This is a genomic window from Pantoea sp. sgz302252 (genome assembly GCF_042610525.1).
GTDB lineage: Bacteria > Pseudomonadota > Gammaproteobacteria > Enterobacterales > Enterobacteriaceae > Erwinia.
The window spans coordinates 56,637-113,722 of the sequence record NZ_JBHDVM010000014.1; the positions used below are offsets into that span (position 1 = coordinate 56,637).

At 53.6% G+C, this 57,086-nt stretch carries 53 protein-coding genes, 1 tRNA gene and 1 pseudogene (1 of these 55 only partly in view); 32 read left to right on the top strand and 23 right to left on the bottom strand.

The window, feature by feature from the left end; genetic code table 11:
- Both ybbP and ACETPC_RS20290 read left to right on the top strand, forming a co-directional pair.
- Nucleotides 1-829, top strand: the 3' portion of a protein-coding gene (gene ybbP / locus ACETPC_RS20285; RefSeq protein WP_380184291.1) for a putative ABC transporter permease subunit YbbP. Its footprint begins 1,589 nt before the window's first position; 829 of the gene's 2,418 nt are visible here — the last part of the coding sequence; its start codon lies off the left edge, out of view; the stop codon is at nt 827-829.
- 223 nt (nt 830-1,052) lie between these two features.
- On the top strand, nt 1,053-1,706 hold the full coding sequence (locus ACETPC_RS20290; protein ID WP_380184292.1) for an acyl-homoserine-lactone synthase: 654 nt from the start codon (nt 1,053-1,055) through the stop codon (nt 1,704-1,706).
- Here the strand turns inward: ACETPC_RS20290 and ACETPC_RS20295 are convergent.
- The 5 genes from ACETPC_RS20295 to ppiB form a co-directional block, all read right to left on the bottom strand.
- Nucleotides 1,674-2,417 (bottom strand): autoinducer binding domain-containing protein, encoded by a 744-nt coding sequence (locus ACETPC_RS20295; protein WP_380184293.1) that lies wholly within the window; start codon nt 2,415-2,417, stop codon nt 1,674-1,676. The two genes, ACETPC_RS20290 and ACETPC_RS20295, sit on opposite strands and share 33 nt — an antisense overlap.
- A 413-nt stretch (nt 2,418-2,830) precedes the next feature.
- Nucleotides 2,831-3,910 carry a 5-(carboxyamino)imidazole ribonucleotide synthase gene (gene purK / locus ACETPC_RS20300; RefSeq protein ID WP_380184294.1) on the bottom strand — a complete coding sequence of 360 codons (1,080 nt, stop codon included), beginning with the start codon at nt 3,908-3,910 and terminating at the stop codon, nt 2,831-2,833.
- Nucleotides 3,907-4,416, bottom strand: a complete 510-nt coding sequence (purE, locus tag ACETPC_RS20305) for a 5-(carboxyamino)imidazole ribonucleotide mutase (RefSeq protein WP_380184295.1) — start codon at nt 4,414-4,416, stop codon at nt 3,907-3,909. Before purE ends, purK begins: the two co-directional genes overlap by 4 nt.
- 139 nt (nt 4,417-4,555) lie before the next feature.
- Entirely contained in the window at nt 4,556-5,281 is a 726-nt protein-coding gene (gene lpxH, locus ACETPC_RS20310; RefSeq protein WP_380184296.1) for a UDP-2,3-diacylglucosamine diphosphatase, read from the bottom strand.
- The gene (ppiB, locus tag ACETPC_RS20315; RefSeq protein WP_380184297.1) at nt 5,281-5,775 is read right to left on the bottom strand and encodes a peptidylprolyl isomerase B; all 495 of its coding nucleotides are present in this window, start codon (nt 5,773-5,775) and stop codon (nt 5,281-5,283) included. The genes lpxH and ppiB overlap by 1 nt, the downstream gene beginning before the upstream one ends.
- A 232-nt stretch (nt 5,776-6,007) precedes the next feature.
- On the opposite strand from ppiB, the gene cysS reads away from it, so the two are divergent.
- A complete protein-coding gene (cysS, locus tag ACETPC_RS20320) occupies nt 6,008-7,396 on the top strand; it encodes a cysteine--tRNA ligase (RefSeq protein ID WP_380184298.1) in 1,389 nt (462 codons plus the stop codon).
- 41 nt (nt 7,397-7,437) lie between these two features.
- On the opposite strand, the gene ybcJ is transcribed toward cysS, so the two are convergent.
- Complete coding sequence (ybcJ, locus tag ACETPC_RS20325) at nt 7,438-7,650, bottom strand: ribosome-associated protein YbcJ (protein WP_380184299.1); 213 nt, start codon at nt 7,648-7,650, stop codon at nt 7,438-7,440.
- Entirely contained in the window at nt 7,650-8,516 is an 867-nt protein-coding gene (gene folD / locus ACETPC_RS20330) for a bifunctional methylenetetrahydrofolate dehydrogenase/methenyltetrahydrofolate cyclohydrolase FolD (RefSeq protein WP_380184300.1), read from the bottom strand. Before folD ends, ybcJ begins: the two co-directional genes overlap by 1 nt.
- Nucleotides 8,517-8,699: 183 nt before the next feature.
- Between folD and ACETPC_RS20335 the strand changes: the two genes are divergently transcribed.
- Nucleotides 8,700-8,776 (top strand) — tRNA-Arg (locus tag ACETPC_RS20335).
- Between the two features lie 15 nt (nt 8,777-8,791).
- Here ACETPC_RS20335 and ACETPC_RS20340 read toward each other — a convergent pair.
- A pseudogene (locus ACETPC_RS20340) lies at nt 8,792-9,115 on the bottom strand (tyrosine-type recombinase/integrase); the annotation flags it as partial.
- Nucleotides 9,116-9,654: 539 nt separating this feature from the next.
- Between ACETPC_RS20340 and ACETPC_RS20345 the strand changes: the two are divergent.
- Nucleotides 9,655-9,780 carry a DUF2256 domain-containing protein gene (locus ACETPC_RS20345; protein ID WP_187497670.1) on the top strand — a complete coding sequence of 42 codons (126 nt, stop codon included), beginning with the start codon at nt 9,655-9,657 and terminating at the stop codon, nt 9,778-9,780.
- Between the two features lie 119 nt (nt 9,781-9,899).
- On the opposite strand, the gene ACETPC_RS20350 is transcribed toward ACETPC_RS20345, so the two are convergent.
- The 3 genes from ACETPC_RS20350 to ACETPC_RS20360 form a co-directional block, all read right to left on the bottom strand.
- Nucleotides 9,900-10,025, bottom strand: a complete 126-nt coding sequence (locus tag ACETPC_RS20350; protein ID WP_380184301.1) for a hypothetical protein — start codon at nt 10,023-10,025, stop codon at nt 9,900-9,902.
- A gap of 228 nt (nt 10,026-10,253) precedes the next feature.
- On the bottom strand, nt 10,254-10,706 hold the full coding sequence (locus ACETPC_RS20355) for a DUF943 family protein (protein WP_380184302.1): 453 nt from the start codon (nt 10,704-10,706) through the stop codon (nt 10,254-10,256).
- Nucleotides 10,699-11,502: a DUF3289 family protein gene (locus ACETPC_RS20360; RefSeq protein ID WP_380184303.1), complete on the bottom strand. Its 804-nt coding sequence runs from the start codon at nt 11,500-11,502 to the stop codon at nt 10,699-10,701. Before ACETPC_RS20360 ends, ACETPC_RS20355 begins: the two co-directional genes overlap by 8 nt.
- 791 nt (nt 11,503-12,293) lie before the next feature.
- On the opposite strand from ACETPC_RS20360, the gene ACETPC_RS20365 reads away from it, so the two are divergent.
- The 12 genes from ACETPC_RS20365 (at nt 12,294) to ACETPC_RS20420 (ending at nt 26,374) form a co-directional block, all read left to right on the top strand.
- Entirely contained in the window at nt 12,294-12,692 is a 399-nt protein-coding gene (locus ACETPC_RS20365; RefSeq protein ID WP_380184304.1) for a helix-turn-helix domain-containing protein, read from the top strand.
- Nucleotides 12,693-12,868: 176 nt separating this feature from the next.
- Nucleotides 12,869-13,828: a chemotaxis protein gene (locus ACETPC_RS20370; RefSeq protein WP_380184305.1), complete on the top strand. Its 960-nt coding sequence runs from the start codon at nt 12,869-12,871 to the stop codon at nt 13,826-13,828.
- Between the two features lie 177 nt (nt 13,829-14,005).
- Nucleotides 14,006-14,272, top strand: coding sequence for a hypothetical protein (locus ACETPC_RS20375; protein WP_380184306.1), 267 nt, complete (start codon nt 14,006-14,008; stop codon nt 14,270-14,272).
- 99 nt (nt 14,273-14,371) lie between these two features.
- Nucleotides 14,372-14,866 (top strand): DUF1198 family protein, encoded by a 495-nt coding sequence (locus tag ACETPC_RS20380; RefSeq protein WP_380184307.1) that lies wholly within the window; start codon nt 14,372-14,374, stop codon nt 14,864-14,866.
- Between the two features lie 305 nt (nt 14,867-15,171).
- Nucleotides 15,172-15,897, top strand: a complete 726-nt coding sequence (locus tag ACETPC_RS20385) for a gluconate 2-dehydrogenase subunit 3 family protein (protein ID WP_380184308.1) — start codon at nt 15,172-15,174, stop codon at nt 15,895-15,897.
- 34 nt (nt 15,898-15,931) lie between these two features.
- Nucleotides 15,932-17,701 carry a GMC family oxidoreductase gene (locus ACETPC_RS20390; protein ID WP_380184309.1) on the top strand — a complete coding sequence of 590 codons (1,770 nt, stop codon included), beginning with the start codon at nt 15,932-15,934 and terminating at the stop codon, nt 17,699-17,701.
- A gap of 6 nt (nt 17,702-17,707) precedes the next feature.
- On the top strand, nt 17,708-18,961 hold the full coding sequence (locus tag ACETPC_RS20395; protein ID WP_380184310.1) for a c-type cytochrome: 1,254 nt from the start codon (nt 17,708-17,710) through the stop codon (nt 18,959-18,961).
- Between the two features lie 361 nt (nt 18,962-19,322).
- Nucleotides 19,323-19,658 carry a hypothetical protein gene (locus ACETPC_RS20400; RefSeq protein WP_380184311.1) on the top strand — a complete coding sequence of 112 codons (336 nt, stop codon included), beginning with the start codon at nt 19,323-19,325 and terminating at the stop codon, nt 19,656-19,658.
- Nucleotides 19,659-19,774: 116 nt separating this feature from the next.
- Nucleotides 19,775-24,862 (top strand): AvrE-family type 3 secretion system effector, encoded by a 5,088-nt coding sequence (locus ACETPC_RS20405; protein WP_380184312.1) that lies wholly within the window; start codon nt 19,775-19,777, stop codon nt 24,860-24,862.
- Nucleotides 24,863-24,873: 11 nt separating this feature from the next.
- A complete protein-coding gene (locus ACETPC_RS20410; RefSeq protein WP_380184313.1) occupies nt 24,874-25,278 on the top strand; it encodes a type III secretion system chaperone in 405 nt (134 codons plus the stop codon).
- A gap of 188 nt (nt 25,279-25,466) precedes the next feature.
- Nucleotides 25,467-25,928: an RcnB family protein gene (locus tag ACETPC_RS20415; protein WP_380184314.1), complete on the top strand. Its 462-nt coding sequence runs from the start codon at nt 25,467-25,469 to the stop codon at nt 25,926-25,928.
- A 248-nt stretch (nt 25,929-26,176) separates the two neighbouring features.
- Complete coding sequence (locus ACETPC_RS20420; RefSeq protein WP_380184315.1) at nt 26,177-26,374, top strand: hypothetical protein; 198 nt, start codon at nt 26,177-26,179, stop codon at nt 26,372-26,374.
- 115 nt (nt 26,375-26,489) lie between these two features.
- Here ACETPC_RS20420 and ACETPC_RS20425 read toward each other — a convergent pair whose 3' ends face one another.
- The 3 genes from ACETPC_RS20425 to ACETPC_RS20435 form a co-directional block, all read right to left on the bottom strand.
- Nucleotides 26,490-26,906: an RcnB family protein gene (locus ACETPC_RS20425; RefSeq protein ID WP_380184316.1), complete on the bottom strand. Its 417-nt coding sequence runs from the start codon at nt 26,904-26,906 to the stop codon at nt 26,490-26,492.
- A 292-nt stretch (nt 26,907-27,198) separates the two neighbouring features.
- The gene (locus ACETPC_RS20430) at nt 27,199-28,335 is read right to left on the bottom strand and encodes an iron-containing alcohol dehydrogenase (protein WP_380184317.1); all 1,137 of its coding nucleotides are present in this window, start codon (nt 28,333-28,335) and stop codon (nt 27,199-27,201) included.
- 43 nt (nt 28,336-28,378) lie between these two features.
- Nucleotides 28,379-28,759, bottom strand: a complete 381-nt coding sequence (locus ACETPC_RS20435; RefSeq protein WP_380184318.1) for a hypothetical protein — start codon at nt 28,757-28,759, stop codon at nt 28,379-28,381.
- 409 nt (nt 28,760-29,168) lie between these two features.
- On the opposite strand from ACETPC_RS20435, the gene pqqU reads away from it, so the two are divergent.
- The 12 genes from pqqU (at nt 29,169) to fetB (ending at nt 44,390) form a co-directional block, all read left to right on the top strand.
- Nucleotides 29,169-31,337 (top strand): TonB-dependent receptor PqqU, encoded by a 2,169-nt coding sequence (pqqU, locus tag ACETPC_RS20440; protein ID WP_380184354.1) that lies wholly within the window; start codon nt 29,169-29,171, stop codon nt 31,335-31,337.
- A gap of 144 nt (nt 31,338-31,481) precedes the next feature.
- Nucleotides 31,482-33,875, top strand: a complete 2,394-nt coding sequence (locus tag ACETPC_RS20445; RefSeq protein WP_380184319.1) for a glucose/quinate/shikimate family membrane-bound PQQ-dependent dehydrogenase — start codon at nt 31,482-31,484, stop codon at nt 33,873-33,875.
- Nucleotides 33,876-34,391: 516 nt separating this feature from the next.
- The gene (gene arnB / locus ACETPC_RS20450) at nt 34,392-35,540 is read left to right on the top strand and encodes a UDP-4-amino-4-deoxy-L-arabinose aminotransferase (RefSeq protein WP_380184355.1); all 1,149 of its coding nucleotides are present in this window, start codon (nt 34,392-34,394) and stop codon (nt 35,538-35,540) included.
- Entirely contained in the window at nt 35,533-36,501 is a 969-nt protein-coding gene (gene arnC, locus ACETPC_RS20455) for an undecaprenyl-phosphate 4-deoxy-4-formamido-L-arabinose transferase (RefSeq protein ID WP_380184320.1), read from the top strand. The genes arnB and arnC overlap by 8 nt, the downstream gene beginning before the upstream one ends.
- Nucleotides 36,498-38,480, top strand: a complete 1,983-nt coding sequence (arnA, locus tag ACETPC_RS20460) for a bifunctional UDP-4-amino-4-deoxy-L-arabinose formyltransferase/UDP-glucuronic acid oxidase ArnA (protein WP_380184321.1) — start codon at nt 36,498-36,500, stop codon at nt 38,478-38,480. The genes arnC and arnA overlap by 4 nt, the downstream gene beginning before the upstream one ends.
- Complete coding sequence (gene arnD, locus ACETPC_RS20465) at nt 38,477-39,370, top strand: 4-deoxy-4-formamido-L-arabinose-phosphoundecaprenol deformylase (RefSeq protein WP_380184322.1); 894 nt, start codon at nt 38,477-38,479, stop codon at nt 39,368-39,370. The genes arnA and arnD overlap by 4 nt, the downstream gene beginning before the upstream one ends.
- A gap of 4 nt (nt 39,371-39,374) precedes the next feature.
- Nucleotides 39,375-41,036: a lipid IV(A) 4-amino-4-deoxy-L-arabinosyltransferase gene (arnT, locus tag ACETPC_RS20470; RefSeq protein ID WP_380184323.1), complete on the top strand. Its 1,662-nt coding sequence runs from the start codon at nt 39,375-39,377 to the stop codon at nt 41,034-41,036.
- Nucleotides 41,033-41,365: a 4-amino-4-deoxy-L-arabinose-phosphoundecaprenol flippase subunit ArnE gene (gene arnE / locus ACETPC_RS20475; protein ID WP_380184324.1), complete on the top strand. Its 333-nt coding sequence runs from the start codon at nt 41,033-41,035 to the stop codon at nt 41,363-41,365. Before arnT ends, arnE begins: the two co-directional genes overlap by 4 nt.
- Nucleotides 41,365-41,754: a 4-amino-4-deoxy-L-arabinose-phosphoundecaprenol flippase subunit ArnF gene (arnF, locus tag ACETPC_RS20480; RefSeq protein WP_380184325.1), complete on the top strand. Its 390-nt coding sequence runs from the start codon at nt 41,365-41,367 to the stop codon at nt 41,752-41,754. The genes arnE and arnF overlap by 1 nt, the downstream gene beginning before the upstream one ends.
- A 73-nt stretch (nt 41,755-41,827) precedes the next feature.
- Complete coding sequence (locus tag ACETPC_RS20485) at nt 41,828-42,934, top strand: ABC transporter substrate-binding protein (RefSeq protein ID WP_380184356.1); 1,107 nt, start codon at nt 41,828-41,830, stop codon at nt 42,932-42,934.
- 45 nt (nt 42,935-42,979) lie between these two features.
- Nucleotides 42,980-43,645 (top strand): iron efflux ABC transporter ATP-binding subunit FetA, encoded by a 666-nt coding sequence (gene fetA, locus ACETPC_RS20490; protein WP_380184326.1) that lies wholly within the window; start codon nt 42,980-42,982, stop codon nt 43,643-43,645.
- The gene (fetB, locus tag ACETPC_RS20495) at nt 43,632-44,390 is read left to right on the top strand and encodes an iron efflux ABC transporter permease subunit FetB (RefSeq protein ID WP_380184327.1); all 759 of its coding nucleotides are present in this window, start codon (nt 43,632-43,634) and stop codon (nt 44,388-44,390) included. The genes fetA and fetB overlap by 14 nt, the downstream gene beginning before the upstream one ends.
- Before the next feature lie 212 nt (nt 44,391-44,602).
- On the opposite strand, the gene ACETPC_RS20500 is transcribed toward fetB, so the two are convergent.
- The 5 genes from ACETPC_RS20500 to ACETPC_RS20520 form a co-directional block, all read right to left on the bottom strand.
- Nucleotides 44,603-45,934, bottom strand: coding sequence for a carbohydrate porin (locus ACETPC_RS20500; RefSeq protein WP_380184328.1), 1,332 nt, complete (start codon nt 45,932-45,934; stop codon nt 44,603-44,605).
- A gap of 359 nt (nt 45,935-46,293) precedes the next feature.
- Nucleotides 46,294-46,551 (bottom strand): CsbD family protein, encoded by a 258-nt coding sequence (locus tag ACETPC_RS20505; protein ID WP_380184329.1) that lies wholly within the window; start codon nt 46,549-46,551, stop codon nt 46,294-46,296.
- 432 nt (nt 46,552-46,983) lie between these two features.
- Nucleotides 46,984-47,133, bottom strand: a complete 150-nt coding sequence (locus ACETPC_RS20510) for a DUF2474 domain-containing protein (protein ID WP_380184330.1) — start codon at nt 47,131-47,133, stop codon at nt 46,984-46,986.
- A 22-nt stretch (nt 47,134-47,155) separates the two neighbouring features.
- On the bottom strand, nt 47,156-48,163 hold the full coding sequence (cydB, locus tag ACETPC_RS20515; protein WP_380184331.1) for a cytochrome d ubiquinol oxidase subunit II: 1,008 nt from the start codon (nt 48,161-48,163) through the stop codon (nt 47,156-47,158).
- Between the two features lies 1 nt (nt 48,164).
- On the bottom strand, nt 48,165-49,586 hold the full coding sequence (locus ACETPC_RS20520; protein ID WP_380184332.1) for a cytochrome ubiquinol oxidase subunit I: 1,422 nt from the start codon (nt 49,584-49,586) through the stop codon (nt 48,165-48,167).
- A 711-nt stretch (nt 49,587-50,297) separates the two neighbouring features.
- On the opposite strand from ACETPC_RS20520, the gene ACETPC_RS20525 reads away from it, so the two are divergent.
- Nucleotides 50,298-50,927 (top strand): LysE family translocator, encoded by a 630-nt coding sequence (locus ACETPC_RS20525; RefSeq protein WP_380184333.1) that lies wholly within the window; start codon nt 50,298-50,300, stop codon nt 50,925-50,927.
- Nucleotides 50,928-51,031: 104 nt separating this feature from the next.
- Here ACETPC_RS20525 and ACETPC_RS20530 read toward each other — a convergent pair whose 3' ends face one another.
- Nucleotides 51,032-51,154, bottom strand: coding sequence for a hypothetical protein (locus ACETPC_RS20530; protein ID WP_380184334.1), 123 nt, complete (start codon nt 51,152-51,154; stop codon nt 51,032-51,034).
- Here ACETPC_RS20530 and gntT point away from each other — a divergent pair.
- Nucleotides 51,153-52,469, top strand: a complete 1,317-nt coding sequence (gene gntT, locus ACETPC_RS20535) for a gluconate transporter (protein WP_380184335.1) — start codon at nt 51,153-51,155, stop codon at nt 52,467-52,469. The two genes, ACETPC_RS20530 and gntT, sit on opposite strands and share 2 nt — an antisense overlap.
- Before the next feature lie 403 nt (nt 52,470-52,872).
- Here the strand turns inward: gntT and ACETPC_RS20540 are convergent, their stop codons facing one another.
- Nucleotides 52,873-53,175 (bottom strand): hypothetical protein, encoded by a 303-nt coding sequence (locus ACETPC_RS20540; protein ID WP_380184336.1) that lies wholly within the window; start codon nt 53,173-53,175, stop codon nt 52,873-52,875.
- 608 nt (nt 53,176-53,783) lie between these two features.
- Between ACETPC_RS20540 and ACETPC_RS20545 the strand changes: the two genes are divergently transcribed.
- A complete protein-coding gene (locus ACETPC_RS20545; protein WP_380184337.1) occupies nt 53,784-54,899 on the top strand; it encodes a hypothetical protein in 1,116 nt (371 codons plus the stop codon).
- On the opposite strand, the gene ACETPC_RS20550 is transcribed toward ACETPC_RS20545, so the two are convergent.
- Complete coding sequence (locus ACETPC_RS20550; RefSeq protein ID WP_380184338.1) at nt 54,877-55,518, bottom strand: response regulator; 642 nt, start codon at nt 55,516-55,518, stop codon at nt 54,877-54,879. The genes ACETPC_RS20545 and ACETPC_RS20550 overlap by 23 nt on opposite strands.
- Nucleotides 55,519-55,549: 31 nt before the next feature.
- Nucleotides 55,550-57,004 (bottom strand): PAS domain S-box protein, encoded by a 1,455-nt coding sequence (locus tag ACETPC_RS20555; RefSeq protein WP_380184339.1) that lies wholly within the window; start codon nt 57,002-57,004, stop codon nt 55,550-55,552.
- Nucleotides 57,005-57,086: the final 82 nt, after the last annotated feature.

The window sequence follows — 57,086 nt, forward strand, 5'->3', positions numbered from 1 at the left end:
CAACCAAAAGCCCGCCGATCCCACGCTGGATAATGCGCTGAATCGTGAACTGAACCTGACCTGGCTGGCGCAGCTACCCGATCATAATCCGCTGACCGCCGGGCGCTGGCCGCCGAAAGAGGGCGAGGTATCAATAGAAGAGGCGCTGGCAGAGAGGCTGGGCGTTGGGTTGGGCGATACGCTAACCTTTACCGGCGATACGCAAACATTCACGGCGAAAATTAGCAGCCTGCGTAAGGTAGACTGGGAAAGCCTTAAGCCCAATTTCTTTTTTATTTTCCCTCCCGACGCGCTGAACGGGCAGCCGCAAACCTGGCTGACCAGCTTCCGGCTGGAAAACGATAACGCGCTGCTGGCGCAGCTGAATCGTGCTTTTCCTACGCTTAGCCTGCTGGATATCGGTAGCATCCTGCGCCAGATAGGGCAGGTGTTGGCACAGGTCAGCCAGGCGCTGGAAATTATGGTGGTGTTGGTGACCGCCTGCGGCATCCTGCTGCTGCTGGCACAGATTCAGGTGGGTATGCGCCTGCGCAGGCAGGAGCTGGTGGTCTATCGTACGCTGGGCGCTGGCAAAGCGCTGCTGCGCCGCACCCTGTGGTGTGAATTTGCGTTACTGGGCTGCGTCTCAGGCATTGCTGCAACCATAGGCGCAGAGGCGGCGCTGTGGGGATTACAGCGCAAAATATTTGATTTTCCCTGGCAGCCCGATTACCTGCTGTGGTTAATCTTACCGTTAACAGGAACTTGTATACTTTCCGTTTGCGGCGGCTGGCTGGGTATCAGGCTTCTCAAAGGAAAGGCGTTGTTCAGAAGCTATAATGCAGCTTAGAATAAAGGCCGGTTGATACCGGCCTTAAATTATTGAAACGAGTAAAAACTCCTGTCGTTTCAGGTTCTTTAGTAACCTGAAAGCCAGTATACACCGATCTTAATCATTATTTTTCTGCTCAAGGATGGGCTAATCCTATTCACTTGTTGCAGCAGCTCAAATTTTCCCCGCGGGTAAAATTGGGCAGTTGTAGCCTGAACAGTAGAGCAGGGTAATAAATTAAATGTTGGACCTGTTAGATATAAAATATTGTTATCTTTCGGAGATAAAGGCGAATGAGCTATTTAGCTTGCGAAAAAGAGTGTTTAAAGACAGGCTTAACTGGATGGTTAACAGCCATAATGAAATGGAATTTGACGAGTACGACAACCAACATACGACCTATATTTTTGGGGTTCACAAAGATGTCTGTGTATGCAGCCTGCGTTTTATCGAAACCCAACATCCCAATATGATTACCGGCACTTTTCACACCTGGTTTAAAAACTATAGGCTCCCGGAGGGAAACTATGTAGAAGCCAGCCGTCTTTTTATCGATAAGGAAAGGATGACGACGTTAAAGCTTCGCCATGAACCTGTCAGCGCGCTGCTCTTCTTATCAATGATCAACTATGCCAGACATTATCATTATGACGGCATATACGCTATTGTCAGTCACCCTATGTACCTAATTTTTAAACGTTCCGGCTGGAGGATTAACGTGGAGGCACAGAGCTTTTCCGAGAAAAAAGAGAAAATATTTTTAATCTTTATGCCGGTAGATGACAGGAATCAGCGTATTTTAATCGATCTTATCCACGCGAAAGCGCCTGAACTAAACCTGTCGCTGGACAGTTGGCCAATCTTATTCCCCATCAGCCGAAACCGGCCTGATTAGCTGTAACTCTATACTTAACCTGATGGCGTGTTTCATATTGGTAACGCCCAGTTTTTTTACTGCATTGCCAATATGATATTTAACCGTGGTAAGCTTTATGCCAAGGATGAGCGCGATCTCCTGATAAGATTTGCCCACGCTGGCCCAGTAAATAATTTCGTTCTCGCGTTTTGAAAAAATTTCCCGCGAGTTCATCTCATCAAAATCCGCTTTCTTCGCCTGCTCCTGATACAGCGAGGTTAGCTTCTCATGCGTATTAATAAACAGCATTTGAATCGCACTTTGATTGCTACGAATCACTTCTTCAAAATTATTGTCGCAGTGGTGATCAAGCATTATTGAGAGAACGACAAGATTATTAAGATGGTCGTGAAGAACGAAGGTGTAGCCATTTATAATGTTATGGTTCCGAGCCATATCAAATAGTTTTGGGACCTTTACGCCTTTGCTGAGCATAATGTTTTCGTCCCACGAAAACGGTGAAACTCTGTACAGAGCGGTAATTAAAACAGGATCGATAAACTGAAAATTGTTTTCGATATAAACTTTAAACCATTCCTGGCGGTTAGAAATGATAGAGAAATCTGCCGGATTGCGCTTACTCATAATCGCATAGGCATATTTTACATCGCTGAACTGCGACAGCTTCTTCTCAAGGTAATCTTTTATCGAGGAGTTGATAACCTGATTACTAAAAAATGATTTAGCCACGTTATTATCTCCTTGAGCAAGTAAGGCTGCCAGCTTTAACAATCAACTTTATCATATCTTTAAAACTAAACCTAATTCCGCTTTTAAAATAACCAGGCGTTCATAATTGATTAAGATGAAAAAATGTTCGGCCAGTCTGAAAGACTATGCTAACTTTTTAAAGCATACGAGGAAACTTAAGTTTGCCGTAAAGGCACTATTTGGTTAATCGGGGGAGGGCGGGAGAACCAAACCAGACCATAAACACGTAAACTATAAAAAAATTAACGTATTTATAACGACGATCTGCGAATGGCTCCCTTGGTGTTGGCAAAAAAAACTTCTAATTACTTAATAATGCTATGTATTTATTGTTTTGTTCGCCAATACAATACGATGTTAAGCTATGAAATGATAGCCATACTTAAGTACAGTTAAGCACTGTCCTTTTTCAGCTGTTCGCTCGCCCAGGCAAGACCGCTGGCATAACCTGTTGGTAAATCAGGCGTTAACGCCTCCAGCGCGCGCTGAAGCGATTCATGACTGATATCGTTCAGGTTAAGATGACCTACCTTTCTGCCTGGACGAACCTCTTTTTCATACCAGTGCAGGCGTACCAGCGGTTGCCGGAGCCATACCAGATTTACCGCCGTCCCGATCAGGTTGATCATCACGGAAGGCGTGTTGACTACCGGCGTCGGTAACGGCAAGTCCAGGACTGCACGCAAATGTAGCTCAAACTGGCTAATGGAGGCACCGTTTTGCGTCCAGTGGCCACTGTTGTGCACGCGAGGCGCCAGTTCGTTGATCAGCAAACCTTCCGGCACGATAAAACATTCCATTGCCATGACGCCCACGTAATCCAGCTCGTCCATAATAGCTGCCAGCATGCTTTCAGCCTGCTTTTGGCGCGCGGCATCCGGCTTTGGCAAGGCCACACTGGCACGCAGGATGCCGTCCTGATGCAGGTTATGGGTCAGAGGGTAGAATACGGTGCTGCCGTTGCGCGCGCGGGCACCGACCAGAGAAACTTCGCCGGAAAAGTGAATGCCCTGTTCTACAATGCACTCGCCATAGCATTCGGCAGGCAGAGAAGAAGTTTCATCCTGGCGTAAACGCCACTGGCCGCGGCCATCATAGCCGCCGGTGCGGCGTTTGACGATAGCCAGCTCGCCCAGACGGGTAAAAATTTCCGGCCATTCGGCCGCGTCGCTCAACAGTTGCCAGGGCGCAGTTGCCAGACCCAGCCGATCCAACAGCTGTTTTTGTGTAAAGCGATCGGCCAGCAGCGGGAAAATATCGCGGTTAACAAAGGCATTATGGTCGGCAAGCTGGCGAGTCAGCGCCGTCTCCGGCCAGCGTTCGATTTCTGCGGTGATCACGCTTTGCTGGATGGGCAACGCCTCGGGTTCAGCATCCAGCCCGACGGGATAAACGGCTATACCCAGCGGCTCGCCGGCCTGGCGCAGCATACGGCCCAGCTGGCCATTTCCTAATACGCATACTGGCTTCATGCTTCCTCCCGCGGGTCCGGATTGTTCAGCACTTCATCCGTCTGGCTCTGGCGCCAGGCGTGCAGGCGGCTTGCCAGTTCACCATCGTGCAGCGCCAGAATCTGGGCTGCAAGCAGCGCTGCATTGGCTGCACCCGCTTTGCCAATCGCCAGCGTGCCTACCGGAATGCCGCGCGGCATCTGCACAATCGAATAAAGGCTGTCAACGCCGCTCAGCGCCGCGCTTTGCACCGGCACGCCCAGCACGGGCACCAGCGTCTTCGCCGCCAGCATGCCGGGTAAATGGGCCGCGCCGCCAGCGCCAGCGATAATAACCTGAATGCCGTTCTCTGCGGCCTGTTCGGCAAAGCTGAACAGCTTGTCCGGCGTACGGTGCGCTGAAACCACTTCGCAATGGAAAGGAACAGCCAGGCTGGTGAGGATCTCCGCGGCAAATTGCATGGTTGCCCAGTCACTTTTGGAACCCATAACAATAGCAATGCGGGCCGATGCGGCGTTGGAAGACATGCGGGTCTGACTCCTGTGATTATACAAACATCATCCGTCGGTCGGGACGGAAAGGAAGGAGAGAGAGAATATCATGACTGACCAGTAAGGAAAACGTTTGCTATGCCCATAAAGCGGCGCTATACGGCGATTTTAGCGCTCAGAAAGGGAAAGAGATAAGCGCGACTTCTTCGGCGCTGACTTTTATCATGGAGCCTTGCGTATGCCACGCACCCAACACAACGCGCTCGGCGGCTACACCGTTAACGTTAAGCTTATGAACGGCTGGCCTGTGCGTATGGCCGTGGATTAAATACTGCACCTGATAGCGGCTTAAGACCGCCTGTACGGCTTCGGCGTTGACATCCATAATGGCCACATCTTTACTGCTGTTGGCCTGTTTACTGCCATCGCGCATTTTTCTTGCGATGCGCTGGCGAAGAAACAGCGGCAGTGAAAGGAAAAGTTTTTGCAGCCAGCGCTGGTGCACCTTACGGCGAAAGCGTTGATAGCCTTCGTCATCGGTACAAAGCGTGTCGCCGTGCATAATCAGTACCCGACGGCCATAAAGCTCCAGCACTTGTTCTTCCGGCAGCAGGCGCATGCCGCACGCTTTGGCAAAGCGCTGACCCAGCAAAAAATCGCGATTGCCGTGAATAAAGTAGCAGGGGATGCCAGCAAGCTGTAGCGCATTTAAAGCGGCGGCAATTTCCGCATGCAGCGGCTCAGGGTCGTCATCGCCAATCCAGGCCTCGAAGAGATCGCCAAGAATGTAAAGCGCATCGGCCTGAAACGCTTCACGCCGCAAAAAAGCAAGAAAACCGGCAGTAATTGCCGGTTCTTCTGCACACAGATGTAAATCTGCGATAAATAGCGTATGCGACATTATTCGCTAACGGTGACTTTCTGGATCACAACGTCTTCTTTTGGCACATCCTGGTGCATGCCGCTGCGGCCGGTAGCAACGGTTTTGATCTTCTCAACCACGTCCATACCTTCCACAACTTCAGCGAAGACGCAGTAGCCCCAGCCCTGCAGGCTTTCGTCGCGGAAGTTCAGGAAGTCGTTGTCCGCCACGTTAATAAAGAACTGCGCGGTAGCGGAGTGTGGCGCCTGAGTACGGGCCATCGCCAGGGTGCCTTTGGTGTTTTTCAGGCCGTTGTTGGCTTCGTTACGGATTTCCGCTTTGGTGGCTTTCTGCTGCATGCCCGGCTCGAAACCGCCGCCCTGGATCATAAAGCCGTTGATAACACGGTGGAAAATGGTGTTGTCGTAAAAACCTTCACGGCAGTAATCCAGGAAGTTTTTAACAGTTTCAGGCGCTTTGTCGTCAAAGGTTTTAATAACGATATCGCCATGGTTAGTCTGGAAAGTGACCATATTCTCATCCTGTAAAGGTTGAAGGGGGTAAATTTAACCGCCGCGACCCGCATAACAGGGCCGACGGACTGTAAAACAGAGGGCTCTTATATCACAAAATGTGATGACGCGTCAGCACCGCCGCATAAAGGAGAGCGGGCGGAGCCTTGCTTTGCATGGCGCTTGCGTTAACAATACGTCAGAATATGAGTTTCACTGTCACGATCGCACACGTTAAAAACGGAATGTCTCAATGCTAAAGATTTTCAATACCCTGAGTCGTCAAAAAGAGGAATTTAAACCTATTCATGCCGGTAAAATCGGCATGTACGTGTGCGGCATCACCGTTTACGATCTTTGTCACATTGGTCATGGACGCACCTTTGTCGCTTTCGATGTGGTCGCCCGCTATTTGCGTTATCTGGGCTATTCGCTGAAGTATGTCCGCAATATCACCGATATTGACGATAAAATTATCAAGCGCGCTAACGAAAACGGCGAAACAATCGAGGTGCTGACCAACCGTATGATTGCAGAAATGCATACGGATTTCGCCGCGCTAAATATTCTGCCGCCGGACAGCGAGCCGCGCGCCACTCACCATATTGCGGATATCATCGAGCTGGTCAGCAAGCTCATCGAACGCGACCATGCCTACGTTGCCAGCAACGGCGACGTAATGTTTTCAGTAACCAGCAACCCGGACTACGGTCTGCTGTCGCGCCAGGATCTGGAGCAGCTTCAGGCTGGCGCACGCGTGGAAGTGGCCGCCGATGTTAAGCGCAACCCAATGGATTTCGTGCTGTGGAAAATGTCTAAAGCGGGCGAACCGGGTTGGGCTTCGCCGTGGGGCGAAGGGCGTCCTGGCTGGCATATTGAGTGCTCCGCCATGAACTGCAAACAGCTGGGCGATCATTTTGATATCCACGGCGGCGGTTCCGACCTGATGTTTCCGCACCATGAAAACGAAATCGCGCAGTCTACCTGCGCGCACGATGGCCCCTACGTCAACTACTGGATGCACTCCGGCATGGTGATGGTCGATCGTGAAAAAATGTCCAAATCACTGAATAACTTCTTCACCGTACGGGATGTGCTGGAACATTACGATGCAGAGACGGTGCGCTACTTCCTGATGTCGGGCCATTATCGCAGCCAGCTTAACTACGGCGAAGATAACCTGAAGCAGGCTCGTGCGGCGCTGGAGCGTCTTTATACCGCGCTGCGCAACACCGACCCTCAGGCGCAGGCCAGCGGCGGCGAGCTGTTCGAATCCCGCTTCCGCGAAGCGATGGACGATGATTTCAATACGCCAGAGGCTTATTCTGTGCTGTTCGATATGGCGCGAGACGTTAACCGTCTGAAAGCAGAGGATATGTCGGCAGCCAACGCGCTGGCGGCGAAACTGCGCGAGCTGGCTGGCGTGCTGGGCCTGCTGGAGCAGGATCCAGAGGTGTTCCTGCAAAGCGGCGCGCAGAGCAACGATGAAGAAGTCGCAGAAATCGAAGCGCTGATCAAGATGCGTAACGACGCGCGTAAAGAGAAAAACTGGGCGCAGGCTGATGTAGCCAGGGACAAGCTGAACGAACTGGGCATTATCCTGGAAGATGGGCCGCAGGGCACCAGCTGGCGTCGCAAGTAAGAGACTATTCAGGGGCCGCGGCCCCTGAATACTTTTGGCGGTTACTCGACTACGGTAATGCTGTTGCCATCAAAAGCCACGGTCTGGCCTACGACAATCTTGCAGCGCTTGCGGGTTTCCACTTCGCCATTCACGGTAACGTAGCCGTCGGCAATCAGCGTTTTAGCCATAGCACCGCTTTCCGCCCAGCCTTCCAGCTTCAGCAGATCGCATAAATCCACGTGCGGGTGTTTTCCCAAAGAAAAAGTTGCCATTATTCTGCTGCTCCATCATGAAATTCTTCGCACGCCTGTAGGGTGTTCTGGATTAGCGTGGCTACGGTCATCGGGCCGACGCCGCCCGGAACCGGCGTGATAAAAGAAGCGCGCTCTGCGGCGGCTTCGAAATCGACATCGCCTACCACTTTGCCGCTTTCCAGACGGTTGATGCCGACATCAATAACAATCGCGCCGGGCTTAATCCAGTCGCCAGGGATAAAACCCGGTTTGCCTACGGCCACGACCAACAGATCGGCATGCTCAACGTGGTGACGCAGATCTTTGGTGAAGCGATGGGTAACAGTAGTGGTGCAGCCTGCCAGCAGCAGCTCCATACTCATCGGGCGGCCAACGATATTGGAAGCGCCAACCACGACCGCATTCAGGCCAAAGGTATCGATATTATGGCGCTCCAGCAGCGTTACGATGCCGCGCGGCGTGCAGGGACGCAGCTTTGGCGCTCGCTGGCACAGGCGGCCTACGTTGTAAGGATGAAAACCATCCACGTCTTTCGACGGCGCGATGCGCTCCAGCACTTTGACATTATCAATGCCTGCCGGAAGCGGCAGCTGAACCAGAATCCCGTCTATTTCGCCGTCGTCGTTGAGTTTATCAATCAGCGCCAGCAGTTCCGCTTCGCTGGTAGAGGCAGGCAGATCGTAAGAGCGGGAGATAAAGCCAACTTCTTCGCAGGCGCGGCGTTTGCTGCCTACATAAATTTGCGAAGCCGGGTTCTCGCCTACCAGCACAACCGCCAGGCCGGGCGCGCGTTTACCTGCGGCCAGGCGCTGCTGCACTTTTTCTGCAACCTCAAGGCGCACCTGCTGCGCAATCGTTTTACCGTCAATAATCTTTGCTGCCATCAGAGAGGGGATCCATCTGTGTTGAGTTGAAACGGGGTCGGCGCCTATTCTCGCAGAAGCGCGCGCCGCTGTCAGGCATAGATTCGGGGCTGTCTGCTCAATAGTGCAGCAACAGAAACAATCCACTAAGTAAAATCGTTGACTCGAAGGCTTCGCGCCGTATAATCCGACCCTGTTCCCCATGCGCCCTTAGCTCAGCTGGATAGAGCACCGGCCTTCTAAGCCGTAGGTCACAGGTTCGAATCCTGTAGGGCGTGCCATTATTTTTCAACGACTTATCCGCCTTTTCCTGTCTTCAGATTTTCACCGTGGGACAGATTTGGGACAGACACTCTGAAAATTGCGTCAATATGGCGTGCATGCTCGGTCAGATGGTTCGGTGCCAGATGCGCATACCGACGCACCATTTCTATCGATTCCCAGCCCCCCATTTCCTGTAAAGCAGAAAGCGGGACGCCGGATTGTATCAGCCAGCTTGCCCAAATGTGTCGCAAATCGTGAAAGCGGAAATCTTCAATCCCAGCCAGCTTGAGTGCCAGACGCTATAACATGTTGTTATCACGCTGTATTTTCCTGACAGCTGCTGTTTTCGCTCTATCATAATCTTGTCATCGTCAAGGCTGCGCAAGCAGGCATCCCCAAACGTCCTTGTCGGTAAATCTCCGATCTCATCAACCCGCCAGGCTTCCGCCTTTAGCTTGTTGTGAAGCTCTAAGGCCTGCTTCTTGTCCGCAGTGCCAGGCGAGCGCCTGATTCTTTTTCCTGCCGGGGTAAAGAAATGGCAGTGCCACACTCCGCCTCTGAGGGGAATTGGAAAGATAATAAATTCAGGCACAACGTAGCATCAGGTACTTGCCGGAAGTTCCGCCAGTCTGGCCGCCGCGCTTTATTATGTTGCTTACCTTGTGCGGGGAGACTTTAAGGAATGCGGCGGCTTCCGCCAGAGTGAGCGGTTCACTATTTGCCATTAGCTTTACGGTTGCCGCATCTGCGATAGTGCAGAGCGGATATAACGTGGCCACGGCGCTTTGCGCGGCTTTCTGACATAGTTCGTGCTGGCTCGCTTATCAACATTCAAGGCACCCCCGTAAAAATTGTCTAAAATAATGTCCATCTCCCTTACCGCCCGAGGCTCCTTGTGAAAAAAAGCGAACTCCCGACAAAAATCTGTACCGTGTGCGGCAGGCCATTTACATGGCGTAAGAAGTGGGAAAAGTGTTGGGATGAAGTACGGAAGTGCTCAGAGCGCTGTCGGCGTAAGTGAACGTGAATCGCCGGTTATTTACCCATAGCCTTAGCAATCGCTGATTCAGCGCGGGCGTAATTGCTTGATGGCGTGTCAGGTTGCGGGTAAGAGTGCCTTTTTACTAACGCTGTCATTCCCTACAGCGCCTCCAGTAGCTCAGGTGCTGCGGCGATTAGCGTCATATCCCGCTCGCTGCAACCAACCATTGGAAAGCCTGTGCTGTCGTTGTATGCGTAGAGCACATCGCCATCTTTTCCGGACATAGAGCTACTGAGACGCTTATTACTGTTGCTTGTAAACTGTAAATAGACCCATTTTAGCTCCATACATTTTTTTGAGGGTTTAGTCCTTTTTCAAGACGAAGAAATGCCAGAACTACTACTTTACACCGACACTGTTTAGAATGAAGAGATCGGATACTTACAAAAACCAGGTCGAACCCTGCATAAAGCCAGGCTGACAAAGAGGCCAGTTTTACTTGATTCAATTTCTTATTTCTTTTCAAGGGTTACTTTACCATCTGGTGTAAGAGTGTATGTGTTCTTGTCTATATTTATATAGCTTTTACTATCAAGGCTTCCTCTCACAACAATTGCTATACTGTTATAAACACACTTTTTATGCTCGCTATTGGGGGCATCAAAGCATGTATAGTCATCAATTGAACCATCTCTGGTTCCTTTTGGTAATTTTTTATAACCATCGAAATTCATGACGATAACTGTGAAGTTATCTGGGGTGTTAATAATATGATATTTATTATGAAGTAAATCTTTGTTTTTTAGCCACCAGTTCAGTTTTCCTTCTGTAGTCATCGGTAAGTGTTCTACAAAAACCGCATTATTATCTACTCTGACTATTTTGGCTGGTCTTACAGCAATCCATATGCAGTATGCTGCTATTAATAAAATTAAAAAAGCACCAATCCTTTTATAGTTAAACATTGTTTTCTCCTGTCAATGTTATAGTAGCTTCGAAATTTGTGAAGAATGGCTTTTGAGAAAAATGCTTTGCCCTCTGTAGAACAAACCATATTCTAAAGAAAGAAATAGAGTTAAATTTTACCTTTAAAATATCTTCTTTATCTAAGCCAAAATGGTCTTGTGCTCTGTATTTGACAACCGCAGTATATTTATTTCCTTGAAAGGTCAGGCTTTCAATGGAAATTTCTGTGCTGTTTATGTCATGGACGGTAATGCCCATTCCATTGACGAAATCTTTCCATCTTGTATATTTAGGTAGATGACTTTTAGATAACACATTTGAAAAACTTTCTTTCGTCAATTGGGACTTGCTGAAATCAAATTGCTCGATAGTATTTTTAATAATTGATAATGTGCTATCGACAGAGTTGTCACTCAAAATGAGCTTTCTGTAGGCATTGTTCATAGCCGGATGCTGATAATCTTTTCCATTACTGCGCTGCATGTGATTAAAAAGATCTATGATCAAGCCTTGATATGGTCCTCGGAAAGAAAAAACATAGGACTGAGATCTCAGCTCATCGTATAACATCGCAATGGCTTTTTCTCTACTTACTGGTCGAATCGAGTTAGTAGCGGGATGCTGATAAGAGAGACCAAAAGTAGTCCAATCAACGAAAGTTGATACTTGCCCGAGATGATAATGCTTTTTCAGTGTATCAACATCCATGTCTCCACTTTGCATGTCATCCGCATTTCTGTCATTGAATCTTTTTTTTGTAGTAAAGATGATTAGTTTTTTGTCGATTCCTTTCATTCAAAATCAATCCCTCTTAGTTAGGCGATTAAATATTATAGGTTTTCTGTTTGCGAGGTAGATCGAGAATTTTCTTAAAATTTTTTACGGTAAGAGCCATTCAAGCTCACATAAACACCCAGTGATGAACCATACAGTCATGGGAGTGGTCACTTTGTTAAGGGGGCATATCTGGGGCAGGTCACAAATTGAAATGAAAGAAATCATATATAGAACAGAAGATTAGCTATAAGGCTCTAATCCTGTAGGGCGTACCATTATATTTCAACGACTTACCTGCTTTTCCTGTCTTCAAATCCTGACTAACGCTGCCCGTTACGCTCTACTTGAGTCCACCCGCATTTTCCTGACCGCTGCCGTTCTTAATATCCCTCTTAAACCTCATACCTTCTACAGCTAGCGTGGTCAAAACCTTCCATAAAAACGCCACAAAACTGCACTATCATTCCATTCTGGAAATTTCAGAAACAGGATCTTGCCGTGCAGCAACAATAATTTATCCAGCTTTTAGCCGTAGAAAGCTTTGCCGCTCCCATGATAATAGAACGCGAGCCTTTGGGTTCTCTTAAAAAACACCGCCATCCTTCAACGAAGAAAAAACGTACAGACTAACGCTATCACAAGCTAATTAATGAGTATGGCTCATAGCCTTAACCCTGGTGACGCACTGATTCCCATTGATTACAGCTGCTATGCTTTATCGCGCCGGGGTTTCCGCCTTTTTAGCGAAGGCACAGGCTCAGTTAGTTACAACGTACTAAAGGTGGCATTGACAGAAACAGGGGAAAGCAATGCAGCGGGAACAAACCATCATTTATGAACTGACCGCCTGGATAGAGGCTAATATTCACCGTCCACTAAAAATTGACGATGTGGCGGAGAAAGCGGGTTACTCCAAATGGCACTTACAAAGAATGTTTCAGCGCGTGATGGGCAAAAATTTAGGCAATTATATACGCGATAGCAAACTGGCGCGGGCGGCAGAAGATTTGCTTGAAACCAGCGAGACGGTGATGACCATCTCCCAAAAATATGGCTATGAATCCCAGCAGACTTTCACTCGTATTTTCGCCAAAAAGTACCGCCAGCCGCCAGCTATGTTCAGAAAAAGCAACCGGCAAAACTGCGAAAGGCTTATCAGCCCGACTTTCTGCCAACAACAAGCGCCTCAGAACGTAACGGCGCGATAGCGGCTATAGATTTACATTGGCCGGGCATCAGGTCGGCGAATCAGCAGGCCGACAACTCTTCTCAGACTACCCTGTACTTTTTCTGGTCGTTGCCGATAACAGTTTCAGAACGATAAGCCGCGTGCCGTTGTGCGCCGCTTACCAGCGTACAAACAGCCAGGCAACCAGAGGTAGTAATGGATAATTTCCAGAAAGAGATTGATGAGAGAGCGAATCTCGCCTTATCCAATAAATTTGAGCTTTTGCTGTTCCGTTTAGGTTCAGATCAGAACGATGCGAAGTCAGAGCTCTTTGGCATTAACGTATTTAAGCTGCGCGAAATCGTGCCGATGCCGCCGATTACCAAAGCGGCCGGTATGAAGTCACCTCTGCTGGGCATGGCGAATATTCGCGGCCAGTTTATCCCGGTTATCGATTTGCCAGCCGTGGCGGGCTGCACGCCGGAAACCGGTTTAAATCTGCTGCTGGTCACGGAATATGCTCGCAGCACTCAGGCGTTTGCCGTCGAATCCGTCGACGATATCGTGCGTCTGAACTGGAGCCAGATCCATACCGCGGAATCGGGTATCAGCAGCCGCAACATTACCAGTATCGCCTGTCTGGACGATAAGACTAACAGCATGGCGATGGTGCTGGACGTAGAACAAATCCTGCACGACGTCATTCCTTCCGTACGCGACGTTAAGGCGGAAGACGTCAAGCTTAAGGCGTTCAATATCAAACCGGGTTCGGTCGCCATCGTGGCGGAAGACTCTAAAGTCGCGCGTCAGATGCTGGAGCAGGGGCTAAAAGTCATGGGCATTCCCGCCGTGATGCACACGACCGGCAAAGAAGCCTGGGAAAAAATCAAGCTGATGGCGCAGCAGGCGATGACGGAAGGGGTCTCCATTCACGATAAAATCGCAATGGTATTAACCGATCTGGAAATGCCGGAAATGGACGGTTTTACCCTGACGCGCAACATCAAAAGCGATATGGGCCTGAAAAATATACCCGTGGTGATTCACTCCTCGCTTTCGGGCAGCGCCAACGAAGATCACGTGCGCAAAGTCGGAGCAAACGGTTATGTCGCCAAATTCGAAATCAACGAGCTTTCCGCCGTTATTCATAAAGTGCTGGAAGAAGCGGTAAAATAAGCCTGCTGTTATCGGCGGTTAAATGGCCGCCTGATAATAAATATAGCGCTTATTATTTTTAGTTTACAAAAATAGCCACCAGGTTTTCATAAAACTGAAAGCCTGTTCAGAGATTATCCGTAGGGAAAAACAAAAAGATAGATTATTCTGCCGCTGTCAGACCATAAGGAGATCAGGATGACGGTACTTGAGCAGATAAAAATCTTTTACGTTAATAACGAGCAGGACGAATTCCTTAAATATGAAATCCTGGCCGATCACACAGGAAGGCCTGCTGTGGCGCTGGTATATATCTCATTACAGCACCAGGTAGGGCAACTTTCCTACGCGGTGTGGACAAAGATAGCCGAGCTGAACGTAGCCTCGACGGAAGAGAAAGCCGAAGAGGCGTTGAAACTGGCCATGCAGGTCTGTGTCGATCACCGCGCTGGCTGGCAAAAGTAATGGGGAGGCTGCCTGCGGGTAGCCTTTTCACGCTGTTGCTTTCCCCGCGATCCTGCTCTACTCTGACGCCCCCTGAGCCCGCTATTCCCGGTAGATAAAATGATCTGGCTGATGCTTCTGACCCTGGCTGTGGTATTTATTATTGGTTTTCGCGTACTTAACTCGCCAACCCGCAGAGCGACCGGGGCGTTAACCAAACGGCTGAATATCGATCCGGTCTACGTTGAATCTTTGCTTAGCCTGATGGGGCGCCCCGCAGGCGAAGAATTTATCGACTATCTTTCCCGCGACAGCGAAGCGCACTTAAGCAATGCGGCAAGCGTACTGCTGATTTGGCAGCTATTTTTGGTAGACGAATCAGAAGAAAATATTGCCTTCTGGCGCGGCGTGCTGCGGGAAGCCTGGCTACCGACGGAGCTGTCCGGCGAGCATGTTCGTTTGGCGCTAAAATTTCTGCGTGAACTGGAACCTGATGCTCAGGAAATGCATGCGTTCCGCCTGCGCTATAATGCCCGTTTCGCGCCCGATATTACTGCGGCCTCCAACGAACCAAATAACGTCGTTTCGATTCATTCTCATTCGCATTTCCACTGAATAATTTTTCCGCTCTGTTTAACCCTGGCATTATCACGCTTCTGAATTATCTTTAAAGCATTGTAAGGAAATTGTGCCTTAATCAGGCAGAAAAGTAATGCTAAAGGGTGTTTTTTGCACACAACATGCAATTATCATTTGAGTTTCAGTTTTATAACAAAGTTATAAAGCTTAACTAAAAAACATTTTTAATTTAATTTTTACATTCTGAAATACTTTTATCCATAACATTACTTTTTTTCCGGTCGATAACAAAATCTATTAACTCAAATTACATTTTATTATCATGTGAGAGTCGTAATGTTATGCTGCTACAAAAAGAAACTACCCGGCGTAAGTTTTTACTGGGGTCGCTGTTAGCATTGCCGCTAGGCGAACTGGTTTTTAAAGGATTAACGGCGGCGCAGGCTGCTGAAATGGCCGCCCCCGATTTGCTCGACTACAAACCAATTTTCTTCTCAGCCAACGAATGGCAATTCGTTATGGCCGCCTGCGATCGTCTGATCCCGGCTGGCGGCAAAGGTAAAGCGCCAGGCGCGCTGGAAACCAACGTGCCAATTTTTATCGACCAGCAAATGCATGGCGAGATGGGCAGCGAAATCTATATGCAGGGGCCGTTCGATCCTCATGCGCCAGCCACTATGGGCTATCAGATCCCTTTCCGTCCGCAGCAAATTCTGCAAACCGGCATTCGTCTGGTTGACGGCTGGTGCCAGCAGAACCATCAGAAAGCTTTTCACGAGCTGGCGACAGCCGACCAGGAAGCCGTCTTAACTCAGGTACAGAAAAACCAGATCCGCTTTGCCGATCTGGGCGAAAGCGCGCTACAGGGCTCGCAGTTCTTTAGCGAACTGCTCTCCAATACCAAACATGGCTACCTCTCCGACCCAATGTACGGCGGTAACAAAGGGATGAAAGCCTGGATTGCGATTGGTTTCCCCGGTGCGCGCGCCAGCTATATGGAATGGGTCAAGCAGCATAACGTCCCTTATCCGCTGGGCCCGATAAGCATCAAGGGCGAAAGAGCCTGAGTTTTTCTCTGATTACAGACTGGCAGGATTAAAAATGGCAACAGTGAATAAAGAAGAAGTCGACGTAGTAGTAGTCGGCCTGGGCTGGGCTGGCTCGCTGATGAGTATCGAGCTGGCGATGGCCGGATTAAAAGTGCGCGCGCTGGAGCGCGGCGGCGACCGTGGCTATGAAGAGTTCGCCTACCCGAAACCGGCGGATGAATATGCTTACGCCGTGCGTAACAAAGTGATGGCGACGCCTGCGGAAGCGGCCGTTACCGTTCGCTACAACATGAGCCAGACGGCGCTGCCGACGCGCAAATGGGGCGCTTTTGCGCCGGGCACAGGCGTGGGCGGTTCCGGCCTGCACTGGACGGCAGTACTGATCCGTCCAACCCCAACCGATCTCAAGCTGAAAACTTATGCGGACCAGGCGTATGCGCCGGGCATCCTGCAGGAAGATATGCGCATTATGGACTTCCCGTTCAGCTGGGACGAAATCGAGCCGTACTACACCAAGTTTGAGCATATCTGTGGGCAGTCCGGTAATACCGGCAACCTGCGCGGCCAGATTATGGAAGGCGGCGACCCCTTTGAAGGGCCGCGTTCAGAACCTTATCCGCTGCCTCCGCTGGAAGATACGCTGAACACCACTATGTTCGCTAAGGCGGCGAAGAAGCTGGGCTATCATCCATTCCCGAACCCATCGGCATGCGTTTCCCGCGCCTGGACCAACCCTTATGGCAACCAGATCGCGCCGTGCAACTACTGTGGCTATTGCAGTAAATATCCTTGCCTGAACTACTCCAAAGCCTCGCCGCAGACGGCAGTGATGGATGCGCTTAAGCGCATGGATAACTTCTCCTATGAAGTGCACGCTAACGTGATGAAAGTCGTGCTGCATGACGACAAGAAAACGGCGAAAGGCGTGATCTACATCGACGCGCAGGGCAACGAATGCTTCCAGCCGGCGAAAATCGTGGTGCTGAGCAGCTTCCAGTTCTGCAACGTCCGCCTGATGCTGCTTTCCGGCATCGGCAAGCCTTACAACCCTATTACTGAAGAGGGCGTGATTGGTCGTAACTATGCCTTCCTGAGTAACGGTGGCGCGACGCTATTCTTCAAAGACAAAAACTTCAATCCGTTTGCCACCGCAGGCGCTACCGGCCAGATGTTTAACGACATTTCGCCGGGCAACTTCGACGGCCCGTCGCTGGGCTTTATCGGCGGTGCGAAAATCCACAGCTCGCAGGCTACCGGCACGCCAATCAGCACTGCGCTGCCGAAAGGCACCCCATCATGGGGCACCGGCTGGAAAGAAGGCCTGGAAGAGTGGTACGGCCATTCGATGAAAATCAGCATCACCACTACCTGCCAGTCCTATCGTGATATTTATCTGGATCTGGATCCGAACTACAAAGATGAATATGGCTATCCGCTGCTGCGCATGACCTTTGACTGGAAACTGAATGAGCTGAAGCTGCAGCAATACCTGAAAGGCGTGGTAAGCGATATCACCAAAGAGCTAAATCCGGATAGCTACAGCGAAAGCTTCCTGCCGATGGATGCGCATTTCGACCTGACTAAATATGTTTCCACGCACAACGTGGGCGGCGCGGTTATGGGCGACAACCCGAAAACCTCGGCGCTGAATAAGTATCTGCAGAGCTGGGATGTTCATAACGTCTTTGTGCCGGGCGGCAACGCCTTCCCGCAGAACTTCCAGGCGAACCCGACCGATACCATTGGCGCGTTGACGCTGATGGCGGCGCAGGCGATCAAAGATATCTATCTGAAAAACCCAGGCCCAATGGTACAGGCGTAAGCGACGATGAAAATAAAACATTTTTTACTCGCCAATGCCGTGCTGCTTAGCGCAGGCTCCGCGCTGGCGGCTCCGGCAGACAATGGCGAACTGATTAAGCAGGGCGAATACCTTTCGCGTCTGGGCGATTGTAGCGCCTGCCACTCGCTGCCGGGCAAACCTGAGTTTTCCGGCGGCCTGGCGATCGAGTCGAATCTTGGCACTATCTACTCAACCAATATTACGCCGGATAAAGAGCACGGGATCGGCAACTACAGCGAACAGCAGTTCTCGGATGCGGTGCGTAAAGGCGTTCTGCCGGACGGCACGCGGCTCTATCCGGCGATGCCTTATCCTGACTATGCCAAAATCAGCGACGAAGATATGCATGCGCTGTACGCTTACTTTATGCAGGGCGTGAAGCCGAGCGCGGAACAGCCGCCGGAAACGGATCTGAGCTTCCCGTTCAGCCAGCGCTGGGGCATGCGCTTCTGGAACTGGGCTTTCGCCTCCGATAAGCCTTTCCAGCCGATCGGCGGCGCCTCGGCAGAGGTGAATCGTGGCGCCTATATCGTAGAAAGTCTGGGCCACTGCGGTAGCTGCCATACGCCGCGCGGCTTGGGCATGAACGAAAAAGCGCTGGACAGCAGCGATAAAGATTTCCTTTCCGGCGGCAATCTGAACGGTTGGGAAGTACCTTCGCTGCGCGGCTTGCCGCGCTGGACGGAGCAGGAAACCGTGGATTATCTGGCAACTGGCCGTAACGATAAAGCAGCGGTAGGCGGCGAGATGACCTCGGTTATCGAACACAGTACTTCGTATATGAGCGACGCGGATCTGAAAGCGATCACCGCCTATCTGAAGTTCCTGGGCGGCAATCCGTCGCTGCCCGCCAGCGACAGCAAAGCGGCCAGCGCTACGGAAGCTAAGCTGACGGCGGCGAAGAACCTGACTACCGGCGAGCGCCTCTATCTGGACAACTGTGGAGCCTGCCACTTTGTAACGGGCAAGGGCGCGCCAGGCGTCTTCCCGCAGCTGGATCAGGCGACGATTGTCAACGCAGGCGATCCGGGCGGGTTGATCCATACCATCCTGGCTGGTGCGCAGCAGCCTTCCACGGCCAAAGCGCCGTCTACGCTGGCGATGCCGGGCTTCGCTTCGCGTCTGAACGATGACGAGGTTGCTCAACTGGCTACCTTTATCCGCCAGGGCTGGAGCAATAAGGCCCCAGCGGTAAAAGCCGAAGATGTGAAAAAAGTGCGTGAGACGTTGAAGCACTGATCGCTGAAACTCTGGAGAGGCGAAATGCCTCTTCAGGGTTGAAGACTAAGGCAGGTGCAGGCTCAAGGGGGCCGGTGCCTTCCGTAAAGACGCAAAAAGCGCCATCCGTGGCGGCTCAGTACGGGACGTCCCTGTCCCGTAATGCTTTACTCCAGTCACAGGCCCCCCATCGCTTCAGGTTCGTCAATCGCCTGAGAGAGGCAAAATGCCTCTCTTTTTTCCGCCTTACCTGTTTTCATCTGTTACATCGCGTTTTCCAGAGAGACGCCGCATTTTCACAGGCCGTTTCAGCTTGTTTTCCTGCGTTCAGCGGCGTACCGTTTGTCTGTCATTTAAACAAATTTTTCAGGAGAATTAGCGCATGGAAAGCCGAATCGAAAGAGTAGAAAATCAAAGCAGCCAAATGCAGCAGGATCTCGCCACGTTAAAGTCAGATGTCTCGGTGCTGCAACGGGATGTTTCTGAGCTGAAAACAGACGTCTCGCTATTAAAAAAAGATGTTTCTCAGCTCCAGCTGGATGTCGGCGTTATTAAATCCAATTATGCCACCAAGGGCGATGTGCTGGGGCTTGATATAAAAATGGAAGCCATGAGGACCGAGCTGTATAAAGCCATTAGCACGCAAACTTACTGGTTTATTACCGCGCTGTTTGGCCTGCTGGCAACGGGGCTGGGGCTGGCAAAAATAATCTTTTAAATAGCCTGTGTTATTTATTACGCAAGCAATAAGAATAATTTATGACAGTGGGAACTCCATCGTTTTTTCCGCCACTTAGCTGAAGTTTCGGGCATTATCGGCTAAGGGGATATCGCGTGCTATCCGGGATAAAATCAGCTTTCACATCGGGTCTGCACGGCGCTCAACGCGCCACATCGCAGCAGAATCAGCAGGGCAGAATACGCCAACAGAACGCTCAGCCCAGCCAGCGGGGCGGCGGCACGTTGCAAAGTCTGACCGGCGGGCAGGCGACGGCAGCGGGTTTGCAGCAGGGGAGCGCGGCGCGCGCAACTTCCCGGGGGCGCTTTCAGGCTTTTAACCATCTTCCTCTTTTTAAAAAAAACGCTGCTCGCTCCGCTAACACGGCGGGAAGCCATGAGCTACAGCCGCTGACCCGGCTTGACGTAGCCATTCCAGGTATGGCAGAAGGCGGACTGGAAGCAGAAATTATGGCGACGCTGGCCGAACAGCGCGCGCACCAGCCAGAAGAAAAAGCTTCGCTGGGCGTACAGCTTAATGAAAAGCGTAATGCCGCTATTGCCGCGCCAGTAGGCCGGGATGCCCAGCGCGCGCTGCTAAAGCAAACCATTGGCCACCCTAAAATGCATTATCAGAGCGTGGCGGCCAATAAAAATCAGCAGCAGCACGCGCTGCTGAGCGATGAAGGAAAGCTGCTTTCGCTGCACTCATCGCAGCATGCGCTGATCGGCGTTGCCCACAGCAAACCGGCATGGCAAAGAGAAGAGACGCCTGGCGCTGTTTTTCCCCGGCGCAGAGCGGCAGAGGTGGTCGAACACGCTCTGTCGTTTAGCGATAATGGCGACAGCGTGCATATCCGCCGCAGCAATGCGCCGTCAGGGCGCGCAGCCGAGGTAAAATTGCCGGATGCCGCCGTCCTCGGCCAGCTGAGCGGCGTGCACCATCAAAACGCAGATGCGTTTCGTCTCAGCAACGACAAGCTGTATCAGCTGACTTCACAGGAAGAGGGCTGGCAAAAAGTAGAGCACTTCGGCGATGACAAAGACCAGTCAAAGCTTTCGCGGCAGGCGGATAATACTCTTTATCTGGTGCATGACGATCGCCATCTTCATCATTTGCCGACGCAAAAACAGAGCGCGCGCTTTGCGGATAAAATCAGCGGTGCCTCCGTTGCGGCGAACGGGCAGGCGATAGTGCTGCTGGCTAACGAAGAGAACAAACAGCAAAGCGTTAAGCTGCTGCCGCGCATCGATAGCCCGGAAGCGGAACAGCGCACGCTACAGCTCATTCCGGCTAAAACCACGCTGGCGGCGGTGGCGCAAACGGACAGCCTGGTTATCGCCGTTAACCATCAGGGCCAGCTGCTGGTGGCGAATCAGCCCGGCCTGCAAAACGAGTTAAATTTCGGCGATGCGCAGAGCCTCAACCTGCGCGACAGGCTGCACCAGCAGCTGGCGGATGTTATCGGCGATCGCTTTCACGTACAGAGCCTGCTCTGCGGCGAAAACGGCCAGCTGCACGCGGTAGTAAAAGACGGTATGGACAGGCAGCACGCTATTGCGCTGAACCCTAATCCGGCCAGCCCACAGGTTTCTTCTGCCTGGAACCTTAGCGACAGCCTGGTTATGGACTATCAAAAAGGGCTGCCGCAGCCCGCGCCGAACCGCGCTGATATTGTCGATCTCGGGGCCAACGGCAAGCTGACGCTACACGACGGCAAAGTCCATTTTTTCAACGAAGTCACCCGCGGCTGGGAAGCAACAGAAGTTAAAGCCGACCAGCTGCGCGTTGGTCAGGATGGCCAGGCCTGGGCGCTCAAAGACAACGAATTAAAAAGGCTAAAGGTCAACGTAGCCAGCAACAAAATTAATTTTCAGCAGAATACTTTTGCCCTGCATCAGGTGAAAAAAAGCGTCAGTGAAGAGCCCGCGCTGCCGGGACTCGATAAAAAACAAAAAACCATTGCGGCCAGCGTGCTGGACGATGGCCGCTTCGCTACGCTGGAGGAAAAGGGCGATATCCATTTTCATCATGTCGATACAGAAAGCCGCCGCGTTAAGCAATTAACGCAGACGCTTTCGCATCAGGCGCTGAAACAGGCAATGAACGAAGCCAGTGCCGTGCTGAGCCTTGATCCTGCGGCACAGACCGAGCACAAAGCGAAAGATATGGCCATTGGCCCGGAGAGCCGACTCTTTATTCTCAGCGACCAGGGCAAGGTCTTTAGTCTGCCTGCGGAAAGCTGGCGGCGGGGTAAAGTCGATAAGATGCAGGCTGAGCAGCTGCCTGTGCCGCCAAATAACGAGTTTGACGAAGCCGTTGCGGCGTCGCCCGCTAAATTTGCCGGCAACCATAAAGATACGCTGCTGATAGAAATGGATAACAAGCAGGTGCTGGCAAAAAACGATCGTGGCTGGCAACCAGTATCAACAGGCGTTGCCGCAGGCACGCGCGAGGCCGAAAATCTGGCGGACAGACACTACGATCGGCTCAGCGCCGCCACGCGTGATGCTAAGCTGGGCAAAACCGGCATCACCTACAAACGCGAGGTTAACACGTTCGGCCAGTCCGGCCACGATGGGCATAAAGTCCATACGCCGTTTCGCACCAGGCTCAGCACCTTCGTGTTTCGCCCCACGCTGGAGACGCCGCGTCCGCTGAAGAACATGGGTAACCTTGTACAGCATGCCCACAGCGGCCGCCAGGGGCTGGCGGCGATCTATCAGCAGCAAAGCCAGCAGTTAGCAGAGCTGACGCAGTATTTGCAGCGTCAGCCCACAGGCAAAACGGAGGAGCCGCTCAGCCTGAAGCTGAAGACGCTGTCGGCGCGGCAAGATCTGCCCGCCTGGTTTGGCGAGATGCAAAAATTCAATACGCTGCTGGCGGACAGCGCAGCGCATCAGGCCGGGCTACTCCAGCAACATTATGGCGGGCAGGGCAGCGCTGGCAGGCAAATCGACAGGCTGACCGGCAGCCTGAATCCGGCCAGCACGCACGGCGACGACCTGCTGAACAAAATGCAGCGGCTCTTCTCTCTACAGCCCAGCGGCAGAGGCAACGGTGCCCAACTTACCCTGACGGCAATGCGGGATGCAGGCATAAAACTTGCCCATCAAAAACCGGCAGAGGCGATCCCGGCGGGGATGAATCGTGATAAGCACGATGTTATGGGGCTGGCGAAGTCGCGCCTGATCCTGGATGGCCTGACCAATGTGAAAATGCACGATTTAACGAAGCGCCTGACCCACGCGCTGGATCTGCCGGGCGAAACGCGCGAAAAAGTGTTGCAGGCTTTGGGCAAAGAGTTTCGTGCGCTGCGCGACGAAGAGTGGGAAAGCAATCCGCTTAAGCAGATTACCGCCCAGGGCTTTACCGGCAACGACAAGCTGGAAGCCAACTACGATGCCATCAAATCAATGACCAAGGCTTTTACTAAGTCTAATCACGCGATGAATGTCACGACGCGTACTGTTATGCAGGCCGAAGATCAGCAGCTGCTGGCCCGCAGGCTAAAAGAGACGGTGCTGGATATGGACAAGGGTGAAAGTCTTTCTTTTAGCAGGGCCTATGGTGCGGCAACCACTATCAGCGCCCTGCCGGGTTCGCAGGTGATTGCGGGCGTGGGCGGCAGAGCGAATCTGGATCGCGGCTACAGTATGAGCCTGACGCGCGGCGAGGGCGGTATAACCGTAAGCTTTGGCCGCGATGGCGGCGGCGCGCTGACCGCTTTTTCCGGCGTAGGCTACAACCTGCTTACCGGCTATATGAAGGATCCGACGCACGACGTCGCCGTGGATAACCAGCGTAATCTGGCGCCTGCCGTGCGCCTCGGCGGCGTTTTTTCCGCTACGCCGCTGGATGTAAAAAAGCAGAACAGCGTCAGTTTCGATATTACGGAAGCGGAACTGCCCGCGTTTATCGAAGGGCTCACTCAGGGCACGCTGGATCCGCTGACCCTGCTTAATCGCGGCATCAATCATAGCGTTAAGCATGGCGAAGTACTGAATGTCAGTCTGGATGCCAACGCGGCGGCGCTGGCTTCGGCAGGCGTGCCTTTGACCAACAAACATGAAAAAGAGACGCCTGCCAGCTTCCGTGTAGGCGGCGGGGCCTATGCGGGCGTTAACGTGCTTTCCGGCACGCGAGAAAAAGCGAAGACCACCAAAGAGAGCGGCAGCACGGAAAGCCAGAGCAACAACCGTCTGCGCGGATTAAACAAAGCCAGCGTAGGCGTTAATCTCGCGCTGCCGACCGGCGTACTGGTAAGAGGCGAAGAAGGGCGAGTGCCACTGTTTGCCGGGCCAGCCGCCAGCGTACAGCTTTCGATAGATAACCGAACAAAACAGAGCATGGCGGTAGAAACCAAAACGGCCCGCCCGCTGGAAGCGACACATCTTGATAAGCTAACGGAGACCTTAGGGAAAAAATTCACCGATCCTGCCACGGCGGGCCTTATCGCTTCGTTAAAAGATAAAGAGGACGAAACGCCGCTAACGTCCCGGCAAAAACTGGACAAGCTGGATGCGCATTTTACCCCGCGTAACATCAGGGAAAAAAGTAATGAACAGCAGGCCGCGCTGCGCGATTTGGATAAGCACCTGCGTCAGCAAACGGCGGCGGAGCGAGGCCAGAAGCTGTTACAGGGCGGCGAATATCAGACTACCTATGCCAATTTGAGCAAGGTGGACAGCAACGGCCTCTGGCACCAGCTTTCGCATCTGCTCGACGGCAGCCTTAATGCCAGTAACGCCACGAAAATGCGCGAGCTGATGAAAGACGATCACCAGCTACAGAGCTTGATCGCTTCATTGCAGGACAACGTCAGCACGGAGGCAACCGTCACGCTGGAGCTAAAGGATGAGGTCCGGGAAAGATTAGAGCAGCGCTGGCTGGCACAGGGCAACAGCCCCGATGAGATGCGGGCCGAATTGACTAACCGCGACAATTTGCGTCTGAAATCCATCGCCTTCACTAAATCGCAGGTGAAAACGGATGGCTTTGCCACGCCCGCTTTTCTGCTTGGCGGCTCCAACAGCGCTTCAGTCTCCATGAAGCGTAACCTGGGCAAAATCAGCTTCAGCTACGGCGAGGATCAGGACAAGCCAGTCAACTACGCGCTGGAAGGGCGTATCGCTAAAGCCACCACCGAACTGACCAGCGCGCTACAACGAGGGCAGCAGCAAAATTTCGTGCTTAAAAGTTAACAGGAGCCTTTATGATCGCAACAGAGCAGCTAAATCATTTTCTGGCCTGGTATGGCCGTCGTCTGAATCTCAATCTGTGCCTGAAAAACGGCGTTTGTGCGCTGGTGCGCGAAGGGAAAGAGATAGCCGTAGTGGAGCTGCCGCCGGAAAGCGACTGCGTGATCCTGCATCGTAAACTGGGCAAGCTGGCAGGCGCATCGGAAGCCTGGCTGCGCACGCTGCTGGCATTAAACTTTGAAATGGACGCCATGCGTGGCTGCTGGCTGGCGATGGATGGCGATGATTGCTTAAGGCTATGTAGCCAGCAGCCGCTGAGCCTGCTGGACGCGGAGAAATTCAGCCATCTGCTCAACGCTTTTATCGCCCAGACGGATGAAGTCAGCGAATTTCTGGCCGAAAGCCGCGCTGCCGCCTGACTTATCACAAACTGCGCAGGCGCAACAGATCCACAATTCACTCATAGTGTTAAGGAAGGGTTAGGATAGGGTAAAGTACAGTAATATCAGGGGTTTTAAGAATGTTGGATATGTTTTCGTGGCCCGGATTAGACGATAGTGTCATTCAGCGGCGCACCAGAAGCCGTGAGCAAAACGAGGATGTAACCATGAAAAAAACGACCCTGACGCTGTTGATTACCCTGTTCTCAGCAAGCACGCTTTTCTCCGGCGTTACCCAGGCCGAAGGCCCTCCTGGCCAGGAGTGGCATCATCAGGGCGGACACGACGGGCGCGGTGGCCCTGGCGACCACGGCGGCCCTGGACATGGCGGCCCGGATCGTGGTCCGGATCGCGGACACGGCGACTTTCGTGGTCACGAAGGGCATGGCCCGGATCGTCATTTCGAAGAGCGCGACCGCTTTGCCTGGCAGGGGCATGAATTCCACCGTGGGCAGCCATTGCCGCCTCGTTTCCGCGGGCACGATTACCGCGTAGATGACTGGCGCGACCGTGGACTGCATGAGCCGCCGCGCGGCGAACGCTGGGCCTATATTGATGGTAACTACGTGCTGATTGCCGCGGCGACAGGCGTCATTACCTCTATTCTGTTAAATAACGCATTTCATTAATTCCTAAAGTGCCGCCATCTCAGGATGGCGGCACGCTTTTTCCTGCCTCTCGATCCTCTACTACAGATATTTCACTTCAGGCTGACTCTATTCCACCAAAACCCTCTGGTGTTACATTAATTTCATCGTGTTTTCAGAGCCTTCTCGCATTTTATCCCGCAATTAAAGGTTGGTTATTTTTTGCTCGCACTATAGGATCGCGGCATGGTTAACTAAAGCCAAAAAGGAAGAGAGAAATGGAGGAGAGAATGAAACTACTGGAAGGCAAAGTCGAACAGCTGCTGATCGACGTCGCCGTTATTAAAGCGAATTACGCTACAAAAATAGATATAGAGAGCGTCAGAAAAGAGCTGCACACCTCTATTAACACGCAAACGATATGGTTTATCGCCGCGCTGTTTACAGCGCTTGGGGTGGGTTTAGGCCTTGCAAGGCTGCTGTTTTAACTCTTTTAACGCGACGCGGCTGCCAATTAAGCTATTCTGCCCATGCTTGTGCTCATAAAAAAGCTGCCCTGAAAAGGACAGCTCCGGTTATACCCGTCAGCGCAACGCTGCACCGTTAGTGATGCGCGATTACCGAGGTAATAACGCCGGTAGCAACAGCAATCAGAACATAATTGCCGTCAATATTCTGCCAGCGATGGCCCGCCGGAGGCGCTTTCAGACCACGTTTGTGCCAGTCATTAACCTGGTAGCCTTCGCCACGGTATTTTTCCGGCAGCGGTCGGCCTTTATGAAACGCCTGGTGCTGATCCTGACGGTGTTCTGCCGGGCGCGCGTTGTGCTGCGGCTCGCGCTGTGGTTCATGCTGTGGATTAACGTGCTGTCCGTCGCGCTGTTCATGCTGTGGGTTGCCGTGCTGCTGCTCATGCTTAACCGGTGGCTGGCCGTCCTGGCGCGGCCCTTCGGCGAAGGCGCTCAGGCTGGAGGTTGCGAAGAGCAGCGCAGAGAGGGCAATAACGCCTGACTTTTTCATTTTCATTTCCTTGCAGGTCTGATTTGTTTTGGTCAATAGCGATAATCTGGGGGGCCTGAAAGCGCTTAACAATGCCAATAATCCTAAGAAGCAGCGACTTAACATAATATTTACGTTTTGCTGGCGTAATACTGACGACGCAAGGCTTTGCCGCCGCTGCGCAAGATGAACGGAATAATTGCCAGTAAAGACTAAAAAGATTGTCAGGCCAGAAAAGCCTGCTTCCGTAAAAAGCAGGCAAAAAGTCATTTCGTTATGGAGTACGCTTCAGGGGTAAAGCCAGGCACAGAGATCATTCAATGCGAAACGCCTGTTCCAGCATAGAGCGCTGCTGTGCCTCGCTGTAGTTAACCAGCGAATTTTTACTGTTTGAGCGAGCCAGGATCCAGTTCGCCTCCTCGCGGGTCAGTGACGGCGGATCCTGCCAGAAAGGTGTGATGGCCTTATCCTGCAGCCAGGCGGCCAACATACGCGCTGGCGGCAGCGTAAAGCCAGGAAAAAGCGCGACGGCCAGCTCATCCATCAACGCCCGTTGCCGCTCGTCTTCGCTGTCGCCCAGCAGTTGTAAAAAGGGCAGCAGCAGGCGGCCGCAGACTTCACCATGATGATAATCTTTGATCGCGCCCAGCTCGCCAGCAATGCCGTGAATGACGCCCAGACCGGCCATACTCAGGCTCAGGCCGCCTTGCCAGGAGGCATACAGCATCTGTTCACGGGCCCTGTCGCCCTGTTCGTCATCCCGATTCAGGTAAGGCCAGGCGCCAACAAAAGCCCGCAGGCCGTTAAGCGCGGTCTGACGGCTGAAAAAGTTGCCTTTAGCCGAGAGGTAAGCTTCAAAAAGATGGGTAAAAGCGTCGATAGCGCAGCAGGCCAGCACGGTGTCTGGCGCACCGCGCAACAAATCAGGATCGAGAATAGCGACCTGAGGCACAAAGTTAGCGTGGCGCAGCGAGGCTTTGACCTGAATATCGGCTTTGTCCGTCACCACGGCATTTTGCGTCGCTTCGCTGCCCGTACCCGCCGTGGTTGGCACAGCTATTAAAGGTAAAGTTGCGCCGCTTATCGGCGTATCGCCGACTTTTTCCAGATAGCGCAGCGTACTTAACGGATGCTGGCTGACAGCGGCAAAAGCTTTAGCCGCATCCAGTACGCTGCCGCCGCCGATAGCCACCACGCGCGCAGTATTATTGCGCCAGCGCGCAACCCAACTATCAATCTCAGCGGGCGAGGCTTCATGGCGGACAATCTCTATGCCTGTCAGCAGCGGCTCTACCTCCGCTTTTATCTTCTGCCAGGCTTCGCCCTGCAAAAACGAGTTGGCGCAAAAAAGCAGCGTTGGCTGCGGATCTTTACCGAGCAGCGGCACCAGCTCACGCAGGCTGCCACGGCCAAAAAAAGTCTGTCGGTTTGCTATCTGACTAACTGTCATTTCCGTTCCTCGGTGGGGAAAAATCAGGCAAAGGTAAAGGCGTTCAGATAGCGCGGGCAGGGCAGCTAAAGGTGATCATCCTGTCCTGCTGCGCATTGATAACGCTGAAGCGGGTATCAGAAAGCCGCTGCGCCAGCCAGCCCTCTCTGGTGATGGCAGAAGGAATATATTGTTGTGGGTCGCTGGAGTAAAGCGCGCCGCTTTCCAGCTTCAGCTTGTCCATCACAACGTGAAAAGAGGTAAAACGATCGATAATTTCGCCTTCGATATTGCCTAAAGCCTGGCCGCTCAGGGTTTCGACTTTACCTTCGCAAACCATGCCGCCGCTGCCGGAAGAGCAGGCGGTTAACAGTAGCGGAGCGGCAAGCGCTACGACGCAGACGGGAAGAAGCGTAGAGAGTTTAAGGGGATCCAGCCAGCGCATGATATTCCTTTAGCAACGGATAATGGCCTAAGTATAGCGTTTACAGCGGTTTCGCTATGGAAAAGCAAAAAACCGGACAAAATGAGGGGGAAAGCCGCGCCGCGTGGGCATGTAACAAAACTATTATCATTTTGTGGCTTATGGCTGAATCAGTTCAGCTAAATCCTTAACAATGGTTCGCAAACAGATTATTGAGTGCTACAATTTCGTGGTTTTTGATACTTTCATCTTATTCTCAGCCTGCGCGCAGGCGATTGCGTGGGTTGAAGCCGCAATTACCCTTATTTTGCAGGGGATTAGCAGGCAAGTTTCAAAACAGCTTGTATACTTTTTCTGCGCTGGCCGCTTAACGCCGCCAGCGGAAAAGCTTTAACGGGCGTCAGGCTGCAAGCACTCTGGCAACAAATTGATTAACCGAACCAATCCTGTGAATAGAAAATCTGCTCTTTTATTGACGCCGCTGGCGCTGCTTCAGCCCGCTATCGGCCATGCACAGTCTGCCGCCGCGCAGCAAGAAGCCGCCTCCGCTCAGGAAGGCTCGCTAATGGTGATCAAACAGCGTAGCGGACTCTCAGAACTGGATACGCCAGCCGCGGTGAGCGTGGTTAACGGTCAACAGCTGCGCAACAGCACGGCGCAGGTTAATCTCTCGGAAACCCTTGGCAACGTGCCGGGCCTGCAAATTCAGAACCGCCAGAACTATGCCCAGGATCTCCAGCTCTCCGTGCGCGGGTTTGGCAGCCGTTCTATGTACGGCGTACGTGGCGTAAGAGTTTATGTCGACGGCATTCCTTCTACCATGCCGGACGGCCAGGGCCAGACCTCCAATATTGATATCAATTCCGTCGATAAAGTCGAAGTGCTGCGTGGGCCTTACTCCGCGCTTTACGGCAATGCCTCTGGCGGCGTGGTCAACATCGACAGCGAGACAGGCAGCCAGCCGACCACTCTAACCGCAGGCACTTATTACGGCAGCTACGGTAGCTGGCGCAACAGCGTTAAGGCAAGCGGCGCAACGGGCGATGGCACGCAGGCGGGCGACGTAAATTATATGATTTCCGGCTCGCGCTTCACGACGCACGGTTTTCGCGACCAGAGCGGCACGCAAAAAAGCCTCGGCAACGGCAAATTCGGCGTACGTATCGACGATGTCAGCACGCTGACCCTGATGTTTAACACCGTTTCGGTAGACGCTAACGATCCGGGCGGCCTGACCCGCGCTGAATGGAAAGCGAATCCGCGCCAGTCGCCGCGCGGCGAGGCTTACAATACCCGTAAGAGCCTTGATCAAACCCAGCTTGGCCTGCGCTACGAGCGCGAAATGAGCGAAAACGATCGTCTCACGCTGACCACCTGGCACGGCGAGCGGCACACCACGCAGTATCAGTCGATTCCCGTTGCCGTGCAGAAAAACCCAGCTTATCCGGGGGGCGTAATTGTGCTGGAGCGTAAATATTCCGGCGTGGATACGCGCTGGCAGCATAACGATCAGATAGGTTCGGTACCTTTTAGCCTGATCGGCGGCCTGGATTATGAAACCATGACCGAACGTCGACAGGGCTTCGAAAACTACCGTATTGATAACGGCAGCACGCTGCTGGGCGAAAAAGGCAACCAGCGCCGTAACGAAAAAAACGTGATGTGGAATCTGGATCCCTATCTGCAAACCAGCTGGGATCTGACCTCAAAATGGACGCTGGATGCCGGTCTGCGCTACAGCACCGTCAGCTTTGATTCTACCGACTATTATGTTACCAGCGGCAACGGTGATGACAGCGGCAGCAAGCGCTATCACAAACTGCTGCCGATGGGCTCGCTAAACTACGCGCTGACGGATGCTTCAAATCTTTACTTCTCTGCCGGCCGCGGCTTTGAAACGCCAACCATTAATGAGTTGTCCTACCGCTCAATCAGCGGCAACCAGACCGGCCTGAATCTGGGGCTGAAGCCTGCCACCAGCGATACTTTCGAGCTGGGCAGCAAAACCCGTGTTGGTTACGGTCTTTTCACCGCCGCGCTGTTCCAGACCAATACCGATAACGAGCTGGTGGTAGCGCAAAGCAGCAACGGACGTTCGGTTTATAAAAACGCGGGCAAAACGCGCCGTCGCGGGCTGGAGCTGGCGCTGGATCAGCAGTTTGCCGAAAACTGGCAGCTGAAAATGGCCTGGACGCTGCTGGATGCTACCTATCGCAACGAAACCTGCGACAACAGCGGCAGCTGTACTCCTTCCGGCAATCGCCTGCCGGGCGTGGCGCGAAATATGGGCTACGCTTCTCTGGGCTGGATGCCGGAAGAGGGCTGGCATGCGGGCGCGGAAGTTCGTTATATGGGCAGCATTCAGGCCGACGATGAAAATGATGCCAAAGCACCATCTTATACTGTCACCAGCCTGAATAGCGGCTATCGTTTTAACTGGGATAAGTGGTCGCTCGATACTTTTGCACGCGTGGATAATCTGTTCGATAAAGAATACGTCGGATCGGTGATCGTTAACGAAGGCAACGGGCGCTATTACGAACCGGCGCCGGGACGCAACTATGGCATTGGCGCGACGCTCACTTATACCTTTATGTAAAAGAATCCAGAACAACCTGCTGCGGATTACCTGCTCTGCGGCGGGTTCAAAACACCGGGATGGATAATCAGTATGAAACCGGGTGTTTTTTGCGATTAGGCTGCTGCCTAATCGAAGACGTTAAATTTTGGTAAGGTCCATACTATGCAAAGTAAAGCACCGTTATCACGGACGCTCGTGATACTTACGGCTGTATTTGCCGCTCTCAGCGGGTTATACCTGCTGATTGGCGGTATCTGGCTGGCCAAACTCGGCGGCTCTTTCTACTACATCATCGCTGGTGTTGTAGAGCTGGTCGTCGCCTGGCTGCTGTTCCGTCGCCGTTCTTCAGCACTGATGCTGTATGCGGTATTCCTGCTCGCAACGCTGATCTGGTCGTTGTGGGAAGTGGGTTCAGACTTCTGGGCGCTGACGCCGCGTCTGGACGTCACCTTCTTCCTCGGCCTGTGGCTGGTGCTGCCTTTCGTTTACCGTGGCCTGTCTCAGGGCAAAGCGGCACGCGGCGCGCTGAGTGCGGTGCTGGTTGTTACGGTGATCGCGCTGGCTTACGCCGTGTTCAACGATCCGCAGGAAATTAACGGTTCACTGAGCGCCGATCGGGCGGCAAACGCCAACCAGTCCGCTGACGGCATCGCAGCCGGCGACTGGCCTGCGTATGGTCGTACTCAGGGCGGCACCCGCTACTCGCCGCTGACGCAGATCAACGATAAAAACGTTGGCCAGCTGAAAGAAGCCTGGACCTTCCGCACTGGCGATATGAAGCGCCCAACCGATCCGGGCGAAATGACTGATGAAGTCACCCCAATCAAAATCGGCGATTCTCTGTACCTGTGTACGCCTCACCAGATCCTGTTTGCGCTGGATGCGGCTACCGGTAAAGAGAAGTGGAAATTCGATCCGCAGCTGAAAACCGATCCTTCCTTCCAGCACGTGACCTGCCGTGGCGTTTCTTATCATGAAACCCCAGCCGCAGCCGACGTGCCTGCTGGCGGTAAGCCCGCGCTGTGCTCACGTCGCGTGATCCTGCCGGTGAACGATGGTCACCTGTACGCGCTGGACGCGGAAACCGGTGCTCTGTGCCCGGAATTTGGCGAGAACGGCAAGCTGAACCTGCAGCAGAACATGCCTAACGCTCGTGCTGGTGCTTACGAGCCGACTTCTCCACCGATCATCACCGATAAAACTATCGTGATTGCCGGTGCGGTAACCGATAACTATTCCACCAAAGAGCCATCCGGCGTAGTGCGTGGTTTCGATGTCAACACGGGCAAACTGCTGTGGGCATTCGATCCGGGTGCTAAAGATCCAAACGTGGTACCGGAAGGCGAGCAGCACTATGTTGCTAACTCCCCGAACTCCTGGGCGCCGGCTTCTTACGATGCCAAACTGGATCTGGTTTACCTGCCAATTGGCGTAGCGACCCCGGATATCTGGGGCGGCAACCGTACCCCGGAAATGGAACGTTACGCGACCGGCATGCTGGCGCTGAACGCGACCACCGGTAAAGTAGCCTGGTTCTACCAGACCGTTCACCACGATCTGTGGGATATGGACGTGCCTGCGCAGCCTACTCTGGCGGATATCACCGTTAAAGATGGCAGCACGGTTCCGGTTATCTATGTACCGACCAAAACCGGCGATATCTTTGTTCTGGATCGTCGTACCGGTAAAGAAGTTGTGCCAGCGCCAGAAACGCCAGTGCCGCAGGGCGCTGCCAAAGGTGACCGTCTCTCCCCAACTCAGCACTTCTCTGAGCTGACCTACCGTCCGAAGAATAAACTCTCCGGCGCGGATATGTGGGGCGCGACCATTTACGATCAGCTGATCTGCCGCGTGATGTTCCATAGCCTGCGTTATGAAGGCCCGTTCACGCCGCCGTCAGAGCAGGGCACTCTGGTATTCCCGGGTAACCTGGGTATGTTCGAGTGGGGCGGTATCTCTGTAAACACCGATCGTCAGATCGCCATTACCAACCCAATGGCTCTGCCATTCGTTTCTCGTCTGATCCCGCGTGGGCCAAATAACCCAATGTGGCCGGATGCGAACGACAAAGGCGGCAGCGGCACCGAGACCGGCGTTCAGCCTCAGTACGGCGTGCCTTACGGCGTAACTCTGAACCCGTTCCTTTCTCCGCTGGGCTTCCCTTGTAAGCAACCTGCGTGGGGCTACATCTCTGCAGTTGATCTGAAGACCAACGATATCGTGTGGAAAAAACGCATCGGTACCGTACGCGACAGTTCGCCGGTTCCTCTGCCGTTCAAAATGGGTATGCCAATGCTGGGCGGCCCAATCTCTACGGCGGGTAACGTGATGTTTATCGGCGCGACGGCGGATAACTATCTGCGCGCGTTCAACGTTACCAACGGTGAAAAACTGTGGCAGGCTCGTCTGCCGGCTGGCGGCCAGGCGACGCCGATGACCTATGAAGTGAACGGCAAGCAGTACGTGCTGATCGCGGCTGGCGGTCACGGCTCCTTCGGCACCAAACTGGGCGACTATATTGTGGCCTATGCGCTGCCGGACGATGCGAAAAAATAATATCGACGCGGCCTGAATCCGCAGCGATAGCAAAGGGCGCCCTTAACGGGCGCCTTTTTTTTGCCCTTAGTTAAGCAGGGCTGAAGTAAATAGGCATTATATCGGGCTGGCTCACTCATGACATTTCCTTCCCGATAAAGTTCCCCGTTAATAGTATTAAATTTTTATTACCTGTTGGCGCAAAATTGCACGCCGCATCGCTGTTTTTTAAACCTTTCTTAAACGGTGTCGTCACAGATGCCGTTTCTGTTACCTCATTCGCATTTCCTTAATCTTTCCCTAAGGTTTCTCGCTTATCGTTCAGGAAGCGTTGAATTAGCCGCCTTAGCGGCATGCCACAATAAACCGCTACAAAGTGAACGAGTCGTAAAAATAATGTTTCTTCTTGCGGCTGTTGAAAAAGCGCACAGCGCCTGCGTGGGTTAACAAAAGTTAATAATTTTACTCTGTTACTTACGATTCACTGCGCACGATCTGCTAAATTGGCTTTAGGTAATTGTTAAAGGAATTTTAATGATGTCCGAGTTTCTCCCTTTTTCACGTCCTGCACTGGGCGAGAGCGAACTGGCTGCGGTCGGCGAGGTGCTGAATTCCGGCTGGATCACCACAGGGCCTAAAAATCAGCAGCTGGAAAAAGCTTTTTGCGAACTGACGGGCAACCAGCATGCGATTGCCGTGAGTTCAGCCACGGCTGGCATGCACGTGACGTTAATGGCGCTGGATATTGGCGCTGGCGATGAAGTTATTACTCCCTCTTTGACCTGGGTTTCTACGCTAAATATGATAGCGCTGCTGGGCGCCGAACCTGTCATGATCGATGTTGACCGCGACACGTTAATGGTTACGCCGGAACAGATCGAAGCCGCTATTACACCCCGAACCAAAGCCATTATTCCCGTGCACTACGCGGGCGCGCCTGCGAATATTGATGCTATTCACGCATTGGGCGCTCGCTACGGTATTGCCGTTATTGACGATGCGGCCCATGCGGCAGGTACTTATTACCGCGATCGGCATGTAGGTGCGATCGGCACAGCTATTTTCTCGTTTCACGCCATTAAAAATATGACCTGTGCGGAAGGCGGCCTTGTGGTCACCGATAACGAACAGCTGGCTAATCGCATCCGCAGTCTGAAATTTCATGGCCTTGGCGTAGACGCTTTCGATCGTCAGACGCATGGCCGCGCGCCGCAGGCGGAAGTGCTGACGCCCGGCTACAAATATAATCTGGCGGATATCAACGCGGCTATTGCGCTGGTGCAGTTGGGCAAGCTGAAACAGCTTAACGCTCGTCGTGCGGCCATTGCCGAAAGGTATTTGCGCGAACTGGCCGACACGCCTTTTCAACCACTGGCCCAGCCGGACTGGCCGCATCAGCATGCCTGGCATCTGTTTATTATCCGTGTCGATAAGGCAAGCTGCGGCCTGAGCCGCGATGAGCTAATGCAGGCGCTGAAGGAACGCAATATCGGTACCGGCCTGCATTTCAGAGCCGCGCATACGCAAAAATATTACCGCGAACGTTTCCCGGCACTCTCTTTGCCCGCTACTGAATGGAATTCGGAGCGGATCTGCTCTATTCCGCTGTTTCCCACGATGACCGATGAAGACGTCAGCCGCGTTATTGCCGCGCTGCGTGAAATCGCTGAGAAATATCATGCCTGATCAAACTATTAATAAGGTCTCCATCGTTATCCCTGTTTATAACGAGCAGGAAAGTTTGCCCGAGCTGATCAGGCGTACGAGCGAAGCCTGCGCCGCGCTGACTATGGCATGGGAAATTCTGCTGGTGGACGATGGCAGCAGCGACGATTCCGCCAGTTTGCTGACCGCTGCCGCAGAGCAGGAAGGAAGCCACATAGTAGCCGTATTACTTAATCGTAATTACGGTCAGCACTCGGCCATTATGGCGGGCTTTAGTCACGTCAGTGGTGATTTGATCATTACGCTGGATGCTGATCTGCAAAACCCGCCAGAAGAGATCCCGCGGCTGGTTGCTACTGCGCAGGAAGGCTACGACGTCGTTGGTACCGTACGGCAAAACCGCCAGGACAGTCGTTTTCGCAAGCTGGCTTCGCGCACTATCAACCATCTTATCCAGCGCGCGACAGGCAAGGCGATGGGCGATTATGGTTGCATGCTACGCGCCTATCGTCGTCATATTGTCGATGCCATGCTGCACTGCCATGAACGCAGCACCTTTATTCCCATTCTGGCGAATACCTTCGCCCGTCGCGCGACCGAAATTCCGGTGCTGCATGCGGAGCGCGAATTTGGCGACTCCAAATATAGCCTGATGCGCCTGGTTAACTTGATGTACGACCTGGTGACCTGCCTCACTACCACGCCGCTGCGCATGCTCAGCATTGTGGGCAGCGTTATCGCGCTGGCCGGGTTCGCTTTCTCGCTGTTGCTAATCCTGCTGCGCCTGTTTTTTGGCCCGCAGTGGGCCGCCGACGGCGTTTTTATGCTGTTCGCCATCCTGTTTATCTTTATTGGCGCGCAATTTATCGGCATGGGACTGCTGGGCGAATATATCGGACGTATCTATAACGACGTCCGCGCCCGTCCCCGCTATTTCGTACAGCGAGTGGTAACTGCTTCTGTAAAGGATAAAAAAGAATGAAAACCGTTGTTTTTGCCTATCATGATATGGGCTGTGCCGGCATCAATGCGCTGATCAAAGCTGGCTACGAAATCGAAGCGATTTTTACCCACGCTGATGCCGCCAGTGAAAACCACTTCTTTGGCTCGGTGGCGCGCCTTGCGGCGGAGCAGGGCATTCCGGTTTTCGCGCCGGAAGAAGTTAACCATCCGCTGTGGGTTGACCGCATCAAAGCGATGGCGCCGGATATTATTTTCTCTTTTTATTACCGCAATCTGCTTTGCGACAACATCCTGAACATCGCCCGCGTCGGCGCGTTCAATCTGCACGGCTCGCTACTGCCAAAATATCGTGGCCGTGCGCCGCTGAATTGGGTGTTGGTCAACGGCGAAACCGAAACCGGCGTGACGCTACACCGCATGATCAAGCGAGCCGATGCCGGGGCCATTATCGGCCAGCAAAAGGTCACAATCGCAGCGGAAGATAATGCCCTGACGCTGCACCGCAAGCTGAACGCGGCAGCGGAGCAGCTGCTGGCTGATACCCTGCCTTTATTGAAAGCGGGCACCGTTGCTGAACGCGCTCAGGATGAGAGCCTGGCAAGCCGTTTTGGCCGCCGCGGGCCGGAAGATGGCCGCCTCGACTGGGAACAGCCAGCGGAGACCCTGCATAACTTGGTTAGAGCGGTAACGGATCCCTGGCCGGGCGCGTTTGGCTACGTCGGGTCGGCGAAGTTTATCGTCTGGAAAAGCAAGGTGCGCCCCGATCTGCCTGCGGCTAAACCCGGAACCGTGCTTTCGGTTGCGCCGCTGGTTGTGGCCTGCGGCGAGCATGCGCTGGAAATAATGACGGGCCAGAGCGAAAACGGCGTCTGGATGCAGGGCTCGCAGCTGGCGCAAACGCTGGGACTGGTCAATGGTGCGCTGCTGAGCAGCCAGAGCGTTTCGGCAATAAAACGCCGGACGCGCGTATTAATTCTCGGCGTAAACGGATTTATCGGCAATCATCTTACCGAACGTTTACTGAAGGACGATAATTTCGACGTCTACGGTCTGGATATCGGCTCGGACGCCATCAGCCGCTTTATCGGCCATCCGCGCTTTCAGTTTGTGGAAGGGGATATCAGCATCCATTCCGAGTGGATTGAATACCATATTAAAAAATGCGATATCGTGCTGCCGCTGGTGGCTATCGCCACGCCGATTGAATATACGCGCAACCCGCTGCGGGTATTCGAACTGGATTTCGAAGAGAACCTGAAGATTATCCGCGACTGCGTGAAGTACAAAAAGCGCATTATTTTCCCTTCCACTTCCGAAGTGTACGGCATGTGCACCGACGAGAATTTCGATGAAGATCATTCCAACCTGGTGGTCGGGCCGATTAACAAACAGCGCTGGATCTATTCCGTCTCCAAGCAACTATTAGATCGCGTAATTTGGGCCTATGGCGACAAAGAAGGACTGCGCTTTACGCTGTTCCGACCGTTTAATTGGATGGGGCCGCGTCTGGATAACCTGAATGCCGCGCGTATTGGCAGCTCGCGTGCTATTACCCAGCTAATCCTCAATCTGGTAGAAGGCTCGCCAATCAAGCTGATCGACGGCGGCAGACAGAAACGCTGCTTTACCGATATCAGCGATGGCGTAGAGGCGCTGTTTCGCATTATTGAAAATAAAAACAATAACTGCGACGGCCAGATTATCAATATCGGCAACCCGGATAACGAGGCCAGCATCAAAGAGCTGGCCGAACAACTGCTCGCCAGCTTTGACCGTCATCCGCTGCGCGACAGCTTCCCACCGTTCGCCGGTTTCCGCGAGGTTGAAAGCAGCAGCTATTACGGCAAAGGTTATCAGGATGTCGAGCACCGCAAGCCCTCTATCCGCAACGCTCGCCGCCTGCTGAACTGGACGCCAGAGGTGAAGATGGATAAAACCATCGACGCTACGCTGGATTTCTTTTTACGCACCGTGGAAGGCGTGGGCGAGCGGAAATGAAGAAGGTTGGTCTGCGTATTGATGTGGATACGTGGCGCGGCACGCGGGATGGCGTACCGGAACTGTTGCGCATTCTGGATGCGCACCAGATCCAGGCAAGTTTTTTCTTCAGCATCGGCCCGGACAATATGGGGCGCCACCTGTGGCGCCTGCTGAAGCCAAAGTTCCTGTGGAAAATGCTGCGTTCCAACGCCGCCTCGCTTTACGGCTGGGATATCTTACTGGCCGGTACGGCCTGGCCTGGCCGCCTTATTGGCAAAGGGCAAGCGGCGATCCTGCGCAAGACAGCGGATCGCCATGAGATCGGGCTACACACCTGGGATCATTTCGCCTGGCAAACCTGGGCAGGCGTCTGGTCGCCGGAGGAGCTGGAGCGGCAGATTCGGCTGGGGGAAAAAGCGCTAAGCGAGATTGTTCGCCAGCCTGTCACCTGCTCCGCCGTGGCGGGCTGGCGCGCAGATCAGCGCATCGTCACCGCGAAAGAGCCTTTTGGCTTTCGCTACAACAGCGACTGTCGCGGCAGCGGGCCTTTTCGGCCGCTGCTGGCGAACGGCGAACCCGGCACGGTGCAGATTCCGGTCACGCTGCCGACGTGGGATGAAGTGGTGGGATCAACCGTCAGCAAAGAAGATTACAACGCTTATATTATTGAACAGATAAAGCAGGATAGCGGCACGCCCGTTTATACCATCCATGCGGAAGTGGAAGGGATAGTGATGAGCCAGATGTTCCGCGAGCTGCTGACGCTGGCGAAAAGCGAAGGCGTTCAGTTCTGCCCGCTGAGCGAACTGCTGCCGGAAGATCTCTCCACGCTGCCAGCAGGAAAAATTGTTCGGGGTAGCCTCCCCGGCCGTGAAGGATGGCTGGGATGCCAACAGCTAGCCGGATAATTTTATGAAAGCAATGAGAAATGGCCTTCTCTTACTGGCTTTATTTGCCTTGTATTACCTGGCGCCGCTGGAGTTTCGCGCGCTGTGGCAGCCGGATGAAACCCGCTATGCGGAAATCAGCCGGGAAATGCTGGCGAGCGGCGACTGGATCGTTCCCCACTTTTTCGACCTGCGCTACTTTGAAAAACCAGTGGTGGGCTACTGGATCAACAACTTCAGCCAGCTACTCTTTGGCCACACTAATTTTGCCGTGCGGTTTGGATCGGTTTTCTCGGTGACGCTGGCGGCGCTGCTGCTGTACTGGCTGACGCTGCGGATCTGGCGCGATCGAGCTACGGCGCTGATGGCGGGCGTGATCTTCCTGACCAGCCTGCTGGTTTACGGTATTGGCACCTATGCGGTACTCGACCCGGCGATAACGCTGTGGCTGGTAGCAGCAATGTGCGCTTATTGGCTTACCACGGAAGTCTCCACGTTCAGAAAAAAAGCGCTGGCCTGGCTGCTGCTGGGCTTCGCCTGCGGCATGGGCTTTATGACCAAAGGCTTTCTGGCGCTGGCCGTGCCGGTTATCGCTATTCTTCCCTGGGCGGTGCAGCAAAGGCGTTTTAAAGAGCTGCTCGGCTTTGGCGGAGTGGCTGTTATCGGCGCGGCTATTATCAGCGCGCCCTGGGCCATTGCCGTCGCGCAGCACGAACCGGATTTCTGGCACTACTTCTTCTGGGTCGAACATATCCAACGTTTCGCCGAAGCTAACGCCCAGCACAAGGCGCCGTTTTGGTACTATCTGCCGGTGTTGGTGGGAGGTAGCCTGCCGTGGCTGGCGCTGCTGCCGGGCGCGATACTCGGCGGCTGGCGAGAAAGAAAACAGGATGCGGGCAGCTTCTACCTGCTGAGCTGGCTGATTATGCCGCTGCTATTTTTCAGCATTGCCAAAGGCAAACTGCCTACCTATATCCTGCCATGTTTTGCGCCGCTGGCGGCGTTAATGGCAAGAGAAGCCGTGCGGCTGATGGCAACTAACGGCAAGGCGTTGCGCGTCAACGGCTGGATTAACCTGCTATTCGGTCTGATTTGTACCATCGCCGTGGTCGGTTTCCTGGCGCCGTGGGGGCTGGCGAAACATCCGCTTTATGCCGCGCATGAACAGCTGAAAGTTGTCCTGGCCGCCATAATTTTCCTGTTTTGGGCAGGCTGCGGGCTGGCGACACTGGCCGCGCCAGCGCGGCGCTGGGCCTGGGCAGCTTTTGCGCCGCTGGCGCTGGCGCTGCTGATTGGCGCGGTTATCCCGGACAGGATCAGAGATGCCAAACAGCCGCAGGCTTTTATCCATGAAATGAAAGACCAAATCGCGCCCAGCCGCTTTGTGCTGGCAAACAATCCCGGCCTCGCTTCCGGTCTGGCCTGGGAGCTACAGCGCAGCGATATTTTGCTCTATCAGCAGCCGGGCGAGGTGCAGTACGGACTAAGCTACGCGGATGCCAAAGGCAAATTTATTGCGGAAGCGGAGTTTGCCGCCTGGCTACAGCAGCACCGCCGTGAGGGCAGCGTTACGCTGATGCTGGTAATGTCGCGCGATCGGGAAGATACCGATGCAGAAGTGCCGAAAGCCGACCGCAGCTATCGGCGAGGAAGGCTGGCCGTCTATCAGTATGGTCAGACGCCGTGAATATGTTGCTGATCGTCTTCAGCAGCCTGCTGAGCTGCGTCGGGCAGCTCTGCCAGAAACAGGCCGCTCACCATGGCCTGCTGAAGGGAAAATGGCACCTGCTGTTCTGGTTAGGGTTAAGCGTGTTGCTGCTCGGTTGCGCCATGCTGGTCTGGCTACGGGTATTGCAGCTGGTGCCGGTGGGCGTGGCCTATCCCATGTTAAGCATGAACTTTATATTTATCGTGCTGGCGGCGCGCTGGCTGTGGCGGGAAGTCGTACCGCTACGGCACTGGCTGGGCGTGCTACTGATAGTGGCTGGCGTAGCCGTGATGGGGATCTACGCCTGATGGGCCTGTTACTGGCTTTATGCAGCGTGCTGCTGGTCAGCGCGGCTCAGCTGCTGATGCGTTGGTCGCTGGTGACTTTGCCTGCCGCCAGCGATCCTGCGGCTTTTTTTGCCGCGCTACTGGCTTTGCCCCCCGAAGCCTGGGGATTGGCTGGCGGGCTGCTGGCCTATGCGCTCTCGATGCTTTGCTGGCTGCTGGCGCTGCGGCGAATAGCCCTCAGCAAAGCCTATCCGCTGCTGAGCGTCAGCTATGTGCTGGTCTGGTGTGGCGCGCTTTTTCTGCCCGGTTTTCATGAGGGTTTCCACTGGGGAAAACTGGCTGGCGTAGTGTTAATTCTGGGCGGGCTGCTGCTGATCGGCTGGCCGCAAAACGGCGGCGGAAATAAATGAAAATACAGGAAAAACTAGCCGCTTAGCGGTATATTCAGGCCGTTTATTATTTTGATGGAGAGAGAACGTGACGATTCGCCGCTGGCTGTTACTGGCATCCCTGGTGGTTTCTGCGGGCGCAGCCGCAACCACTTATCCGCTGCAGATTACCGATATGGATAATCAGAAGATCACCCTGGAAAAGGAACCGCAGCACGTTATTCTGCAGGATGGCCGCGATATCCTGGCGCTGGCGCTGCTGGACAGGGAAGATCCGTTCCGCCGCGTGGTGGCGTGGAACAACCTGCCGAAAAAGCAGGATCCGCAAACCTGGGCGCTGCTCAGCAAAAGCTGGCCGGAAGCAAACAAAATCATTGATATGGGCTTCAACGATCAGGGACAGGTGAACCTGGAAAGCGTGGTGGCGGAGAAGCCGGATCTGATGATTGCCCAGCTGCGCGCCAAAGCGGCGTTAAAGCAAACTGGCGTGCTGGCTACGCTACAGCGTCTGCATATTCCGGTAGTATTTATCGACTATGAGCTACATCCGGTACAGAACACGGCTAACAGCATTACGCTGCTGGGCAAAGTGCTGAACCAGGAAGCCAGAGCCAAAGCCTACACGGATTTTTATCAGCAGCGCTTTGACGCTATGCAGAAAACCATCAGCACCATCGCTAAAAAACCCACGGTATTTATTGAGCCGATAGCAGGTAACTCGGATAGCTGCTGCTTTACCCATGCCCATAACGGCTGGGGCGGTCTGGTAGAAGCGGTTGGCGGTAAGAACATCGGTTCGGCGCTGCTGCCGGGCTCTTCGGGCTTTGTGGCGCTGGAGAAAATCATCGCCATGCAGCCGGACGTTTATATTATGTCAGGCTCAAAGCGCCCGAATAAAAACGTGCTGCCGTTTGGCTATAACGTTACTCCTCAGGAAGTGACAGCGACCTTCACCACGCTGGTTAAACGCAACGGGCTACAGCAGATTGCGCCGGTACAGCAGGGCAGGGTTTACGGCATCTATCACCATTTTTATAACCATCCTTACAATATTATCGGGATGGAAATTTTGGCGCGTGACCTCTATCCGCAGGCGTTCAGCAAGCTGGATCCCATCGCGGATTTTCATCAGATAATCACGCGCTTTACCCAACTGCCGGATGAGCCTGTGATCCTCAGCTATTCCGCAACGCAACGCTAGTTTGTCAGGGCGGCTAAGGCCGCCCGCTTTACTTTCAGGCCGAACATGTCCGCTTCCATCCCTTTACTTGATGTACAGCACATTGGCTACGAGCAGCAGGGTAGTGAGCTGCTGTCGCCGGTCTCTTTCCAGCTTAACGCTGGCGAACAGCTTATGCTCACCGGCCCGTCCGGCAGCGGTAAAAGCACGCTGTTGAAAATAATCGCCTCGCTGCTTGAGCCAACGGCTGGCAGGCTGCTGTTTAAAGGCGAATCTGTTGCCCGCCTCCGGCCGGAGCTATATCGACAGCAGGTCTCTTACTGTTTCCAGACGCCCGCGCTCTTTGGCGAAACGGTGTGGGACAACCTTGCGTTTCCCTGGCGCATCCGCGAGAAAAAACCGGATACCGCCTCAATGCGGAACTGGCTGGAAAAAGTCCGGCTGTCGGGCGATATGCTTGATAAGCCCATCGGCCTGCTTTCCGGCGGCGAGAAGCAGCGGGTCGCTTTACTGCGTAATCTGCAATTCCCGCCTGCTATCCTGCTGCTGGACGAGATTACCAGCGCGCTGGATGAAGAAAATAAACAGATAATTAGCAGACTGATTGATGAGGAGGCCGTGCGTCAGGGCGCAGCGGCTATCTGGATCAGCCACGATAAAGCGGAGATCGAGCGCGCGCGGCGGTTGATAACGTTACGTAAGCCGCTAAGGAGCGAAAATGAGCCAGCATAATATCAGCAACGAGTCGCTGCTGCTGGCGCTGGCGCTGATGGTCATTGCGCTGTTAGTCAGCAAAAAAGAGCGGCTGGGGCTGGAGAAAGATATTCTCTGGAGCATTACGCGGGCGGTTATTCAGCTCATTCTGGTGGGTTATGCGCTGAAATATATCTTCAGGATGGATAATGGCTGGCTGACGGTGATTATGGTGCTGTTTATCTGCGTCAACGCCGCGCTCAACGCTCGCAAGCGCAGTCGAAATATCGATTATGCCTTTACGCTTTCTCTAATCGCCATTACCGTCAGTACTACGCTGACGCTGACCATCCTGCTACTGAGCAAAGCGATTGAGTTTGTGCCGATGCAGGTTATTCCGATTACCGGCATGATCGCTGGCAATGCGATGGTGGCAGTCGGGCTGTGCTACAACAATCTGAACCAGCGTTTTAGCGATAACCGTCAGCAAATTCTGGAGATGTTAAGCCTGGGTGCATCAATAAAAATGGCCTCGGCCAGCTATATTCGCGAAAGCATACGCGCCGCGATGATCCCAACCGTGGACGCGGCGAAAACAGTGGGGCTGGTAAGTTTGCCCGGCATGATGTCTGGACTTATCTTCGCCGGAATCGATCCGGTTAAGGCGATCAAATATCAGATTATGGTGACTTTTATGCTGCTGGGCACGGCGAGCATTGCCACTATTATCGCGGGCTATCTGGCCTACAGGCGTTTTTTTACCGCGCGGGCACAGTTGAAATAAGGCGGGCAGCAAGCCCACCCCTGACTACTGACAAACTTGAAGCGATGGAGGGCCTGCGGCTGGAGCAAAGCATTACGGGCCATGGACGGCCCGTACTGAGCTATCATGGACGATGCTTTTTGCGTCTTTGCGGAAGACACAGGCCCTCCTGAGCCGGCACCGGCATATTTTGTCATCAACCTCAGGCGGGCATTAAGCCCGCTCGATTAACATCAGAAGTTGATGGTAGCGGTGATGCCGCCAACAAAGGCGTCTTTCACTTCGCTGACCGCGCCAGGCGAGGAGACGTACTGCAGATTAGGACGCAGGTTCATCCAGTTGGTGACGTGCGCGTTGTAGTAAATCTCGTAGTTATATTCCGAGCCGCTCTGGATTGGCAGATAGGTTGGATTATCGTAGCTGTTCACGCCGTTTTCACGATTGGTCTGGCGCAGCATTTTGCTGTAATCGCTATTAACGTGGATACGCGCCGCGCCGATGCCAATCTCATCTTCCGGACGGGAATCAAACGGCCCGGTCAGAACCAGCGCCAGAGACTGATAATTGTCGGTTTTAGACGTTTTATGATCGTTCATCACGCCCTGCGCCACGACGCTCAAACCGCGCTTGTTATCGCCACCCAGGGTAGTCAACTGCTGCTGTAACAGCAGGTAGCCGCCGTACGAGTGATTATCCTCGCCGTACTGACCATTGCTGTAAGAGCTGTAGTTGTCGCCTCTCACTGAAGAATAATAGAAGCCTGCGCGGTAGTTACCCGCCAGGTTATCCGGGCCAAGCTTCGGCTGCCAGCCCAGCTCTACCGGCACAAGGTTGCCTTCCGTATGGCCTGCATCAAGACGGAAACCGTTGCCGGTGTCGTAGTTGGAGGCGGTCTGGTTATAGAAACCAACCTGCAGGAAGACTTCCGGCGTAAAGTTGAACTTCACGCGGCCGCCCCATTGGGAAACCGGCCAGTTGTACCAGCGATCGCCGCGCCAGTTGCCTGCCTGGCCGCCGCCGAACGCCAGGTTCTGGAACTTGCTCGGCCAGGTATCGAAATCTTCGCCAACGGTAACGCGTCCCGCTTTCACTTCCACCGCGTGGTCGAAAAAGCCCTTGTTCAGCCAGAACTGCGTCAGACGCCAGGTCTGCCCGCGCCCCCAGACTTCCTGCACGGAAGAAAGGCCGCCAGAGCGCGGATCGTTAATATAATCCGTTAAATTCTGGCCGTTACGGCTGGTGATGGTCGCCTGAAACTGGGTATCGGTCCAGTTCAGCAGCTTTTCCAGATCCAGCGTGGTGCCAAAGCCCCACTGATCGGTATAGCGTGCGCTGGTAGAATGGTTATAGCCACCGGAGAAATTGCTGGCGGACTCCATAGTATAGTTAACCTGAAACTCTACGCCGTCCTGCTCAAGCTGGGTACGGTTGCCTGCCCAGTCGCCGAAAGCGTAAGGGGAGTCGATGCTGAGCGGCGCATAGTCCGCCAGTGCCTGGCCGGAGGCCAGCAGTAATCCAACACCACAGAACGCCACTGTTCTTTTCAAGGTGGATTCGCTTTTCATAATGGGAAACCCTGTTTTAGTGAGAGCGCTGCGCTTCCACAGGTGGAAGCCAGTTGGCGGCCATCATGCTTTTGTCAGCATTATCTCCGGCAATAGTTAAACGGGCAGGAAGAAACCACTGACGTAACGCGCGGGCGATGGCCTGTACGGCAGGATGTAACCACTAATTCAGGATAAAATTGTTATAAATAGTGCTGAATATGTTTTGTTTTTGCTAAAAAAGTTAAGCAGATCACGGTTTAGAGCGGGCAGGTGATGAAGAAGCACACAGAAGGGGTGTTTTGCAGGCGCTGAACAATAATGAAAAGAGAAGGGCCGGAAAACCGGCCCCAGGACTACTGAAAAACAAAGTCGGGATATTAACGACGTCCGCCGAAAATTTTGGCGGCCAGGAAGCCTACGCCTGCGGCAATGGCCAGCGAGACGAAAGGCGCATCCTGCGTTTTAGTCTTCACGCAGTCCAGCGCGTCATCAACGGCATAAGAGGCTTTCGCGGCGCCCTGGCGCACCTTGCCCTTAAATTCATGCTCCGGAGACTCGGCGGCCTTACCAAACTGCTCCTGGCCTTTGCCCAGCGCTTCTTCGGCTTTATCGTTAGCTTTATCCAGTAAACTCATAGTGCCTCCTTCTGATGGCATGATTACCTCATGAATGAACTTAAAGCATAGACCATCAATAAAAGCTTGCCGCTGCGGTTATGTGTAATTTTATGAATGATGTAAAGAAAAGCGGGGAAATGGCTCAGAAAGCTCTGAATGATAGCCATAAAAAAGCCCACGCTTAGCGTGGGCCCAGACTGCTGACAAAGCTAAAAAAGCTCAGGTGAACATCTGTTTTTTTACAGCAACTCCGCAGCTTTATGGCGGCAGAGGCTGAGCGGATAAGCGGACCGTTTGGCGCATGGACGCGCCAACCGAGCCTACATGGAAGTATTTACGGCGTGTCCGTGTTCCGATCTGCCTCTGTTGCTCTGTCACTGATTTAAACGCGACCAGGGGTTTGTCATTAATCTGAGCCCACGCTTAGCGTGGGCTCAGACAACCAGAGTATCAGTGTGACTTCATGCCAGCTGCGGTCATCATAAAGCGAAACAGCGTCGCGACAACGCCCAGCGCCAGCACGCTGCCTGCATAAATGACGGCCAGCCACAGAATGCGTTTCCACATCGGGAGCTTAGGCGCTTGCTGAGTTTCAACCATACTATCCTCCGATTAACCGTTATTAATGGTAATGCTCTTCCGGTTTGATCTTCCCGCGGAACACGTAGTAGCTCCAGAAGGTGTAGAACAAAATAACCGGAATAATCAGCAGACCACCCACCAGCATAAAGCCCTGGCTCTGCGGCGGGGAAGCCGCCATCCAGATGGTGATATGCGGTGGAATGATGTTTGGCCACACGCTAATGCCCAGGCCGGTAAAGCCCAGGAAAACCAGCGCCAGCGTCAGCAGGAACGGCGAGTAATGCGCATGGCGCTTCAGCGCGCGCAGCAGCGCCACGGAAGCCAGCACCACCAGCACCGGCACCGGCAGGAACCAGTACAGGTTAGGGCGCGTAAACCAGCGATGCATGATGTCGGCATGTTCCAGCGGCGTCCAGATGCTGACGATGGCGATAATAGCCAGCAGCACCAGCAGCAGCGGCTTAGTCAGCGCGGTCATTTTGCGATGCAGTTCGTTCTCGGTTTTCATAATCAGCCAGGTACTGCCCAGCAGCGCGTACGCCACGACCAGACCCAGGCCGCAAAACAGCGAGAACGGCGTCAGCCACAGCAGCTCAGGGCCGCTGTAAGCGCGGTTAGTCACCTCGAAACCGTTGATAAAGGTGCCCAGCACCACGCCCTGGCTAAAGGTTGCCAGGAACGAACCCACGATAAAGGATTTGTCCCAGAACGCACGATGCTCTTCGGTCGCCTTAAAGCGGAACTCAAAGGCCACGCCACGGAAGATCAGGCCGATCAGCATCAGCGTCAGCGGCACGGAAAGCGCATCCAGAATCACCGCGTAGGCCAGCGGGAAGGCGCCGTACAGCGCCGCACCGCCCAGCACCAGCCAGGTTTCGTTGCCATCCCATACTGGCGCGACGGTATTAACCATCATGTCGCGCTCGGTGGCATCTTTGTTGAACGGGAACAAAATACCGATACCCAGATCGAAACCGTCCATCACGATATACATCAGCGTCGAGAAGACGATGATGGTGAACCAGATAATAGAAGTATCAATGCCCACGTTATTTATCCTCTTCCGCGTTTAACTTTTCTTTCACGGCAGACAGCGGACGCGCCTGGGTATGACGTGTGCCCGGACCGCCTTCAGGTTCGTCATGACCTTCGCCCTGTTTCGGCCCTTTTTTGATCAGGTTAAACAGGTAGGTATAACCCACGCCGAACACCGACATATAGACCACGATAAAGGCGATCAGGCTGATGCTCATATGCATATCGCCATGCGCCGATACCGCATCTTTGGTACGCAGCAGACCGTAAACCACCCACGGCTGACGACCAATCTCGGTAGTGAACCAGCCAGCCAGCAGCGCGATCAGGCCAGAAGGGCCCATCAGCAGCGCAAACCACAGGAACGGACGTGAGGTGTACAGACGCTTACGATAGCGCAGCCACAGGCTGACCACGCCCAGCAGGATCATCAGCATGCCCAGGCCCGCCATCACGCGGAATGACCAGAAGACGATCAGCGAGTCAGGACGATCCTCTTTCGGGAAAGTCTTCAGCGCCGGAACCTGTTTGTCCAGGCTGTGCGTCAGGATCAGGCTGCCCAGGTAAGGGATTTCCAGCGCATACTTGGTTCTTTCCTGCTCCATATCCGGAATACCGAACAGGATCAGCGGGGTAGGTTCGCCCGGCGGGTTTTCCCAGTGCCCTTCGATCGCGGCGATTTTCGCTGGCTGGTGCTCAAGGGTGTTCAGACCGTGGGCATCGCCCAGTACGGCCTGAATTGGCGAAACGATCAGTGCCATCCACAGCGCCATAGAGAGCATTTTACGAATGGCTGGCGTATCGTTTTTACGCAGCAGATGCCAGGCTGCGGAAGAGCCAACAAAGAAGGCGCTCGCCAGGAAAGCAGCGGTGGACATATGCAGCAGACGGAATGGGAATGACGGGTTAAAGACAATCTTAAACCAGTCCGCCGGCACCACCAGGCCGTTCTGAATCGCATAGCCCTGCGGTGTCTGCATCCAGCTGTTAGAGGCCAGGATCCAGAAAGTAGAGATAATGGTGCCCAACGCCACCATACAGGTAGCGAAGAAGTGCAGGCCAGGCCCTACGCGGTTCCAGCCAAACAGCATTACGCCCAGGAAGCCCGCCTCAAGGAAGAACGCGGTAAGCACTTCGTAGGTCAGCAGCGGACCGGTGATGCTGCCCGCAAACTGCGAGAAGCCGCTCCAGTTGGTGCCGAACTGATACGCCATCACCAGGCCGGACACAACGCCCATACCGAAGTTAACGGCGAAGATCTTAGACCAGAAGTGATACAGGTCGCGATAGTCCTCGTTTTTGGTTTTCAGCCACAGGCCTTCCAGCACCGCCAGGAAGCTGGCGAGCCCGATGGTGATAGCCGGGAAGAGAATATGGAAGGAAACGGTAAACGCGAACTGTATCCTCGCCAGGTGGAACGCATCTAATCCAAACATTGCTTACCTCGATCTAACATAAACTGCCTTTCTTTTTTATTTACCGCACGTTAACAATAAGACTACATAAAGGCAGTCCCTGTTTAGCGCGGATATTTCAACGGAGTTTGATCCTGAGACCAAATCGGGAGAAGGAGTAGCAACAGTAATCGGTATCTCAGATATAACAGCATAGATCTTTGCGATGAATTGTTTCACCGCTGCGTTAAATAATCACCGTCTACTGTTAAATGATGATTACCTCTTGCTACATTTATGTAAAATTAATGTGGCTTTTGGCGTGTGGAAGCGTTTTCAGGGCCTTTACGCGCCGATGATGTAACAGACAAATAAAAAAGCTGACTAATCTTTTTATTTATAATAACGCTTCACTCGTTAACTTAACAGAATATCAATCCCGCGAATAAGCGCACAAATTGGAAATTAAACCGCGGATTAACGTCCTTGCAGAAGGTAATGTTATTTTAATGTTGCCACTTGGGATGTAAGGGTTTAAAAATTGCATTAGTGATTGTTATCAACACGATGTAGTCACGTCAGGCAATCATTTTCTCCGTCAGGCATTGTAAATGTTAAACCAGAAAAACGCATTTTGATGCATATAGAATCATTTTGTTACATTTGCACGGCTATTAAGTCAAATTTTATTGCCTCAGGTCAAGTTGTGGTGCGGAAAAGTATGCAATCAGCTGCGCTAAGGAGCGCCCGAAAATGATGCCATTGTTGTTAACCTTGTGGCCGGTTTACCTGGCTTATCTGCTGGGCACGGCCAGTCCTGGCCCCAGCAATCTGGCGATTATGGGCGTTGCCATGCGCCACGGGCGGAGATCCGCGCTGGCGCTGGCAGCAGGCGTAATCACGGGATCGATGTTTTGGGCGACGCTGGTGGCCTGCGGATTGTCCACGCTGCTGCTTGCCTGGTCAGAGGCACTAATTGTTATCAAACTTGTCGGCGGCTGCTATCTGCTATGGCTGGCTTTTAAGGCAGCTCGCAGCGCGGCACGGAAAGGCGAGGGCTCTTTAGCCGAAAAAACAGTAGCAGAAGCGACAATGGGCGCATTCTGGCGACGCGGCGTGCTGCTGCACCTTGCCAATCCGAAGGCCATCATGGTCTGGCTGGCAATCATCTCATTGGGCATGCATCCGGGCGCACCTGCGGCAACGCTGCCGCTGATTGTCGGCGGCTGCGCCTTGCTGGGTATGCTGGTATTTGGCAGCTACGCCCTGCTTTTTTCTACGGCCACGGCTGGGCGGGTTTACTTCAAGGCCCGGCGCCTGGTAGAAGGCACTTTCGCGCTGTTTTTTGGCGCTGCCGGTATCAAAATGCTGACCGGCAAATAAGATGTTGCAGATGCGGCTAATTTGTTGCTGTCGGGTTTCCCGACAGTAACAAAAGTTTGATCTTCATCTCAAATTGTAAATTCCTTCTTCTCGCCCCGTATTCGTTACGTCATGTTACCGTTAACATGCGAGCAGCAGGCAGGCGCCTGTTCTACTGTTCCCTGATTCTCTTCGCCGTCATCGGCGGAAAACCAGAAGCGGCCAACAGGCCGTCGGAGAAACATCATGCCAATACTTTTTGTCGTTATCGGCGTAGCGCTGCTGCTGTTGCTGATGGTTCGTTTTAAGCTCAACGGCTTTATCGCTCTAATCCTGGTGGCGCTGGCGGTGGGCGTTATGCAGGGCATGCCGGTCAATAAAGTGATTGCCTCAATAAAAGCCGGGGTCGGCGGCACGCTGGGCAGTCTGGCGCTGATTATGGGTTTTGGCGCTATGCTGGGAAAACTGCTGGCGGACTGCGGCGGCGCGCAGCGTATCGCCACTACGCTTATCAATAAATTCGGCAAGGAGCGTATCCAGTGGGCCGTGGTGCTGACCGGTTTTACCGTTGGCTTCGCGCTGTTCTACGAAGTAGGCTTTGTTCTGATGCTGCCGCTGGTGCTTTCTATCGCTGCGGCGGCCCGCGTGCCCTTGCTGTTTGTTGGCGTACCGATGGCGGCTTCGCTTTCAGTAACACACGGTTTTCTGCCGCCGCATCCTGGCCCGACGGCTATCGCCACGTTGTTTCATGCCGATATGGGCAAAACGCTGCTGTTTGGCACGCTGTTAGGGATCCCAACGGTCATTTTGGCCGGGCCGGTATTTGCGCGCTTCCTGAAGAAAATTGATAAGCCCGTGCCGGAGGGGCTGTATAACCCGAAAACTTTTACCGAAGCGGAGATGCCGACTTTCGCCGTCAGTGTCTGGACGTCACTGGTGCCGGTAGTGCTGATGGCGGTACGGGCGGTAGCGGAAATGGCGTTGCCGAAAGGGCACGCGCTACTGGCTTATGCGGAGTTCTTCGGCGATCCGATTATGGCGACGCTGATTGCGGTGCTGATCGCGATTTTTACTTTTGGGCTGAATCGCGGCCGCACCATGGAGCAAATTACGGGCACGCTGGGCGATTCAATTAAAATTATCGCCATGATGCTGTTGATTATCGGCGGCGGCGGCGCCTTTAAACAGGTGCTGGTAGACAGCGGCGTGGATAAATATATCGCCAGCCTGATGGAAGGCAGCACGGTATCGCCTATTTTGATGGCGTGGTCAATCGCTGCTGCGCTGCGTCTGGCTCTGGGTTCGGCTACGGTGGCGGCAATTACCGCAGGCGGCATAGTGGCGCCGATTATTGTGACCACTGGCGTTAGCCCGGAACTAATGGTCATCGCCGTAGGGTCAGGCAGCGTCATTTTCTCGCACGTTAACGATCCGGGATTCTGGCTGTTTAAAGAATATTTTAACCTCAGTATCGGAGAGACATTACGCTCATGGTCAGTGCTGGAAACTATTATTGCCGTGTGCGGTCTGGTGGGATGTTTACTGTTGCAGGCGCTGATCTAAGCCTGTTGCGTAGCTGAGACCGCAAAAGCGGGGCGATACTAAACACGGCGGTGAAACGACGTCAGGCAGCAAGAAGCGATGGCGTGCCTGTAGAGGCTACTGCGGAAAAAAGGATTACCGGCGGGCTTATAATGTTGTGGTAGCTTTGCCGGAAGCCGCTGTGCAGTAGCGCAATGCAGCGCGGGCACGCCGTGAACCTGTTTCTGTGGGCTTATGTGGCGCGTGCCTTATCCACACGGCCTTTTGCTGCCGTTGCACAGCGGCGTTACTGCTCTATTGCTGTGGAGCAGGAGCTTATTGACGGGAAACAGCAATGCTACACAGGGTGCCGTAATAGTGGCCACCGCAATCGCATGATTTCTTTTTAATAAAACGGATAAACGCGAGAGTGAAAGGCGCGGCGTTAAAACCAGTAAAAGCCTTTCGCCATCAGCGCGGCCAACCCCAGCACCGAGGTGATAAGCGCAGCGAACATCAGGCGGAAATCCGTTTTCATCTCGCTACGCAGGCTGGTTTCCAGTTTACCGATATCCCGACGAATTTCACGAACGTCCATTTTGACGTCGCTGATGTTGCCTTTGATGTTGTCGACATCGGCTTCCAGCTTCGCAATTTTGGCTTCCATTTCTTTCTCTCCCTCTTTACCGGTGGTCGTAATGGCGGTACAGGGAGAAGCGTACTGATAAAGATGTTTTACTTTTGCCATCCTGACATCCCCTGTGGGCCCGGTTACTTTTGGCAGCACTGCATTGTGTCCCCTGAATCAGGCTGCTGTTTTACGTTCGGGTATACTTTATGCTTTCAGGATGCTCCGTCAACCGTAAATAGCCTTATTTTATACAGGGTATTACGCAGCTTTTTATTTCTGGAAGACAACGCATAAAAAAATGAAAACGCCTGCAACCGATCGGCCAGCATAAGCCGTTACGCCGTCGCCACGGCTTTCGCGTGATGCCTGCCCAGTTAGCGGCAAAATTTCGGGCGCTAATTTCACTTAAAAAGAATTATTCTGTTGAATTGGCGACTTTTTACTTTCCGCCGCTTTTTATTATCAATTCACCCTCTATGCTTAGCTGCTCATTTTTAAAAGATAATTTATACGTACAGGCGGCAGGCTATTTCATCGGTTGCCAGATGATAGCTCTGAAAAGTATAATGCACTGAATTAACTTGAATTTTTTAACTTAAGCCAAACGAGTGGCAGGGTTTCGTCGGCCAAAGCTGATGCGGCCTGTTATTTTCAGCCTTGCTACTGTGCCTCTCTTTATTATCTGACCGAACGGGCGAACTTCCGCCTTTGTGGATTATTGCAGTATGGAAGAACAAACAGAACAGGCTATCTCAGTACCCGAGCTGCCGCTGGACGGTATTCCGTCCTCTATCCTCCGGCTGGGCAAGCGCCTCGCGGATACCAAATACCAGATCGACCTGCTGGGCAAAAACGGCTGGGCGGAACTGACCTCAAATCTGCACGGGCTGGAGACCAGCGGCGAGTGGGACGGGCCGGACGATGCGCTGACCTTTTTCAGCAAAATTTTCCCTTTTGCCATTTCGCCTGCCGAAACCGAACCGATGGGCGTTTTCAATGTGCCCGTTGAACGTGTTATCGGCCGCAGCTGGCGCTGGTGGCCCGAGCACCTGAACGGCAGCAGCGAAGCAAGATTTCTTGAGCATCTCAACGGCCCCTTTGCTGCGGACGGCACTTCCTGGTATTTTCTGCCTTCGCTGGGCGTGCTGCTTGCCGCGCAGGGGCAGGGAAGAGTGAACTATTGCCGCCATCACCATATTCCCTACACGCGGGCGCGCGTCAGCCATTTGCACTATCCGCCAGCGGATCGTTTCCGGCTTTACCACGTTATGCTGGGGCAAACGCGCCAGAGCTGGGTGGTTTATAACAACCGCTATCTGCAACCTGTGCAACTGCCGCGCATTACCTTGCCTGCGCTCACAGCCTATGGCGTGCACAGCGCCAGCTGGCCGCTGACGTTTCCACCGATTACGAGGGTTTTCGACGAATTGCATCATCCACAGCCGCTGGGTGACTTTATTGCGCCGGGCATAGATCTTGAGGCGGTAAAAGGCCGCATTCGCGCCGAAAAAGAAGCGGAAAAACGCGCGAAGAAACCGGTAAAAATGGCGCTCAGCGATATGGATATCACCAATATCTGGCCGGTCAGCCTTACGCTCTCTTTCTTTTTTATCCTGTCGCTGGTGGTGGCCGGGCTAACCTCCGGTGCGGGCTGGCCGGGCGGCCTCAGCATGCTGATTTGCGGCATGGCGGGCAGCCTGCTGCTGTTTATCGCCACGCCGATCTTCCTGGTCAGCAAGCGGCACCATCGCGCCTGGCAGCCAGAGAAGCCGCAGAGCGAAGAAGCGCCGCCTGCCGAAGAAGCCACGCCGCCCGAGACTACTGCACCAAACGGTGGCTGATAGCGTAGCGGACGATATCAGCGTTGCTGCTGAACTGCATCTTCTCCATCATGCGTGATTTATAAGTGCTGACGGTTTTGTTACTGATGGAAAGAGCCTCCGCAATAGCGTTAATGGTTTCGCCATGCGCCAGCATCAGCAGGATCTGGCGTTCGCGGGTAGTCAACGTCTCGTGCAGCGCGCGGTTGCCGGTCTGGTATTCCGCAAAGACAATCTCCTGCGCCAGATCGTGATCGATATAGCGGGATCCGCGCGCCACGCTACGGATAGCCGCCAGCAGCGCGTCCGGGTTTTTATCCTTGGTGATATAGCCCAGCGCGCCGCAGTTCAGCACCCGTCGGGCTATCTGCGGTTCATTGAACATGCTCAGCACAAGGATCGGCAAATCTTCATACTGCGAGCGAATGCGGTTGATCAAATCTTCGCCGCTGATGCCGGGCATAGAGATATCCAGCAGCAGCAGATCCAGACCGCCAAGGCGCAGCCTTTCCAGCACCTGGCCGCCGTCACCGGCTTCGCCCACTACGGTAATATTGTCGTCGAGCGCAAATATCTGCTTCAGCCCTTCGCGCATCAGGGCGTGATCGTCGGCAATCACTAATCTTATGACTTCATTCATCCTGTATCCTGGTTGCTGACGGTAAATAGGCTTACTGCTTTAGAGGAAGGGTCAGTTCCAGCTGCGTGCCTTCGCCGGGACGGCTGGCGATAGTCACCTGACCGTTCAGCATATCCACGCGTTCTTTGATGCCCAACAGGCCGAAAGCGTCGTGACGCACCGAATGCATCTGGAAGCCGCGGCCGTTGTCGCGTATCTGAATCACCAGCGTGTCGCGGCTGGTCTGCACGATAATCGATACCTTGCTGGCATGGGCATGGCGGGAAATGTTAGTCAGCGACTCCTGCACGATGCGGAACACCGTGGTGACAACCTGATCGCACAGCGCAACCGGCTTGCCTTCCGGCACGATCAGCATACAGCTGCAGCCGCCGTTTTTCACAAATTCATCACGCAGCCACTCCAGCGCGGGCATTAACCCCATATTCAGCATATTGGGCCGCAAACGGGTAGAGACATCGCGTACGACCTGAATAGTGCTGTCGATCAGCGTCATCAGGTATTCCACCTGACTGGCGACGCGAGCGGGATTTTTAGTCTGCATGCCAATAACCGACAGCCCGGCGCGCAGGCTGGTAAGATGCTGGCCCAGTTCGTCGTGAATCTCTCGCGCGATATGCTTGCGCTCCTGCTCGGTACGCTCCTGCTGATTACTGGCCAGCAGACGCAGCTGGTGATGAGCGGCGCGCACTTCGTTTTCCGCTTCCCGCAGGCGGGTGATATCGCGGCCTACCGCCAGGATCGTCACTACTTCGCCCTTGAGATCGTATTCCGGCACGCAGCGCACATGCAGCACCATAGCGCGCTCGCCGAAGTGTGCTTCCAGTTCCGACTCGCTTTTTTCGCCGCGCGCCAGCGTATTGGAAACCAGGCGAAACAGCTGCATACCAGGTTCATCAAACGGAATGCTGTCTGTCAGCCGCCAGCCGCGCGCCTGCTCCTCGCTGCAGCCGATTAAATCCAGCACGCGTGGATTGGCATAAAGACAATGCAGCGCCGTATCGAAGCGGGCAATTAGATCGGGCGAATTTTCTACCAGAGAGCGAAACTGCTGCTCCTGCTGCAAATAACGTTCGGTGCGCTGCTTAAGCTCGCGGACATCGCGCACTACGCACAGTACCAGCGTCTCGCCTTCATGCTCCCAGGCGCTGGAGTTAACCTCGACCGGGATGATTTCGCCATCGTGCATACGGTGTTGCGAAGTAAAGCGGATGCCTTCCGGACGCAGGCTCAGTTTCCACCACAGGGCGGCTACATCCGCATCCTGCAGCTCGTTTTCAATATCCGCATAGCTTAATCGAATAAGCGCCTGGTAATTATAGCCCAGCATCTCACAGGCTTTATTATTGATATAGGCCAGCCGGGCATCCTGGCGCACCAAATAGATGGCGTCATTGACGCGATCGAGCGCGAAGTCGGGCAAGATAGCGCGGCCATTATAGGGTTCTTTACTGACGTTCAGGCTAAATATCTCAGACGAAAGCATCTCTCTCTCAGATTAATGAAAAAGCAAGGATAAGCCTGAATTATTACAGCTTATCGTATGAAGCGGAAATTTTACTCTTAAT

Excerpts from the sequence above, each read along its gene's own strand:
- ppiB (WP_380184297.1), bottom strand. The coding sequence starts at position 5,775 with ATGGTCACTTTCCAGACTAACCATGGCGATATCGTTATTAAAACCTTT.
- ACETPC_RS20525 (WP_380184333.1), top strand. The coding sequence starts at position 50,298 with ATGATGCCATTGTTGTTAACCTTGTGGCCGGTTTACCTGGCTTATCTG.
- ACETPC_RS20290 (WP_380184292.1), top strand. The coding sequence starts at position 1,053 with ATGTTGGACCTGTTAGATATAAAATATTGTTATCTTTCGGAGATAAAG.
- ACETPC_RS20510 (WP_380184330.1), bottom strand. The coding sequence starts at position 47,133 with ATGGTTGAAACTCAGCAAGCGCCTAAGCTCCCGATGTGGAAACGCATT.
- fetA (WP_380184326.1), top strand. The coding sequence starts at position 42,980 with ATGTCCGCTTCCATCCCTTTACTTGATGTACAGCACATTGGCTACGAG.
- gntT (WP_380184335.1), top strand. The coding sequence starts at position 51,153 with ATGCCAATACTTTTTGTCGTTATCGGCGTAGCGCTGCTGCTGTTGCTG.
- ACETPC_RS20360 (WP_380184303.1), bottom strand. The coding sequence starts at position 11,502 with ATGAAAGGAATCGACAAAAAACTAATCATCTTTACTACAAAAAAAAGA.
- ACETPC_RS20420 (WP_380184315.1), top strand. The coding sequence starts at position 26,177 with ATGAAACTACTGGAAGGCAAAGTCGAACAGCTGCTGATCGACGTCGCC.
- ACETPC_RS20375 (WP_380184306.1), top strand. The coding sequence starts at position 14,006 with ATGACGGTACTTGAGCAGATAAAAATCTTTTACGTTAATAACGAGCAG.
- purE (WP_380184295.1), bottom strand. The coding sequence starts at position 4,416 with ATGTCTTCCAACGCCGCATCGGCCCGCATTGCTATTGTTATGGGTTCC.
- arnF (WP_380184325.1), top strand. The coding sequence starts at position 41,365 with ATGGGCCTGTTACTGGCTTTATGCAGCGTGCTGCTGGTCAGCGCGGCT.
- lpxH (WP_380184296.1), bottom strand. The coding sequence starts at position 5,281 with ATGTCGCATACGCTATTTATCGCAGATTTACATCTGTGTGCAGAAGAA.
- ACETPC_RS20550 (WP_380184338.1), bottom strand. The coding sequence starts at position 55,518 with ATGAATGAAGTCATAAGATTAGTGATTGCCGACGATCACGCCCTGATG.
- ACETPC_RS20380 (WP_380184307.1), top strand. The coding sequence starts at position 14,372 with ATGATCTGGCTGATGCTTCTGACCCTGGCTGTGGTATTTATTATTGGT.
- arnT (WP_380184323.1), top strand. The coding sequence starts at position 39,375 with ATGAAAGCAATGAGAAATGGCCTTCTCTTACTGGCTTTATTTGCCTTG.
- ACETPC_RS20355 (WP_380184302.1), bottom strand. The coding sequence starts at position 10,706 with ATGTTTAACTATAAAAGGATTGGTGCTTTTTTAATTTTATTAATAGCA.
- ACETPC_RS20385 (WP_380184308.1), top strand. The coding sequence starts at position 15,172 with ATGCTGCTACAAAAAGAAACTACCCGGCGTAAGTTTTTACTGGGGTCG.
- ybcJ (WP_380184299.1), bottom strand. The coding sequence starts at position 7,650 with ATGGCAACTTTTTCTTTGGGAAAACACCCGCACGTGGATTTATGCGAT.
- ACETPC_RS20410 (WP_380184313.1), top strand. The coding sequence starts at position 24,874 with ATGATCGCAACAGAGCAGCTAAATCATTTTCTGGCCTGGTATGGCCGT.
- ACETPC_RS20425 (WP_380184316.1), bottom strand. The coding sequence starts at position 26,906 with ATGAAAAAGTCAGGCGTTATTGCCCTCTCTGCGCTGCTCTTCGCAACC.
- ACETPC_RS20400 (WP_380184311.1), top strand. The coding sequence starts at position 19,323 with ATGGAAAGCCGAATCGAAAGAGTAGAAAATCAAAGCAGCCAAATGCAG.
- ACETPC_RS20500 (WP_380184328.1), bottom strand. The coding sequence starts at position 45,934 with ATGAAAAGCGAATCCACCTTGAAAAGAACAGTGGCGTTCTGTGGTGTT.
- ACETPC_RS20555 (WP_380184339.1), bottom strand. The coding sequence starts at position 57,004 with ATGCTTTCGTCTGAGATATTTAGCCTGAACGTCAGTAAAGAACCCTAT.
- ACETPC_RS20545 (WP_380184337.1), top strand. The coding sequence starts at position 53,784 with ATGGAAGAACAAACAGAACAGGCTATCTCAGTACCCGAGCTGCCGCTG.
- ACETPC_RS20430 (WP_380184317.1), bottom strand. The coding sequence starts at position 28,335 with ATGACAGTTAGTCAGATAGCAAACCGACAGACTTTTTTTGGCCGTGGC.
- ACETPC_RS20415 (WP_380184314.1), top strand. The coding sequence starts at position 25,467 with ATGAAAAAAACGACCCTGACGCTGTTGATTACCCTGTTCTCAGCAAGC.
- arnC (WP_380184320.1), top strand. The coding sequence starts at position 35,533 with ATGCCTGATCAAACTATTAATAAGGTCTCCATCGTTATCCCTGTTTAT.
- ACETPC_RS20505 (WP_380184329.1), bottom strand. The coding sequence starts at position 46,551 with ATGAGTTTACTGGATAAAGCTAACGATAAAGCCGAAGAAGCGCTGGGC.
- ACETPC_RS20520 (WP_380184332.1), bottom strand. The coding sequence starts at position 49,586 with ATGTTTGGATTAGATGCGTTCCACCTGGCGAGGATACAGTTCGCGTTT.
- ACETPC_RS20530 (WP_380184334.1), bottom strand. The coding sequence starts at position 51,154 with ATGATGTTTCTCCGACGGCCTGTTGGCCGCTTCTGGTTTTCCGCCGAT.
- ACETPC_RS20445 (WP_380184319.1), top strand. The coding sequence starts at position 31,482 with ATGCAAAGTAAAGCACCGTTATCACGGACGCTCGTGATACTTACGGCT.
- arnA (WP_380184321.1), top strand. The coding sequence starts at position 36,498 with ATGAAAACCGTTGTTTTTGCCTATCATGATATGGGCTGTGCCGGCATC.
- ACETPC_RS20390 (WP_380184309.1), top strand. The coding sequence starts at position 15,932 with ATGGCAACAGTGAATAAAGAAGAAGTCGACGTAGTAGTAGTCGGCCTG.
- ACETPC_RS20370 (WP_380184305.1), top strand. The coding sequence starts at position 12,869 with ATGGATAATTTCCAGAAAGAGATTGATGAGAGAGCGAATCTCGCCTTA.
- purK (WP_380184294.1), bottom strand. The coding sequence starts at position 3,910 with ATGAAGCCAGTATGCGTATTAGGAAATGGCCAGCTGGGCCGTATGCTG.
- arnB (WP_380184355.1), top strand. The coding sequence starts at position 34,392 with ATGTCCGAGTTTCTCCCTTTTTCACGTCCTGCACTGGGCGAGAGCGAA.
- ACETPC_RS20435 (WP_380184318.1), bottom strand. The coding sequence starts at position 28,759 with ATGCGCTGGCTGGATCCCCTTAAACTCTCTACGCTTCTTCCCGTCTGC.
- ACETPC_RS20395 (WP_380184310.1), top strand. The coding sequence starts at position 17,708 with ATGAAAATAAAACATTTTTTACTCGCCAATGCCGTGCTGCTTAGCGCA.
- ACETPC_RS20365 (WP_380184304.1), top strand. The coding sequence starts at position 12,294 with ATGCAGCGGGAACAAACCATCATTTATGAACTGACCGCCTGGATAGAG.
- arnD (WP_380184322.1), top strand. The coding sequence starts at position 38,477 with ATGAAGAAGGTTGGTCTGCGTATTGATGTGGATACGTGGCGCGGCACG.
- folD (WP_380184300.1), bottom strand. The coding sequence starts at position 8,516 with ATGGCAGCAAAGATTATTGACGGTAAAACGATTGCGCAGCAGGTGCGC.
- fetB (WP_380184327.1), top strand. The coding sequence starts at position 43,632 with ATGAGCCAGCATAATATCAGCAACGAGTCGCTGCTGCTGGCGCTGGCG.
- cysS (WP_380184298.1), top strand. The coding sequence starts at position 6,008 with ATGCTAAAGATTTTCAATACCCTGAGTCGTCAAAAAGAGGAATTTAAA.
- ACETPC_RS20540 (WP_380184336.1), bottom strand. The coding sequence starts at position 53,175 with ATGGCAAAAGTAAAACATCTTTATCAGTACGCTTCTCCCTGTACCGCC.
- ACETPC_RS20350 (WP_380184301.1), bottom strand. The coding sequence starts at position 10,025 with ATGTCCGGAAAAGATGGCGATGTGCTCTACGCATACAACGACAGCACA.